The organism is Brakhagea baltica (genome assembly GCF_052161605.1).
GTDB lineage: Bacteria > Planctomycetota > Planctomycetia > Pirellulales > Pirellulaceae > JBKCUI01.
Window position 1 is genome coordinate 3,748,647 of record NZ_CP197409.1, and the last position, 57,671, is coordinate 3,806,317.

At 51.4% G+C, this 57,671-nt stretch carries 52 protein-coding genes (2 of these 52 cut by a window edge); 18 read left to right on the forward strand and 34 right to left on the reverse strand.

The features are described from left to right. The 4 genes from SH449x_RS14320 to SH449x_RS14335 form a co-directional block, all read left to right on the forward strand. Positions 1 to 2,308 carry the 3' portion of a protein kinase domain-containing protein gene (locus SH449x_RS14320; protein ID WP_482376751.1) on the forward strand. It extends 812 nt beyond the left edge of the window, so only the last 2,308 of its 3,120 coding nucleotides appear in the window; its start codon lies beyond the left edge, outside the window; the stop codon is at positions 2,306 to 2,308. Between the two features lie 597 nt (positions 2,309 to 2,905). After that, positions 2,906 to 3,322 (forward strand): hypothetical protein, encoded by a 417-nt coding sequence (locus SH449x_RS14325; RefSeq protein ID WP_482376752.1) that lies wholly within the window; start codon positions 2,906 to 2,908, stop codon positions 3,320 to 3,322. A gap of 231 nt (positions 3,323 to 3,553) precedes the next feature. Further along, positions 3,554 to 3,820 (forward strand): hypothetical protein, encoded by a 267-nt coding sequence (locus tag SH449x_RS14330; RefSeq protein WP_482376753.1) that lies wholly within the window; start codon positions 3,554 to 3,556, stop codon positions 3,818 to 3,820. Between the two features lie 6 nt (positions 3,821 to 3,826). Continuing rightward, positions 3,827 to 4,339, forward strand: coding sequence for a GNAT family N-acetyltransferase (locus tag SH449x_RS14335; protein ID WP_482376754.1), 513 nt, complete (start codon positions 3,827 to 3,829; stop codon positions 4,337 to 4,339). Here SH449x_RS14335 and SH449x_RS14340 read toward each other — a convergent pair. The 10 genes from SH449x_RS14340 to SH449x_RS14385 all read right to left on the reverse strand — a co-directional run bounded on the left by SH449x_RS14340 (position 4,336) and on the right by SH449x_RS14385 (position 12,330). Then, on the reverse strand, positions 4,336 to 4,518 hold the full coding sequence (locus tag SH449x_RS14340) for a DUF4259 domain-containing protein (RefSeq protein ID WP_482376755.1): 183 nt from the start codon (positions 4,516 to 4,518) through the stop codon (positions 4,336 to 4,338). The genes SH449x_RS14335 and SH449x_RS14340 overlap by 4 nt on opposite strands. 256 nt (positions 4,519 to 4,774) lie before the next feature. Beyond that, on the reverse strand, positions 4,775 to 5,077 hold the full coding sequence (locus SH449x_RS14345) for a hypothetical protein (RefSeq protein ID WP_482376756.1): 303 nt from the start codon (positions 5,075 to 5,077) through the stop codon (positions 4,775 to 4,777). 85 nt (positions 5,078 to 5,162) lie between these two features. Then, on the reverse strand, positions 5,163 to 5,414 hold the full coding sequence (locus tag SH449x_RS14350) for a hypothetical protein (RefSeq protein WP_482376757.1): 252 nt from the start codon (positions 5,412 to 5,414) through the stop codon (positions 5,163 to 5,165). 132 nt (positions 5,415 to 5,546) lie between these two features. Next, entirely contained in the window at positions 5,547 to 6,833 is a 1,287-nt protein-coding gene (locus SH449x_RS14355) for an outer membrane protein assembly factor BamB family protein (protein WP_482376758.1), read from the reverse strand. A 225-nt stretch (positions 6,834 to 7,058) separates the two neighbouring features. Then, a complete protein-coding gene (locus SH449x_RS14360; RefSeq protein WP_482376759.1) occupies positions 7,059 to 7,745 on the reverse strand; it encodes an aromatic aminobenezylarsenical efflux permease ArsG family transporter in 687 nt (228 codons plus the stop codon). Between the two features lie 99 nt (positions 7,746 to 7,844). Beyond that, complete coding sequence (locus tag SH449x_RS14365) at positions 7,845 to 8,339, reverse strand: nitrophenyl compound nitroreductase subunit ArsF family protein (protein ID WP_482376760.1); 495 nt, start codon at positions 8,337 to 8,339, stop codon at positions 7,845 to 7,847. Continuing rightward, a complete protein-coding gene (locus tag SH449x_RS14370; RefSeq protein ID WP_482376761.1) occupies positions 8,336 to 8,596 on the reverse strand; it encodes a thioredoxin family protein in 261 nt (86 codons plus the stop codon). The genes SH449x_RS14365 and SH449x_RS14370 overlap by 4 nt, the downstream gene beginning before the upstream one ends. Positions 8,597 to 8,626: 30 nt before the next feature. After that, positions 8,627 to 10,507, reverse strand: coding sequence for a TRC40/GET3/ArsA family transport-energizing ATPase (locus SH449x_RS14375; protein WP_482376762.1), 1,881 nt, complete (start codon positions 10,505 to 10,507; stop codon positions 8,627 to 8,629). A 90-nt stretch (positions 10,508 to 10,597) separates the two neighbouring features. Beyond that, positions 10,598 to 11,905: an arsenite efflux transporter metallochaperone ArsD gene (gene arsD, locus SH449x_RS14380; protein WP_482376763.1), complete on the reverse strand. Its 1,308-nt coding sequence runs from the start codon at positions 11,903 to 11,905 to the stop codon at positions 10,598 to 10,600. Between the two features lie 89 nt (positions 11,906 to 11,994). Beyond that, positions 11,995 to 12,330: an ArsR/SmtB family transcription factor gene (locus SH449x_RS14385; protein ID WP_482376764.1), complete on the reverse strand. Its 336-nt coding sequence runs from the start codon at positions 12,328 to 12,330 to the stop codon at positions 11,995 to 11,997. Between the two features lie 191 nt (positions 12,331 to 12,521). Between SH449x_RS14385 and SH449x_RS14390 the strand changes: the two genes are divergently transcribed. After that, positions 12,522 to 13,850 carry a DUF1444 family protein gene (locus SH449x_RS14390; protein ID WP_482376765.1) on the forward strand — a complete coding sequence of 443 codons (1,329 nt, stop codon included), beginning with the start codon at positions 12,522 to 12,524 and terminating at the stop codon, positions 13,848 to 13,850. An 84-nt stretch (positions 13,851 to 13,934) separates the two neighbouring features. On the opposite strand, the gene SH449x_RS14395 is transcribed toward SH449x_RS14390, so the two are convergent. From SH449x_RS14395 to SH449x_RS14430, 8 genes are all read right to left on the reverse strand, one after another. Then, positions 13,935 to 15,011, reverse strand: coding sequence for a sulfotransferase (locus tag SH449x_RS14395; RefSeq protein WP_482376766.1), 1,077 nt, complete (start codon positions 15,009 to 15,011; stop codon positions 13,935 to 13,937). Then, a complete protein-coding gene (locus SH449x_RS14400) occupies positions 15,001 to 15,300 on the reverse strand; it encodes a hypothetical protein (protein WP_482376767.1) in 300 nt (99 codons plus the stop codon). Before SH449x_RS14400 ends, SH449x_RS14395 begins: the two co-directional genes overlap by 11 nt. Positions 15,301 to 15,395: 95 nt before the next feature. Continuing rightward, positions 15,396 to 15,575, reverse strand: coding sequence for a hypothetical protein (locus SH449x_RS14405; protein ID WP_482376768.1), 180 nt, complete (start codon positions 15,573 to 15,575; stop codon positions 15,396 to 15,398). 43 nt (positions 15,576 to 15,618) lie between these two features. Continuing rightward, positions 15,619 to 17,001 carry an arylsulfotransferase family protein gene (locus SH449x_RS14410; protein ID WP_482376769.1) on the reverse strand — a complete coding sequence of 461 codons (1,383 nt, stop codon included), beginning with the start codon at positions 16,999 to 17,001 and terminating at the stop codon, positions 15,619 to 15,621. 687 nt (positions 17,002 to 17,688) lie between these two features. Beyond that, the gene (locus tag SH449x_RS14415) at positions 17,689 to 20,970 is read right to left on the reverse strand and encodes a type I restriction endonuclease subunit R (protein ID WP_482376770.1); all 3,282 of its coding nucleotides are present in this window, start codon (positions 20,968 to 20,970) and stop codon (positions 17,689 to 17,691) included. After that, entirely contained in the window at positions 20,963 to 22,138 is a 1,176-nt protein-coding gene (locus SH449x_RS14420; protein ID WP_482376771.1) for a restriction endonuclease subunit S, read from the reverse strand. Before SH449x_RS14420 ends, SH449x_RS14415 begins: the two co-directional genes overlap by 8 nt. After that, positions 22,131 to 23,255 (reverse strand): PDDEXK nuclease domain-containing protein, encoded by a 1,125-nt coding sequence (locus SH449x_RS14425; protein ID WP_482376772.1) that lies wholly within the window; start codon positions 23,253 to 23,255, stop codon positions 22,131 to 22,133. The genes SH449x_RS14420 and SH449x_RS14425 overlap by 8 nt, the downstream gene beginning before the upstream one ends. Positions 23,256 to 23,257: 2 nt before the next feature. Further along, complete coding sequence (locus SH449x_RS14430; protein WP_482376773.1) at positions 23,258 to 24,862, reverse strand: type I restriction-modification system subunit M; 1,605 nt, start codon at positions 24,860 to 24,862, stop codon at positions 23,258 to 23,260. 316 nt (positions 24,863 to 25,178) lie between these two features. Here SH449x_RS14430 and cysS point away from each other — a divergent pair, with 316 nt between their 5' ends. The 9 genes from cysS to SH449x_RS14475 all read left to right on the forward strand — a co-directional run bounded on the left by cysS (position 25,179) and on the right by SH449x_RS14475 (position 34,302). Further along, positions 25,179 to 26,684 (forward strand): cysteine--tRNA ligase, encoded by a 1,506-nt coding sequence (gene cysS / locus SH449x_RS14435; protein WP_482376774.1) that lies wholly within the window; start codon positions 25,179 to 25,181, stop codon positions 26,682 to 26,684. A 34-nt stretch (positions 26,685 to 26,718) separates the two neighbouring features. Then, entirely contained in the window at positions 26,719 to 27,477 is a 759-nt protein-coding gene (locus tag SH449x_RS14440; protein ID WP_482376775.1) for an ABC transporter ATP-binding protein, read from the forward strand. Further along, entirely contained in the window at positions 27,474 to 29,750 is a 2,277-nt protein-coding gene (locus SH449x_RS14445; RefSeq protein ID WP_482376776.1) for an ABC transporter permease subunit/CPBP intramembrane protease, read from the forward strand. Before SH449x_RS14440 ends, SH449x_RS14445 begins: the two co-directional genes overlap by 4 nt. Positions 29,751 to 29,893: 143 nt before the next feature. Then, positions 29,894 to 30,187 (forward strand): FmdB family zinc ribbon protein, encoded by a 294-nt coding sequence (locus SH449x_RS14450; protein ID WP_482376777.1) that lies wholly within the window; start codon positions 29,894 to 29,896, stop codon positions 30,185 to 30,187. 59 nt (positions 30,188 to 30,246) lie between these two features. Then, complete coding sequence (gene hisI, locus SH449x_RS14455) at positions 30,247 to 30,720, forward strand: phosphoribosyl-AMP cyclohydrolase (RefSeq protein WP_482376778.1); 474 nt, start codon at positions 30,247 to 30,249, stop codon at positions 30,718 to 30,720. Positions 30,721 to 30,794: 74 nt separating this feature from the next. After that, positions 30,795 to 31,808, forward strand: coding sequence for a Kelch repeat-containing protein (locus SH449x_RS14460; protein ID WP_482376779.1), 1,014 nt, complete (start codon positions 30,795 to 30,797; stop codon positions 31,806 to 31,808). A gap of 19 nt (positions 31,809 to 31,827) precedes the next feature. Continuing rightward, positions 31,828 to 32,145, forward strand: coding sequence for a hypothetical protein (locus tag SH449x_RS14465; RefSeq protein WP_482376780.1), 318 nt, complete (start codon positions 31,828 to 31,830; stop codon positions 32,143 to 32,145). Further along, positions 32,142 to 32,954, forward strand: coding sequence for a TatD family hydrolase (locus SH449x_RS14470; RefSeq protein WP_482376781.1), 813 nt, complete (start codon positions 32,142 to 32,144; stop codon positions 32,952 to 32,954). The genes SH449x_RS14465 and SH449x_RS14470 overlap by 4 nt, the downstream gene beginning before the upstream one ends. Before the next feature lie 22 nt (positions 32,955 to 32,976). Further along, entirely contained in the window at positions 32,977 to 34,302 is a 1,326-nt protein-coding gene (locus SH449x_RS14475; RefSeq protein WP_482376782.1) for a hypothetical protein, read from the forward strand. Between the two features lie 16 nt (positions 34,303 to 34,318). On the opposite strand, the gene SH449x_RS14480 is transcribed toward SH449x_RS14475, so the two are convergent. From SH449x_RS14480 to SH449x_RS14505, 6 genes are read right to left on the reverse strand one after another with little or no spacing between them, the layout of a single operon-like run. Further along, positions 34,319 to 34,813 carry an NUDIX hydrolase gene (locus tag SH449x_RS14480; protein ID WP_482376783.1) on the reverse strand — a complete coding sequence of 165 codons (495 nt, stop codon included), beginning with the start codon at positions 34,811 to 34,813 and terminating at the stop codon, positions 34,319 to 34,321. A 48-nt stretch (positions 34,814 to 34,861) separates the two neighbouring features. Next, a complete protein-coding gene (locus SH449x_RS14485; RefSeq protein WP_482376784.1) occupies positions 34,862 to 36,514 on the reverse strand; it encodes a hypothetical protein in 1,653 nt (550 codons plus the stop codon). Between the two features lie 36 nt (positions 36,515 to 36,550). Beyond that, positions 36,551 to 37,513 carry an ABC transporter permease gene (locus SH449x_RS14490; RefSeq protein WP_482376785.1) on the reverse strand — a complete coding sequence of 321 codons (963 nt, stop codon included), beginning with the start codon at positions 37,511 to 37,513 and terminating at the stop codon, positions 36,551 to 36,553. Next, the gene (locus SH449x_RS14495) at positions 37,510 to 39,147 is read right to left on the reverse strand and encodes a sugar ABC transporter ATP-binding protein (protein ID WP_482376786.1); all 1,638 of its coding nucleotides are present in this window, start codon (positions 39,145 to 39,147) and stop codon (positions 37,510 to 37,512) included. Before SH449x_RS14495 ends, SH449x_RS14490 begins: the two co-directional genes overlap by 4 nt. A 25-nt stretch (positions 39,148 to 39,172) precedes the next feature. After that, positions 39,173 to 40,165 carry a ribokinase gene (rbsK, locus tag SH449x_RS14500; protein WP_482376787.1) on the reverse strand — a complete coding sequence of 331 codons (993 nt, stop codon included), beginning with the start codon at positions 40,163 to 40,165 and terminating at the stop codon, positions 39,173 to 39,175. Beyond that, positions 40,165 to 41,151 carry a nucleoside hydrolase gene (locus tag SH449x_RS14505; protein ID WP_482376788.1) on the reverse strand — a complete coding sequence of 329 codons (987 nt, stop codon included), beginning with the start codon at positions 41,149 to 41,151 and terminating at the stop codon, positions 40,165 to 40,167. The genes rbsK and SH449x_RS14505 overlap by 1 nt, the downstream gene beginning before the upstream one ends. A 429-nt stretch (positions 41,152 to 41,580) precedes the next feature. Here SH449x_RS14505 and SH449x_RS14510 point away from each other — a divergent pair, with 429 nt between their 5' ends. After that, positions 41,581 to 44,091 carry an L-sorbosone dehydrogenase gene (locus tag SH449x_RS14510; RefSeq protein WP_482376789.1) on the forward strand — a complete coding sequence of 837 codons (2,511 nt, stop codon included), beginning with the start codon at positions 41,581 to 41,583 and terminating at the stop codon, positions 44,089 to 44,091. Between the two features lie 23 nt (positions 44,092 to 44,114). Here the strand turns inward: SH449x_RS14510 and SH449x_RS14515 are convergent, their stop codons facing one another. Then, complete coding sequence (locus SH449x_RS14515) at positions 44,115 to 45,590, reverse strand: cryptochrome/DNA photolyase family protein (protein WP_482376790.1); 1,476 nt, start codon at positions 45,588 to 45,590, stop codon at positions 44,115 to 44,117. Between the two features lie 160 nt (positions 45,591 to 45,750). Between SH449x_RS14515 and SH449x_RS14520 the strand changes: the two genes are divergently transcribed. Continuing rightward, positions 45,751 to 46,227 carry a peptidylprolyl isomerase gene (locus tag SH449x_RS14520; protein ID WP_482376791.1) on the forward strand — a complete coding sequence of 159 codons (477 nt, stop codon included), beginning with the start codon at positions 45,751 to 45,753 and terminating at the stop codon, positions 46,225 to 46,227. 48 nt (positions 46,228 to 46,275) lie between these two features. Here the strand turns inward: SH449x_RS14520 and SH449x_RS14525 are convergent, their stop codons facing one another. After that, positions 46,276 to 47,568 (reverse strand): hypothetical protein, encoded by a 1,293-nt coding sequence (locus tag SH449x_RS14525; protein WP_482376792.1) that lies wholly within the window; start codon positions 47,566 to 47,568, stop codon positions 46,276 to 46,278. A gap of 90 nt (positions 47,569 to 47,658) precedes the next feature. Here SH449x_RS14525 and SH449x_RS14530 point away from each other — a divergent pair, with 90 nt between their 5' ends. Further along, complete coding sequence (locus SH449x_RS14530) at positions 47,659 to 48,816, forward strand: ATP-binding cassette domain-containing protein (protein ID WP_482376793.1); 1,158 nt, start codon at positions 47,659 to 47,661, stop codon at positions 48,814 to 48,816. 163 nt (positions 48,817 to 48,979) lie between these two features. On the opposite strand, the gene SH449x_RS14535 is transcribed toward SH449x_RS14530, so the two are convergent. Continuing rightward, positions 48,980 to 49,774 (reverse strand): four helix bundle suffix domain-containing protein, encoded by a 795-nt coding sequence (locus SH449x_RS14535; protein ID WP_482376794.1) that lies wholly within the window; start codon positions 49,772 to 49,774, stop codon positions 48,980 to 48,982. A 41-nt stretch (positions 49,775 to 49,815) separates the two neighbouring features. Here SH449x_RS14535 and SH449x_RS14540 point away from each other — a divergent pair, with 41 nt between their 5' ends. Further along, complete coding sequence (locus SH449x_RS14540; RefSeq protein ID WP_482376795.1) at positions 49,816 to 49,956, forward strand: hypothetical protein; 141 nt, start codon at positions 49,816 to 49,818, stop codon at positions 49,954 to 49,956. Between the two features lie 11 nt (positions 49,957 to 49,967). Here SH449x_RS14540 and SH449x_RS14545 read toward each other — a convergent pair whose 3' ends face one another. The 7 genes from SH449x_RS14545 to lpxK form a co-directional block, all read right to left on the reverse strand. After that, complete coding sequence (locus tag SH449x_RS14545; protein ID WP_482376796.1) at positions 49,968 to 50,753, reverse strand: SDR family NAD(P)-dependent oxidoreductase; 786 nt, start codon at positions 50,751 to 50,753, stop codon at positions 49,968 to 49,970. A 23-nt stretch (positions 50,754 to 50,776) separates the two neighbouring features. After that, positions 50,777 to 52,225: a GTPase HflX gene (gene hflX / locus SH449x_RS14550; protein ID WP_482376797.1), complete on the reverse strand. Its 1,449-nt coding sequence runs from the start codon at positions 52,223 to 52,225 to the stop codon at positions 50,777 to 50,779. An 82-nt stretch (positions 52,226 to 52,307) separates the two neighbouring features. Next, positions 52,308 to 53,288: an ATP-grasp domain-containing protein gene (locus SH449x_RS14555; protein WP_482376798.1), complete on the reverse strand. Its 981-nt coding sequence runs from the start codon at positions 53,286 to 53,288 to the stop codon at positions 52,308 to 52,310. 40 nt (positions 53,289 to 53,328) lie between these two features. Then, positions 53,329 to 54,279, reverse strand: a complete 951-nt coding sequence (locus tag SH449x_RS14560) for a lysophospholipid acyltransferase family protein (RefSeq protein ID WP_482376799.1) — start codon at positions 54,277 to 54,279, stop codon at positions 53,329 to 53,331. Between the two features lie 431 nt (positions 54,280 to 54,710). Further along, on the reverse strand, positions 54,711 to 55,514 hold the full coding sequence (locus SH449x_RS14565) for a hypothetical protein (protein WP_482376800.1): 804 nt from the start codon (positions 55,512 to 55,514) through the stop codon (positions 54,711 to 54,713). 605 nt (positions 55,515 to 56,119) lie between these two features. Next, positions 56,120 to 56,965, reverse strand: coding sequence for a hypothetical protein (locus SH449x_RS14570; protein ID WP_482376801.1), 846 nt, complete (start codon positions 56,963 to 56,965; stop codon positions 56,120 to 56,122). 687 nt (positions 56,966 to 57,652) lie between these two features. Next, a protein-coding gene (lpxK, locus tag SH449x_RS14575) for a tetraacyldisaccharide 4'-kinase (RefSeq protein WP_482376802.1) crosses the window boundary here: on the reverse strand, positions 57,653 to 57,671 show its end. It continues 1,064 nt past the right edge of the window; the window shows 19 of its 1,083 coding nt (coding positions 1,065-1,083); its start codon lies off the right edge, out of view; the stop codon is at positions 57,653 to 57,655.

Here is a 57,671-nt window from a genome sequence, read left to right on the forward strand (position 1 = left end):
TCAGCAAATGCTAGGGACGCCGCTGTACATGAGTCCCGAGCAAGCTCAAATGAACGGGATCGACATCGATACGCGCAGCGATGTGTACTCGCTCGGTGTCATGTTGTATGAGTTGCTGACTGGGACAACTCCTTTTGATAAAGAGACGCTGGACAAAGCAGGCTTCGACGACATGCGTCGCATCATTAGAGAGCAGGAACCGCCGCGACCTAGTGCACGCATCACCACGATGCAGGCACAGGCTCGATCCACCATAGCCGACAGACGCCGTATCGATCAGCGACGCGTGAGTGAACAATTGCGAGGTGAACTGGACTGGATCGTCATGAAAGCTCTGGAGAAAAATCGCAATCGCCGTTACGACTCTGCCAGCGACTTTGCTGCGGATGTGCAAAGGTATCTCGACGGCGTGGTCGTGAATGCTTGCCCGCCGACGCTGGCTTATCGGTTTCGAAAGCTAGCGCAGCGAAATCGCGGTATACTGACCACGGTCAGTCTACTTACATTGACCATGCTCATCGGAACGGGTGTAAGCTTATGGCAAGCCGTCCAGGCCAATGCGGCACGCCAACTTGCCGACGAGCGGCTGGACGATTCCAAAGAGGCATTTCAGATCGCAGTCGACGAACGCGAACGAGCCACAGAAAACTACGAGCGAGCCAGGAAAGCTGTGGATCAAATGCTGACTCGCGTGGCCGACACCGAGTTATCGCGCATCCCAGAAATGGCCGAAATTCGAACCCGCCTTCTAGAGGACGCTACGGCTTTCTACACCGAGCTGCTAAAGCTGAATCCCCGCGATGCCAAAGCGTATTTCGAACGGGGAAAAGTCTTCGGGCTACTGGGTAAGTTTGATAAGGTACGGTTGGATTTAGAGAAGGCCATTGAACTAGAGCCTGACAATGCAGAGTACCATCGGACCATTGCATCGTTTCTGGCATTTTGTATTGATGTTATGTTTGAGGATGCCGATACCGCTCTTCTTCATGCCAAGTGGGCCGTAAGACTAGAACCTGAATCATCACCATGTCACAGCCTGTTAGCAGGGGTCTATCTCTATCCGCATAAAGATTCGGTTAACGCCGAGAAGGAATATCTGAGGGCTGCGGAGCTTAGTCAAAATGACCAAGAGAAATACCGGTGCCTGCTGAGGGCTGCAAGTGCGGGAAAACGTTATCGCGATGTTGTGGAATTATCACGAAACCTAGATCCTGAACTTCCCGAATCGCAACTAGCGTTACGACGGGTTGCGGAAGCTCATTACCAATTGGGTGAATACGAACAAGCGATCAAAGTTGCCACTCTGGCTATAGCCAATGGTCGAATCCGCCGCGTGGATTCCGCCAATTGGGACGTGCCAACTATCTTCACAGAACGCTCGGATTCCTATGTGAAACTTGGGATGTTTCAAGAGGCCCTGGCAGACTTGAATCAGGCATTGAAACTGAGTCCTTTTCGATCATTCGAGTACAAACGTCGCGCTTTAGTTCATTTTGAACTGCAAAAGTTTCCAGAGGCTCTCGCGGATCTGGTAAAGGCCGTCGAATTGCTGCCCGCAGAGTTAACGGCAATCACATGGATTCCAGTAGAACTCATCGCCACATGTCCAGACGAGGATTTTCGCCAGGGCTATTTAGATTTACTGGATCGAGCGGTGGAACTAAACAATCGGTCGACTGAGTGTCTGAAAGCTCGCGGCATGGCTTTGATTGCTCTTGGCGAATTTACACGAGCCTGGCCAGATCTTAAGGCCACATTCCAAGCAGAAGGCTTGAGCTACCACGAGCAGTATCAAACGGCATTACTGAGTCTGAACGTTGGCGATCGATCGTTCTACGCAACAGCCTGCAATAAAATGCTCAAAGCGTTTTCGAATTCCGATGTCCAAGACGCACGATATTTTACCGTATGGAGTTGTGTGTTGGCACCCAACGCCTTCGTCGATTACACCCAGGTCATTGCAATGTGCCGCGAGAACCATGAGAAGGACCCCACCGACACGCGTTTCGTCAACGCTTTGGGGGCGGTTTTCATGCGGGCAGGCCAGTATCCAGAGGCCAAACAGTCGCTCGAGGAAACGCTCGCGGCATCCGACCCAGAAAAGACTCTATCAACTTACTACAGCTATTTCCTGGCCATGACGCACCATCATTTAGGCGATCAGGAAGCCTCACGGGAATGGCTGCAACGGGCGAATACGCTTGCCGACGAGGAGGTCGGAAAATCACCAGCCTGGAATCGCCGACTGACGATCGAATTGTTGCGCAAGGAAGCGGAAGATTTGATTCTTAATGCGAACCCACGCTAAGCGAGACACGAGTCACCAAAGTCGGACAGGCGCCAAACATTGCGAAGATCGTTGCCAATTGGCCAGAAGCGGAGCGAGCGAATCAGATTGACCAATTGTTAACACTCCTCGAGGCGGCTGCGAAACGCGGTGCAAAAGCGACGGCAAAGGAGTTAAAAGAGCGAGCTAATATCCTCACCTGCTTAGTTGTGTTGTCAGATAAATTGTCCGCGGCGCAAAAGTCAAGGTTTATATGGACTACCGCGACCTTCTCACACACACCCGTAGAATTAATGATCTCGGAAATACCCATTGAAAAACTACGCATCACTTGACAGGAAATGGTTGTTGCCAATGATAGCCAACAACTTCTCGCAAACAGGACTCAGCGTGATCAGAAAGATCCCGATCAATTCGCGGTCGACGTATTAAAGTGACTAACGCAAGCAGGTTTTAAAGATAAGTTTCTCACTAGGATAGAACTCGTGCTGCAAATCGATTGCATCCCCAATTTTACACAAAGGAATCAGATTGCTACGTGCTATTAAACTACCGGTGTTTGTTATTGTGCTTGTGTGCTAAAGCTCAATTGCCAGATCACAGGAATCGGTTGATGTATTGAAACTACGAATCGATCTTTTGGAGGCAAAGATCCAGTTGCTAGAGCAAACGATCAACACATCAGTCGCCGAGCGCGATGCGGACAACAAGCCATCGGGTTCCTCGAGCAATTCCAGTTTGGCACCTCCGGCTGAGAATAACGTTGATCCGTTTCGAGTTGTTGTCGTATGGGTTGGTGATGCGAAGTACGCCGACCGAACCGCCAAGTTGGCATTTTCCATTTCCGCACGCGCAAGCACATCTGTAATTGCTTTCATGGGCAAGACACGGTCTCCGGCTAGCTGTTGGCTAACTCGCTTTAAAATAACACCATTTGTAGTGGACATGCTCGCTAGGCTCCATCTCCCCCTCTGGAATAAAGTCGTCCTGCGTCATCCTCCAGAACGGGTGAGCCGCCGTGACTCCCAAGATTAATCTCGTGCTGGCCGAATCGTGGCCACCAGCTCCGCGAACCCCACAGCCCCCAGTTCCGGTATCTCCAGCCAGATCTCGTCCCTGTGGCTTGGTCTTTGGCCGTCCCCTTCTTTACTTTCAGTCCTTTTGCAGCATCCGCGAAACGTTACGACCTTGCCATTGGCTGATCGAGCGAATAAAATCTACAAAAACGTAGAGTTTTCTACGCAAGATGAAATGAACGAGGGACAGATGAACTCATCGACACAGATATCGGCCAATATATCTGACGAAACGCGACAACTGCTGGAGCGGTACGTGGCTGCGCATGGCGTAAAAAAGTCTCACTTAATCGAAACGGCTGTGCTTCATCATCTGAGTGCTCTGGACTCCATTCCCGCAGACCTGATCATTCCGCCGGTCATCGAAGTTTCTCGAGCAACTGGCAAGGATATTCTCGATCGCATCAAGAAACCTAAGCCAGCAACAGATGCCATGCGAGCCCTGTTCGGTGATTGATGCTCGATGATAGAGATCCGTGCGCTACGACCTGACGACAAACGCGACGACTTCCATTGTGGCGATATCGAATTGGATCGCTTCTTCCAAAAATTCGCTGGCCAGAATCAGTTTCGGTTACACATCGGGACTACCTATGTGGCCGTTCGCGAGTCAAAAATACTCGGGTTTGCAACATTATCGGCAACTTCGATCACGATCAAAGACTTGCCGAAATCTACCCGAAAACAATTACCGAATTATCCGCTACCCGCGTTAAGGTTGGCACCCCTGGCGGTTTCCGAAAAGGCACAGGGGCAAGGCATCGGCAAGCAACTTTTGAAAGCAGTCTTCGGAATCGCTCATGAGATGGCAGACCGCACGGGATGCGTCGCTGTGGTGGTCGACGCGAAACCTGCAGCAGTCGAGTTTTACAAACGTTATGGATTCGAAGAGCTTGAAATTGTATCGGGTGCGCTGGGAGATCGCCCAGCGCCAATCCCAATGATCCTAACTTTGGGTTCTATACCACGAGCCTAGCGCTTACCCGATAGCAGGTATGCCGCAGCCACAACGCGTGAAGCGCGAGAGGAACTAGGCGTAGTCCCTGATTTCAATGATAAGGCGTCGCGTACGTTCTTCAGAGGCGCTTCTGCAAAGCGAACCAGCCAATCCAACGCATCATCATTTTCAAACGGTTCCACTCCGAAACTACCCATTTTTACGCCTCTTAGTCAAACTAAGAAAATTAATTAGCGTGGATTAATACAGGTCTGTCTTCGGGTCACGCTTGCGATCCAAGAATTTTCGAGATACGCTAGAACAGCTGTTACAGCACTGAGGAATTTCTCAAGTACCTTAAACGGATGTCGGCTATTAATGGAGTAACAACTCCCTTGTTTCGTAAAGCTTTCGGGGTTGAATTGGCCTCAATTCGCTCTATGAGGTATTAGAAATGACCGCCAAATTCAGCTCTTAGAGGCTCTGTCCAAAGCGGCGCAAGTCCTGTCGGACGAGACGATTTCTTCGCAACTGAAGCTTTTTTACCCAGCGACCTTTTATTCTTCCGCGATTAGAATTCCTAAGCCCTGCGTCGGCAAGCTGTTTCCAAATTTGATCGCCACAGTTAGCTTTGCCCGACGGTATCGCCAGCGTCGTCGACTCCAGTTCGGCAGCGAACCAACTCGAACGTCGTAGCAACGTGACGGTGACCGCACCCGGGCGGAGGCTCGGACTCTGCCTTGTGGAAAACCCGATCTGCTCGACGGTACCGGACACGCTCCACATTGGACCCCAACGATCTCTTCCCATCGGAGCCAAAGGGCACAGCTAGAAAGCAGAAAGCTTAACCCGTTCGCTACGGTTAGGCTTCCCTGCGTCGGATTCGTTCCTGACGTTGACTTGCAGCAATCTTGATGTTCTCAGGTAGTCCAGGCATCTTTAAGACCTTGGCTAGGTCCTCCGCAGCCTTTTCGTTTTCTTGAATGGCGGAGTAAGCAAGCGATCTATTGAAGAGTGCCATTCCCAGCACATCTTTCGGCAGTCCTTCCGTTTTGATCGCAGCAGTGTAGTCCTGAATCGCACCTGCGAAGTCACCTTTGTCGGCTTTCAACATTCCGCTACGGTACGGAGCAAGATGCTTCCCGCGACGTGAAAATTTAGTCTTTAGCCAATCCAATATGCCCATACCACGCAACTCGCTTTACTGAAAACTGACTACGGAATCCAAATATCGACACGCATCAAACTATCTGGCGGATACAGCGTACAGGGTGTTTGACGAGCGAATAAAAAGGGTTTCATCGCTAGCGGCTGATGTTGCCCAATATCGCGCGTTTTCCTCTGGTAACTGGTTGACTCGTACTAATTCCAACTTCGTACCTGGCTTGAGGACGAAAGTGTTTCCGTTCTCATCAGGACAGTAAACCAAGCCATTATAAAGCCATGGAGATGCCCAAAAAGCTCCCGCATCGGGCAGTCGATCTTGATACAACACGTTACCAGTTTTCGCGTCCACGCAACTCAACAAGCCGTTTCTCCCAGCCAGCAAAAAGATTTGATCGTCGACAAGCAACGGTGAAGATCTTTGAGGAGCGAATTTAGTCGTGCTCCACAAGATACTAGAATTGGACGTTTCACCATCCTTGAGACTTACGTCTCCCATTGCTCCGGCCTTGATCACCATCATCCCAGCACCATCACGGCCCTGATGACCTACCACCAAGAGATCGGCACTTGCAGATGGTGTCGAACTATAGCCTCCAACGCTTGACCTCGCTTGCCATAGTAATGTTCCATCCTTAGGATCATAGGATCGAATCGTCTTTCCAGCAGTGATGAGCTCCGATCGCAGACTGTTAGTCCAAATGATCGGGGATCCCCAATTAGATACCTCTTCTCGCTCTTGCCGCCAAACTTCGTTTCCAGTGACGAGATCGAGCGCGACGACAAACGACTTCTGTTCATTGTCCGCTTGTAAGAAAACCAAACCGTTGTGAATGATAGGTGAACTCGAGGTCCCCCATTCATTCTTCATGGGGAAGTTTCCGATATCCTTTTGCCAAAGTTCCTGTCCATTCAAATCGTAGCAAAAGACTCCCATCATTCCAAAATACGCAACAATGTGTGTACCATCGGTGGCCGGCGTTTCCGATGCGTAGGTGTTATCGCGATGCGTTCCCAGTCGTGGCTTACCTTGAAGAGCCTCTTTGGTCCAAAGAACATCTCCCGTTTCCGCATCGAGACAAAGTATCTTCCACTGGTGCTCCGAGTTCTTGTTTTTCTGACCGGACGAAACTGCAGTCGTGACAAATACTTTCTTGCCAACCACAATAGGTGCCGACCAACCTTCGCCAGGTATGTTCGTCTTCCATTTGATATTCGAATTCACTCCCCAAACTTCGGGGAGTTTCAAGTCTCGCACAATCCCGTTGCTATCAGGTCCGCGAAATTGCCACCAGTCATTCGCTATCGACTCGCTGCCAATCGCCACTAGGGTCAAAAAAAACAAGCCGCAGTATCTTCGCAACATCATCGGTTTTCCTGTGTGGGTTCGTTCCCCAAAATTAACCCAGCGGTGAGCTACAAACTTTGGGGTACATTCCATTTCGCCGCCCGTTATTGTATCCACCAACCAGCCGCTCAACGGGAGATTGATGAGGGCTTTTGGGAATTTTTCCCTTGCGGTAAATCTGAGTCGCTTGAAGGCGTGATGCCGCGATCCCCAATGTTTGCAGAGGGTGCGAACGAGAACTTTTGGTTAGCTCAAGTAAATCTGCTGAACAGTGATGTAAATCCCCACTGCTAAGATGCTGCCGCCGGTGATCCGCCGCAACCAAGTTTCGGCGCTCGTTACCTTCTTGAAGAATAGCGAGAATGATTGCTTGCCGAAGACGAGCAAAATTGCGAAAACCAAGACCGGAACTCCCGTGCCTATGCCATAGAGCACGGGTAGAAGAATGCTGGAGTCATTCTTCACGGCCAGCGGAATCAAGCTGCCAAAGAAGAGTGCGGCAGATACTGGGCAAAAGCTCAATGCGAACAACAATCCTAACAAGCCTGATCCAAATAGTCCCAGCTTTTCAAACTTCTCTCGCAGTTTCTGCATCCCCTTTCCTGAACTCATCGGTAATTCGATCAGTCCTAGCAGAATCATACCAACTACAATCAGTAGCGGCCCCAGAAACAGATTGAGGTACTTCTGCAACCATACTGCCAATCCCGGAGCGGATAGCAAGCTAGCAACTACCAGAGCCCCGAGGACGGTATAAGCAAGCACGCGTCCAAACGTGTAGAGCAAGCTAGAAAGAATCGTTTTCCACGACTGTCCTAAGCTGCGACTGACATAGGATATGGCTGCGATGTTGGTCGCCAGCGGGCAAGGACTGATCGAAGTCAAAATCCCGAGCCATAGTGCTGAACCAGCCGCTAACCAATAGCTATTCATGGCCGAGTCTCCTTGACCAACCGAAACGCCATAACGCCCGGTTCCGTTAGTGATAATCTTATGAACTGGTAACCGGAGGCAAACGCCCTGCGGCTGATTCTACGATGCCTTGAATTCCGACCAAGCTTGGTTGATGAAGGCTGTAAAGCCTACTTGATCGCTGGTGTGGTCCCAAACTTCTTCGAGGTTCTTCCACCGGACCACCTTGCCATCTTGGACTTCAACTAAGACGACCGTTGGCGCGAAAACCTTGAACTGATCGACAAGCGTTTCGTTTTCATTGGACGTGTAATCCGCAACGGTCCATGCGATTTTGCCAGATTCAATCTCTGGTGTTAGAGCTTCGTGTGAGAAGCTTTCAATTTTGCGGCAAGTCGGGCATCGGTGCGGCGCGTGGAAATAAACCGCGGTGAACTGGGTCTCGGCAAGTTTTGCATCAAGTGCAACAGAAGCATCTGCTGATTCTGCAAGGCTCGAGTTTGAATCCGCTTGCTGAGGTGTGGTACCAGATGGTGCAATTTTGCGAAATGCAACGGCGATGCTAACGGCAACAAAAGCCAGAAGTAGTACGCTAACAATGGTTTTGGTTTTCATGAGTGATTCTCCATTTTCTGTGATTGTTCAATAAACTGTTTGATTTCATCGGGCGAAGGTACGGTTCCTGCGGCAACGACTTTGCCATCGATCGCCAAAGCAGGCAATGCGGATGGGTTAAACTCGAGCACTTGCATGATGTCGTCGATTTTCTCGACCACGTCACCTGCTTGTCGTTCACTTGCTGCCGCCTGTGCATTCTTTAATAGGTAACCGCACTTCGAGCAGCCGGTACCGAGTACTTGGACTTTGGACATGTATGATGCTCCTTATGAGGTTAACCGGGGCTAATGCCCTGCGGCTGATGGAAGCGTGGCTAGCTCGGAATGAGTCAGTCGGCTGAGAGCCTCGAGTCCTGTGGGAGGCTTAATTTGCCATGGGATCATGGCGACGCGGCTGGCGTGAACATCGTGGACTTCGAGCAAGTACTTTTGCTCGTGCGATTGACGTTGTTTCATGAGCGGATCGGTAAGCGGTAAAGGGCTTAGTACTTGATTGATGACCCACGCGTAAGGCTCGATCTCGGCTCGTCGCAAGTCTCGTTGCAATGCCGCCGCTTCATGGACTGGAGTCGCTTCGGGCAGGGTGACGATGAGTACGCGAGTGAAGTTAGGATCTCGCAAACGCGGGAGCAGATTTTCAACGGCTTCCGGCATTTCGCTCGACTGTCGTGTGACTTCGCGGTGATAGGCAAGTGCCGAATCGAGTAGCAGAACGGTGTGCCCCGTCGGAGCTGTATCGAGTACGACAAACTTGTTCGTGCCAACGGCGACGGCATCCGCAAACGCCCGGAACACAGCGATTTCTTCGGTACAAGGGGACCGCAGATCCTCTTCCAACAATGCTTTGCCCTGTTCGTCGAGATTCTTTCCGGCTTTGCCTAAAACCTCAGCGGAATACTTGGAGGTTTCTGCCGCTGGATCAATCCGACTGACGGACAAATTCGGCAAGCTTTCATCGTTCATGGCCGCTGCAAGGTGAGCGGCTGGATCGGTGGTGGATAGATGCACTTCGTACCCACGCTCCGCAATCGCTACGGCGACCGCCGCCGCAACCGTGGTTTTGCCAACACCACCTTTGCCCATGGCCAGGATCACACCATGACCAGGAGCAACCAAATCATCGATCAACTCAGAAAGTTGCGAGAACTCCCCTCGTTTAACCGCGTTCCCAACGGGCCGCGCTGGCGAGTTAACCGCGTGTCCAACGGGCCGCGCTGCTACACCGCTATGCTGCGACTCCTCGCACTGTTGGTTAGCGCGGAGCGATGCCCACGCTGCCAAATCAGGTGCTGTTCCAAGTCTGCGAAGGGAATCGATTCCTAGCACTCCATCCGGACTGAGCGGAACAATGGTTTGCGGAAAGGCCTTCAATCCCTCTGGTATCGCGGTTAGTGCAACCGATCCGCGTTGCTCCAGCGCTACCGCGTAGGGATCGTTGGTATCGATCGCTTGAAATACCCCATTGATAACGAGATGCTGATTCTTCACCCCTAGCTCTGCCAATTCACCACTGGTTCGTGCAGCTTCACGCAGTGCGCTGGACTCCGCGCGAGCGACCAAGACCAAGGTTGTTGCTGTTGGATTACCAAGAGCTTTGACCGATTCTTGATAGAGTTTCTGTTGGTCTTGCAAGCCAGCTAAAGGCCCCAGGCAACTCGTACCCGTTGTGTTTTGCTCCATGAAGCCATCCCATGCGGAAGGCAAGGTCAACAATCGCAATGTGTGTCCCGTGGGGGCAGTATCGAAGATCACATGATCAAATTCAGCGGTCGCTGTTGGATCACCTAGCAAGCGCGAGAACTCATCGAATGCAGCGATCTCAAGTGTACATGATCCAGAAAATTGCTCCTCCATGCTCTTTATAGCCGCTTCAGGTAAAAGGCCTCGATAAGGTCCCACCATGCGTTCGCGATACTCGGCCGCAGCTTTTTCAGGATCGAGGTTCATTGCAAACAACGTTGCCATGGCTGGAATGGCCGTGGGGTGATTACCAAGCGTTACACCCAGCACCTCATCAAGATTGGATGCGGGGTCAGTCGAGACAAGCAAGACTTTCTTCCCAGCGTCGGCAAGCTTTACTGCGGTCGCACATGCCACCGATGTTTTGCCAACTCCACCTTTGCCCGTGAAGAACAAATTGCGAGTTGGATGCTCTAAAAATTTCATGATTCGTAAGGGGTAAGGGGTAAGGGGTAAGTTTGGGGAGAGTGAACAGTAGCGAGCCTTACACCTTTTCCCTTACGGCTCAAAGCTCTCTCAGCAGCAACCGGTCGTTCCGCAGCAGCCGCCACCTGCTTTGGCAACCGGTAGCAATTGTTTCGCGGGTGAGCCGTTGATCAAAGCGGTAAGCTCGTCGCGAGTGGGGTAAACTTTGCGACTAACGATTTCGCCATCAACGACAACGACTGGTAGAGAGTCGGTTCCCTCAGTGCTTAATACTTGATGGATGGTCTTGTTCTCAATGAACGCTTGTGGTTGCTGTGCCAGATTGTATCGTTCGACGGTGTGACCTTGACTCTTGAGCCAGTCCAGATCGGCCGCGAATTGAGGCAGAACGGGATCGACATCGGGACCACATATACCGGTCGAGCAACACATCGGTTTATCGTAGACTTGTACAGTTTTCATGGTTTTCTCCTTGGAGATCGGTTGAAGATTGGGGGCGCACGAAATGATCGTCGGCTCTACGAGAGCATCATCGACGCGGGGCGATGCGCACGAGGTTAAACCAGAAGTCAGCTTCAATGCATGGACTCGTACGCTGGCAGCATAGGCATTCGCATCAAATGATCGCATGATCGATGCGAGCCCATCGTGTAAAGACTTATCGTCTGTTTCACACGAACCACCGCCACAACATCCGCCATCGCTGGCCATGGCATAAGCATTCAGGTCCGCCCCCGTATCGGTAACGACCACGTCAGCGAATCCCGCTTGTTCCAGCAAGCTGCGATACTCGTCGATGAGAATGGCGCCCGAGATGCAGCCGACATAGGCTTCGACACTTTGCTTGACTTCGCTCGGCAGTTCTTGCTTGAGAGCAATGTCGCTCAGTGCCACTCGTCCCCCTGGTTTCAAAACTCGCAGAATCTCACGAAACACAGCCAGCTTATCTGGAACCAGGTTGATCACGCAGTTACTGATCACGCAATCGACTGAGTTGTCGGGGAGTGGCAGCTTATCGATGGTGGATTGATGGAACTCCACGTTCGTCAGGCCGAGCTTTTGTTGGCCAGCGCGAGCTCGCTCGAGCATCTCTGACGTCATGTCAATGCCGATGACGCGACCCGACGCGCCGACTTTGCGGGCAGCGAGAAACACATCCATGCCACCGCCGCACCCAAGGTCCACGACAACTTCGCCTTCACGAATGCCGGCTAGCGCTAGTGGGTTGCCACAGGACAATCCCATGTTAGCTTCGGCTGGCAGTTGACTTAGTTCCTCTTCGGAATAACCGAACGCCGACGCGATGGACCTGACCGCAGTGGACTCGTTAGAAAGCTCGCCGCGAGCCACGCCTGCGTATTGGTCGCGTACATCATCGATTATCATTCGCTCGTTCATTGTGTGCTCTTTATGCTTGCTATCGCCTATCGCCGAACAACGATAAGCGTGGTTAAAAATTTTTCGGTCAAGTTCGATTGTTTTCTGACTTACAACTCCGCAATTAGCTTCTTCAATTTGGCCATTGCCTCTTTGTTGATGCAGTAGCAAACGCGAGGCCCGTCGATTTCGCCCTGAACCAAACCCGTTTCCTTAAGGATTTTCAAATGCTGAGAGACGGTCGATTGAGCCAGTGGCATTTCCTCGACAATTTCGCCACACATGCACGAAGTTCGGTTGAGCAACAAACGCACGATTCGCACTCGAGCAGGATGGGCCAAGGCCCAAGCCAGTTTGGCCATATCTTCCGCCCATGCGACGTCCGGCAACGATAACTTTTCATCGGTTTCGCAGCACTTTTGCGTCTCTGCTTTCAAACGGACCATCGTCAAATCGCTTCGTAAACGGAATGTCTTTTCACTGGCCTATTGTTCATCGTCGATTAACGATACATCGCTGTAGCTTTTCTGTCAATGCTGATCTAAGAAAATGGCGGAAGTGAAGTGAAAACGGTCGAAGGAGGAATACACTTTCCAGTAAACTACGTCTGTACACGCGACTCCGTTGGAATGCACTTATGAACAAGAAGCAAGATCGAATCAAATCGCTGATGAAGGCCCGAAAGGCTTTAGACAGCCGACGTAAAGATAATTCTACGGACGCTGCGCCGATCTACATTACATACCGCCATCCTGACAATCTCTTCGCCATTGATTACCCTGCGCACTGGAGAATAGAAAAGACAGACGATGGATCGGCCGAGTTCTCCGCGACGGAGACAGGCGATAGGGCCGGAATCATGCTCTTTCGCGTCCCCTTGCCTATTGACGCCGAGCAAATTGAAAAGTCGGGTCGCTTTAAACAAATTGCCACAGCAATGTTTGCTAAGGTCGATTCGACCAACGTTCGTAGCGACCCAACAATCATCTACAGCAACTACACAGCCGATCGACCAGAGGAGAATCAAGCCGGACAGCGCTGGTTCGTATTGGCAGCCGATTTGATTCTCGGCATTTCTACAAACTGCACGGTTGAAAAAAAGGAAACCTACCTCCCGCTTTTCGAACGAATGTTATCGTCACTACGAATCAACCGCGATGATGAGGTGCTCGCTAGTCGAATCCTCACTCGCGTTCTTCATGCTATCACCGCTGCATTGCCTGACTCCAAGGTGCAGAATGATGGACTGACCATAAAGACAGACAAATTCGAGGTCTCTATCGAAAATCTTCTGGCTCAGGTCAAACGCAATCCGGTTCGGCTAGACGAGATCGTGGATCAGTTTATTCGGGGCACCTTGGGCCTGTCTCGTCACCAGAAGGCGATTGGGCGAGAGTTGTGGGACGAAGTGCGTGGCCGAATCCAACCGATGCTCAAAACAGACAAATACATTCAAGAAGCCAATGAGCGCACGACTCGCAAAGGCCAAGACTCCGACAGCTCTTCGTTTTTAGTCAGTCTTCCGTGGCTTGCTGATCTAAGAATCTGCTTTGCTATCGACGACAAAGCCACATTCCGTTTCATCAACAGCTATGACATCCAGCGCTGGAATATTTCTCTTGAGACCATTGCACAGGTTGCTATAGAGAATTTAGAAGCGCTCCCCGAGCCAAAGTTACTAGTCATGAAGATCGATGAGAACGAACCCGCAGTCGGAGGCTTGCAACCTTCCGCAGGAGCCGTCTCGAGCTACCTGCTTCATCCAAAGCTGCACAAAATTGCCAGCAGCCAAATGGAGGGCGAAATCGCTGCTGCGGTCCCATCTCGCGATGCCTTGATTCTATTTGAGTATCGTGGTCAGCGTACAGCGCTACTGAAAGCGGTTTCCCATGACTTTTCAACGACCAATCACCCTGTCTCCGACCGTCTCTTCCGAGTCACTCCCGACGGTATCGCGCTGCTTTAGTGAGGAAAACAAGCTTGAGTCATGACACCTTTGTTTACTTGGTTGAGCCGACCAACCATTCCGCATAATCGAATTCAGATCGCATCAATTAAAACTGTAGCCGAATCGTTCGGCGGTCTCACCAGCAATATTCCAGATCTCGGCATGTTGCGAGGTGCTTAGGCGTATATTGCAGTTCGGTGCAGAAACATGTTCTAGATTCAGCGCATTTTTCCCCAAGTCACAACAGTCTCTAATCGTGTTCCAAACCGGATACGGCGACTGACAAAGCTCTTCAAACTTTACGACGGCAGCTTGGGATTTTCGATGCGAGTTGGTTTCTATCCATGTCAACGCTTTGGCATAAACGTCTCTCCACTGAATTGCGTACAAGATATGATCCTGATTGCTTGAAGCCGCTAGCTCTAACTGTTGGATCGATTGCTGGCTCAGCCGAATCGGTACGCGTTGAGGTCCGAATTCGTAGTGGCCGGCTGCTTGAAGATACGTGCCCAGGTGTGGGGTACTTTTTGCGTAGGACGAAAAGAGTTCATGCTGTCGTACTAACGAATCGACGTGGCTTATTGGATGGCGAATCGGGATGATAATTCGAGCGTCGGGAAAGAGCTTCGTAAGATAATCGATTCGGGTGAAATAATAATTGTTCTTGGAGGCGTACCGGTCTGCGTCGCGCAAGGCGAGGATCTTGTTAATGTGCTCCTTGTAGAAACGAACGAATCGAGGGTTGTCAGTTGATTCTGGTATTTCATGAATCGTGCTTCGTTCATGAATCCAAGGGAACCAAGATTGCCAGATGGGTTCGTCCATCGATTCAGGGCTCTCGGGAGTAATCGCGATACGATCTCGGTGCGGGCGTTCCACTGGCGAATTCGTAGCTGGTTTAGCAAATCGTTGTTGAAATCGATTCCATAACCAAGGGGTCGCCAGGAAGGGGAAATCGCAGTACCGATGGGTTCCGATGCGTGGGCACTTGGAAAGCAGTTCTAACAAAATGGTCGAGCCGGAACGTGCCAATCCCGTGACAAAGATGGGACGATCTATCGGTTTATGGATGACCTCGGGCTCAAGCCAGCAGTTCTCAATGCTACTTAAACGGTTGAGTAAACCTGATGCGCGGTACGCCAGATTCGCAAGCCAGACGTCACTGCGACTAAGGTGCATGATGGCCAGATTTCCGAGGCGATAAAAACAGAGTGACTAGGCCCAGAGTCAGAGCGGCAATCGAGGTTGCTACCACATAGGTCCACGCTTCCCGAAGGAACAAAGCCAGCCCCAACCCCGCTGCAAACGGCAATAGAGCTAGAATGCTTTGCACGATTCTATAACCTGCAATTCGCGTTGAAACCTTCAGCAATTCCCCGTAAGCCGAAAAGAACGTCTTGGACGATTCGGGATTGGAAAGATCGATCAGTTTCGTGAGAATCATCCGAGTGTTCGGTAAATCGGACATGGGCCATATCCGATAGAACCAGACAAATCCCATCCACCAAGAAGCGATTCCAGCGACCAGACCGACAGCGATGGCTATGGCGAATAGTATGGGAGTTACTCCTCAGTCGCGGGCCTGGTGTTGCGGTTTTGTAACCAGCGCCTGAAAAGTCGTATGGGATAGAGGATTGGGCCGATGAGGGCTAAGCCGATGACGCAAGCGACAGCGACCAAGGCACCAATCATCGAGAGACCAGCACCAGGCCCAACGTAGGCAAAGCAATCAATCATGTTCATCGGTAGTCACCTTTCAATGGGCGTTTGAGGAATATGCGTTTCTTCATTTATCGTTTAAGTCGAGCAAGAAATCCGCTTTATTAACATATCTCGCCGAGCCAATCTTTAATCGCTTTTCAGGAATGATATCGGTCCCAGCGATGTATTCCCAAGTTAGTTTGTTATCCGTCAGATCGATTTCCCATACGCAACCCGTGTGAGTCAAAACCATCAGCGCTCGCGTGCCATCATCCGATACGTCTAAGAATCCGCTATTGGGAGTCGAGATATGGTCTATGACGACGCTTTCCGACTTTGGAAATATGGTTTCTGTTCTCGTACCAGTGAGACTTATAAATGCCAGTCTCGTTCCTCCTTGATCATTTTTGCCACCGAGGTTGTCGAAAACCAGCAACCCATCCCGCCAGGGGACAGGACTATGTTGTCCTATGGTTGTGCCAATCGAATGCCATTTCACCTGATTCGTCTTGTTGTCGATGATTGCGACGCAGTTGATGTTTCGAAGAGATACCACCAAATCATCACGATCCAGCCAATCGAATTGGTCGGCTAGCATCTCACCAACGGGGCGTACGTCGTTCAAGTGAAGGGGATCATCGGTAAAGTAAACAAGATCGTTAGCGCGAAACAGCTGTCCAGACAATCCGGAGTCAATCAACATCTGCAGAACATCATGTCGAGAAAGCTCGTTGCCATCTGCATCAAGTTCTAAGATCTGATCTCGGTAGATTTTGCCTGTGGGAGATTCGATCTCGCCTGATGTATCTCCGACAGGAATAGGGCTGCTCACTATCTCGAGAGCCGGCACAAAGATCCGACCGTCTTCGGTGACAGAAAAATTGTGATGAGCAAAGTTCTCTTTTTTCCAAAGAAGGTTCGAGTTCTTATCGAGCTTGGCAATCCCGACGGAGAATGGAAATGTATTGAGCCCATGAAAGGTTGTTAGCAGGTCACCATTTTCATATACGTAGACGCAAACGGGACCCACGGCACCTGATATACCGGGCACTCGGTTCACTTGCTCGAGTTGTGTCCAAAGGTCGGGGCTTGCTCGCCATCCGTGTACCACCTGCCCGTCGCGATCAATGAGCGATGCCAGCAATCCGTCCGGATGAAGAGTCGATATTTTCGTCGAACCTGAGGTCAGCAGCACATACTCGGAGTGATCGCGTTCCCGATGCCAAATGGCCGTCGGCACTTTGATCTCAGTTCGCATGCTCCCTAGGTGAGTTTCTTCGACTTGCGACCGAAGAATGGCGGAATAGGCGTACCCCGCATCACGGATGAGGACGTAAGGAAACCATTGGTATTGGCCTACGCAGTAGCCATAGAAAAAAATCAAAACCCATAGACTAAACCTGAGCGACAGCCTCCAAAAAAAAGCTTGCAATCGCTCGATCGTCGATGGTGGGATCTCACCAGTCATGGGTTGTCACGATTTTGAGAGGAAGAGAAGCTGTCCCAAGCCGTACGGCAACGGAGCGCACGAACCCGTAACAGTACGCAACACCGCAATTTCCAAAGGGTTTCGATACAAACCCTGAGTTGTTGGATATTCAACGCTCTTTGTTGATATCGGGTATTGCGGCTTGTTGACAAATGCAACGCAATTTGCATTCTTTTTGGTTTGGCTCCCTAGGAACCGACTATTGTTGGAACGAAAGCTCCCTCCCAGCGAGAAAATTCCTTAAAGAGCATCGGGGGGCGTTGGGCGAGTCACTATTTAGCGAGAAACGTGAAGCTCCGCAGGTCAAGCCTGCGGCATCTTTCCTCTATCCCACAAGCCGAATTGAGTTCAAAGCCGGAAAAGGAATGTCTAGCGTCGTACAAGTAACAATACGCTTTGCAAACAAGGGTTCGAATTAGAATCACTTGTGTTACAAGCCTGTGACCCAACCAAACTGAAAGAAAGACTGTCTACGGTAGCGGTGGTAAGCGAAGCTCTTCGGAATTCGATCCATGGCAAAGCGACATATTCATTTCTGCACCGACATCTGAATTGGCCCGAACCCACCTCGAAGCAGCGAAGAGAGACACAAAGGAAGCCAACTTCGGGCAATTGATCCCTAAATATGGTTCAACTACTCCCGATTCAGTTGATTCCATAGTTGGATTATCGATCTGCCATCGTAAGTTCATCCGCAATCATCTCTGCTTGCTTTAGTACGGTCTCTGTTGCGAGAAGTTGCATGTCGGGGGGATAGCCGAACTGTCGCAGGGTACGTTTGACAATAACCTTCAATTTTGACCGGACACTGTCCTTGATAGTCCAATCGATCGATGCGTTTTCACGAACCTTCTGAGTCAATACTACGGCTAGCTCACGCAGCTTGTCCTGCTGCATTAACTCTCTCGCACTGTCATTGTTTGCTACTGCTGTGTAGAACGCGTACTCAAACTCGCTTAGCCCAAGCTGCTTGGCTTCGCCATCAGAGGCAACAATATCTTTGCTGAGCTTGATGAGCTCGTCCATGACTTCAGCAGCAGTAAGAATTTTATTTTGGTATCGCTTGATCGATGTCTCCAGCATCTCCAGCAAGGCTTTGCTTTGAACAAGGTTTCGTCGTGCACGGGATTTCAACTCGTCGTTCAAGAGCTTACGGAGGACTTCGAGGGCGATGTTCTTGTGCTCGTGATCCTTGAGCTCGGCGAGGAATTCGTCGGAGAGAATGGAAATGTCAGGTTTCTTAATCCCCGCAGCATCGAAGACGTCGATGACTTGGTCGGATACGAGCGCTTGATCAATGACTTGGCGAATGGATGTTTCTATTTCGGCATCACTGCGTCCTTCACCGGTCGGTTCAAATTTGACGAGGCGAGCTTTGACGGCCTGAAAGAAGCCGACTTCGTCCTTGGCGTCCATGGCTTGCTCATGAGGTACTGCGATGGCGAACGCCTTGGAAAGGGCGGTGACCGAGTCGATGTAGCGTTTTTTGCCGTCGGGCAAGCCGAGAATATGATTCTCGGCAGCTAAGATAGTGCTAAGCTTGGTGGATGTATCGGCGTCGAAGTAGTTTTCATAGGCAAAGCCATGGTACATGGCTGATACGACCTCGATCTTTTCAAGCATGATTTCCACCGCTTGCTCTTGCGCAACCGTTGGATCACCTTTCCCTCCCGCATCAGAATAGAACGAAAGAGCTTCTTTAAGATCTGCGGCAATGCCTAGATAATCGACGACCAGGCCACCGGTCTTGTCTTTGTAAACGCGGTTCACGCGGGCGATGGCCTGCATGAGGTTGTGGCCCTTCATCGGTTTGTCGATGTACAACGTGTGCATGCTGGGGGCATCGAATCCGGTTAGCCACATGTCGCGAACGATAACCAACTCCAACGGATCGTCGTCGTCCTTCATCCGCTCGGCCAGCAATTTGCGTTGCTCTTTGCTGGTGTGGTGCTTGGCGAGCAATGGACCGTCACTGGAGGCGGCGGTCATGACGACTTTGATTTTGCCTTTGGTCAAATCGTCAGAGTGCCAGTCAGGACGCAGTTTGATGATTTCAGCATAGAGCTCGGCGGCGATGCGGCGTGACATGCTGACGATCATGCCTTTGCCCTTTTGAGCCGACTGGCGAGTCTCAAAATGTTGGACCATGTCTTGTGCGATGTTGCGGATACGTTGCTCACTGCCGATGAGCGCTTCCATCTTGGTCCATTTCGCCTTGGCCTTTTGCGTTTCGGTTAAATCCGCTTCTTCAAGTTCTTTATCAAGCTCTTTGATTAGCCGCTTGCCTTCGTCGCTGAGCGCCACTTTGGCCAAGCGGCTTTCGTAAAAGATGCGAACGGTCGCTCCGTCTTCGACGGCTTGAGCGATATCGTAGATATCGACATAGTTGCCGAATACGGCGGGCGTGTTGACATCGGACTTTTCGATCGGTGTGCCCGTGAAGCCCAGGTAAGTCGCGTTGGGCAATGCGTCTCGCAGATATTTGGCAAAGCCGTATACGATACGTTTGCCGACGACGTTGCCTGTTTCGTCTTTTACGTCGACATTCTTGGCTTGGAATCCATACTGGGTGCGGTGAGCTTCGTCGGCAATAACAACGATGTTTTGACGTGCGCTCAGCTCAACATGGATGTTCTCGCCGTCAGGCGGCTGGAACTTTTGTATGGTGGAAAAGACTACGCCACCAGCAGCCACTCGCAGGAGTTCTTGCAAACTCTCGCGGGATTCCGCCTGCACGGGTTCTTGTCGGAGCAGTTGTTTGGCCGATGCAAAGGTGTCAAAGAGTTGATCGTCGAGGTCATTGCGGTCGGTGATTACCAAGATGGTCGGGTTGTTCATGGCAAGCACGATCTTGCCGGTATAAAAGACCATCGACAAACTCTTGCCGGAACCTTGTGTATGCCACACCACCCCCGCTTTGCGGTCACCGCGAGGCTGTTGGCGTACACCGGGCAAGTTATAACTCTCCGGAGTTTCAGCAATGCACAACTCCCCCAGATTTCTTTCTCCCCTCGCCCCGCTTCGGGGAGAGGGGCCGGGGGTGAGGGGTATCGCATCAAACCCAGCAGCTCTAAGCGTCGACTCAACGGCCGCATTGACGGCATAGTACTGATGATACGCCGCCAATTTTTTAACCGTTGTAATCGTGATCTGTTTAGTAACCGGATCTTCACGTTTCGATTTTTCAAAGACGATGAAGTGGCGAACAAGGTCCAGCAACGTAGCAGGCGCGAGCATGCCAGCGATGATGGTTTCCATCTGGCCGACCATGGGCGAGGCCTCGGTCTTACCGTCCGCAGTCTTCCAAGCCATAAAGCGCGAGTAGCCGGCTGAGATCGAGCCTGCTTTGGCTTCTAGTCCATCGGAGATGATGGTGAACGCGTTGGTGATAAACAGGCTCGGAATAGTAGATTTGTATGTTTCCAATTGATGAAAGGCAGACTTGATCGTGGCGTTTTCATCGCCGGCATTTTTCAGTTCGATCACCACCAGTGGTAAGCCATTGACGAACAGAATCAAATCGGGCCGTTTGTTGTGATGGTTCTCAACCACCGTGAATTGGTTAACGACGAGGAAGTCATTATTGGCGGGGTTCTCAAAATCGATCAGCCAGAGCTTATCGCCCCGTTCGTCACCGTCTTGGTGTTTGGTAACCGTGATGCCTTCGGTGAGCAAACGATGGAAGGCTTCGTTATCGGCGAGTAGAATAGGCGACTGGATGCGTAGCACTTCTTTGATGGCAGCATCGCATTGCTCTGAAGTGAGATGCGGGTTGATCCGCGTGGCGGCAGAACGCAAACGCTCGACAAGAATCACATCGGCATAGCTAGTTCGCTCGGGAGCCGGACCGTCAAAGGCAATGACATTACCATGAATATACTGGTAGCCCAGGGCTTCCAAACGCTCAATGGCCAGTTCCTCGATCGCCGACTCGGTGAGTTTATTCATACTGAACCCTTACCTCGCCGGACATGAGTTTCGGTAGTAAAGTGTCCCTTAGGTTTTCCAGATTGTGAATTTGCTTCAAATTCCGCACGATTTTCTGGATCGCTGGCACGACGACAGCATTGAATTCAGATAGTCGATCAGGACTCGGAATTTTGATTGCATACTGCGAAAGTGCGTGCCAGTCAGTTCGAGGCATACGGGTTCCACCAGATCCTAAATTCGCATACTCGACTACTTCATCTTGAAAAAATGCAAACAAGCAATAGGCGACTAGATCACTGCTTTTCGCGCGAATAACCAAAATATCCGTCGAACAGACTCCATCAAATGGTGCAATACAAACTTTGTGAAAGTAAGGACGAAGCTTTCCAAAAAGTATGTCATTTTGTTGAAACGCATATTTGTTGCTTCCCACATCGGAACCAGTTCCATGTTGAAGTAACGCAATGGATCGTCGACCAATATGCTCCAATCCGATGTATTTCGACTCGCGCTGTATCCGTTCGGCGGGAACGGCATCGCGAACATTCTGTGCTATATCAGCTAGATTTCCCTCTTCCCAATCTTCGCCCGCCTCTTCTACAAACCACTGGCGGAAGAGGGTTTCGGCCATGGCTTCGAGGGTTTTGTTCTGGCGGTGCAACAGGTCGATCTTTTCGTCCAGGCTTGTTAGAACGTCAGCAATTGCTTTTTGCTCTTCTATAGGTGGCAGCAGTATAGGCACTTTCTGAAGAATTTGCGTGTTCAGGTTTGGCATAATCGTGCCGACCGCATTGCTACTTATCCAGCCTCTTACATCGGGTGTCGAAAGCGACAGTGCTACGAATTTGGGGTTAACGCGATCTGACTTGAAGCGGACCCTAATACATCCAGTACCGCACAGCCAACCATCCTGTTCGTCCGTAACAAAAGCGCATTTTTCAACATCGCCACGACGTGAGTAAACGATGTCTGTTGGCTGCACTCGATACTTTGCCAAACGCTGAGCATCTGATTCGCGAATCCTTGCTATTTCCGCTGTTACTATATCAAGCCTACCGCCAATGTTCTTCGGCATGATTGAAGGAACGCCGCTTGGAACGTAGTCGCTGGCATGAAGCTGACTTCCGAACGGTCCAGTTTGGATAGAAGCAAATTCACCAAGTTCGTGTTCGGTCCAATCACTCATTTTTCACCTCCCCCAATTCCGCTTCGATCTGTTCTATCGTCGGTAGTGATGATCGCAGTTCATCTGGCAGATGTTCGGTGATTTGATACTCGCTGACGCCAATGGGTTTGGTCAGGTCGCGGAGCGAGTATTCAACAGTGATATCGCTCTTGCTTTTGCAGATGAGAATGCCGAGCGTAGGTCCGTCGGCTTCGGTGCGGACTTGGCTGTCGACTGCGGAAATGTAAAAGTTCAGCTTGCCGGCGTACTCGGGTTTGAACTTGTCGACCTTCAGTTCGATGACGATGTAGCAGTGTAGCTTTAAGTGATAAAACAGTAGGTCTATGCTGTACTCGTCGCCGTCGATGTTGAGCTTGTACTGCCGACCTACGAAAGCGAAGCCTGCACCGAGCTCGAGCAGGAACTTAGTGAGGTGAGCGATCAGGCCGTCTTCGAGTTCCCGTTCGTTGTGTCGCTCAGTCAGCGTCAGGAAATCAAAGTTGTACGGGTCGCGGAGCAATTGCCGGGCGAGGTCGCTCTGGGGTTTGGGTAGCGTGGCTTCAAAATTGTCGATCCCTCTGCCTTGTCGCAAGTGCAGTCCGGATTCGATCTGATGGGTCAAGACGGCTCGCGACCAGTTGTGTTCGATGGTCTTTCGAAGGTAGAACAGGGCATCGTCTGGTTTTTTTAACTTGTCCATGATGACACGATTATGGCCCCATGGAACAAGGAATAGTTGGTTTTTGGAATGGTTGTGAATTTGTGCCACAGGTTGTGGCATAATTGACTTTTCCCGATTTGATTCCAGACTCTCTCCTAATTGGGCCACAGGTTGTGGCCCAATTTCAAACAGCGGTGACCAGAATCGCACCCATTGCCGCATGTACTTGAGATTGCGCAGTGAAAACCCTTTGATTTCTGGAAATTCCGCCTTCAAATCGTTGCTCATCTGTTCGAGGAAGCCTTCCCCCCATTTGGCGGACTGCTGCTTCTCAAGAATCTGCTCGCCGAGGTACCAGTAGAGTTCCAAGAGCTCGCGGTTGACTGCAATGGCCGCTTTAATCTGCGACGACTGAATACGCTCCTTGATGGAAACGATCCATTGTCTATAGTCGTTGTTGCGTAACAAGTCGCTCATGGTTACACCTTGATCTTGGCTAGATTTTCTGCGATGGCTTTGTTTAACTTGGCTTCGTCAACGAGTTGAGCTTCGAATTCAGCCTTTAACGCCTGGAAGCGTTCGACGAAGTTGAAATCATCCTCTTCGTCGGGTAGGCCCACATAACGGCCGGGTGTTAGCACATAATCCAGTTCCGCGACCCTATCGATCGGAACCGAGGCACAGAAGCCTTTGATATCTTTGTAACCCCTCACCCCAGTCCCGTCTCCCAGAGACGGGACGATGGGAGAGGAAGGATCTTGGGTTCGCCACGCATGATAAGTGGAGGCAATTAGTTCAATGTCTGCTTGAGATAGCTCGCGTGTACGTCGGTTAATCAGATGCCCTAAGTTGCGAGCGTCGATAAACAGAATCTCGCTACCGCGTGGGTGACCAGCTGCGTTGCCTTTCTTGGGGCGGGCACGGTTCAGGAACCAAAGGCCTGCAGGGATCTGCGTGTTGAGAAACAGCTTGGCTGGCAAGTTAACGATACAGTCGATGAGATTTCCGTCGGCGATGAGGGCCTTGCGAATCTCCCCCTCTCCACTCGTCTTGCTGGTCAATGCACCTTTTGCCAAAACCACCCCGGCACGTCCGGACGGTGCTAAGTGAAACACGAAGTGTTGAAGCCAAGCAAAATTTGCGTTACCGACTGGTGGGACACCGTAATTCCAGCGTCCGTCTTTGCGAAGTAGTTCGCCACTCCAGTCACTGACGTTGAACGGCGGATTGGCGATGATGAAGTCCGCTTTGAGATCCGGGTGAGCATCGTTGAGGAACGAGCCTTCGTTATTCCAAGCGACCTGAGACGCATCAATGCCACGGATGGCTAAGTTCATTTTGGCAAGACGCCATGTCGTTTGATTGCTTTCTTGACCATAGATCGAGATATCGTTGACGCGGCCTTGGTGCTCAGTGACAAACTTTTCACTTTGTACGAACATGCCACCCGATCCGCAGCAAGGGTCAAACACGCGACCTTTGTAGGGTTCCAGCATCGCGACGAGCAGTTCAACAATGGATCGTGGCGTATAGAACTGGCCCCCTTGTTTGCCTTCTGCGAGTGCAAACTCTCCGAGGAAGTACTCGAACACATGACCAAGAACGTCGGCACTGCGAGCTTTGGCATCGCCCATGGCGATGTTGCCTACGAGATCGATAAGTTCTCCTAGGCTTGTCGGGTCAAGGTTCTGCTTAGCGAATACCTTTGGTAGCACTCCCTTGAGAATCGGATTTTCCTTTTCGATCGCGTCCATCGCATCATCGACGGTCTTTCCGATGGTGGGCTGCTTAGCTTGGCTCAGCAGATAGGACCAGCGAGCTTGCTGAGGCACGAAGAATACATTCTCACCTTTGTATTCGTCTTTATCTTCTGGATCGGCACCGGCGTACTCTCCTTCACCCGAAGCTAGTTTTGTATGAAGCTCTTCGAATGAGTCTGAGATATATTTGAGAAATATGAGCCCGAGAACGACGTGCTTATATTCTGCTGCATCGATGTTTTTTCGCAGCTTGTCAGCCGCCTTCCAAAGCTGTTTTTCTAGTGGCTCTTCCTTGGTATCCTGACTTGCCTTTTTCTTTGCCACTCTAATCTATCCAATCTGAGGAGATTGCTGCCTAATATCGAGCTTTAAGTGTGGGCCTACCCATAGGTGCGGTCAAGCCAATCCTCTCGTCTTTTTCCCTGTCCAGCAGACTCAGCAGAGAGCAAGGGGAGTGCAAAGAAAAGCGACAATCGTTACCATGACGACTTGGGAAGAGGCTAGGAATTTGGCGGAATCGCGGCTAGGTTGCTCGCGGTTCAGCTCGCTGACCAACCATGGAAAGCCTCATGAGGCAAGTCTTGGGTTTTCCCTAGCTTTTCGTTGACTTTTTGATTGCTTTAAGGGATTTGAGGAAGGCATGATTCAGTTCTACAACAGTCTTACACGGAGGTCCGAGTCTTTTGAGCCTTTCGACAAGAAGACCGTTCGCATGTATTCTTGCGGCCCGACGGTCTACGATTTTGCCCACATTGGAAATTTTCGGTCCTTTTTGTTCGCGGATTTGCTCAGGCGATTTTTAGAGGCCAGCGGCTACGAAGTCATTCACTTGATGAACATCACCGACGTCGGCCACATGGTGGAGGAAACCGATGAAAACGGGGTGGCATTGGACAAAATGGAGGTGGCAGCCAAACGCCTTAAGGAGTCCAAGAAAAGTGGCAAGGTGGAGGACGGTTCCGTCGACGACCCCAATGACCCTTACCAAATCGCCAATTACTACACCAAGGCGTTTCTGGATGATGGCAAGAAATTAGGGCTCAAGGTCGCTAGCGAGTACCCAGACCGGGTCATGCACGCGACCGGATACATCCAAGAGATGATCGCCATGATCGAAAAGCTCATCGCGAATGGTCACGCCTACGTCGGCAAGGACGGGGCGGTCTACTACAGTGTTGAGTCGTTTCCTCGCTACGGTCAGTTGAGCGGGAACACTTTGGAGGGGTTGCTGAGTGGTGCAGGCGGCCGGGTGAGCGACCAAGACCAATCGAACAAAAAACATCCGGCTGACTTTCTGCTGTGGAAACCCGATCTCAAGCACCTCATGAAGTGGGATTCCCCGTGGGGAGCCGGCTATCCAGGATGGCACATCGAATGCTCAACCATGGCGATGGCAAAGTTCCAATGCGATATCATCGATATCCACACCGGGGGCGAGGACCTGGTCTTTCCGCACCACGAATGCGAAATCGCCCAATCGTGTGGTGCCTCCGGAAAAGATGTCTTTGCACGTTTTTGGATGCACACCAAGTTCTTGCTCGTCGAAGGCGAAAAGATGTCGAAGAGCAAAGGCAACTTCTACACAGTTCGCGATATTCTGGACGGCAAGGCGACCGGCAACCCAATCCACCCTGCCGCGTTGCGGTACGAATTGATCCGCTCCCATTACAGCACTCAGTGCAACTTTACGATTAAGGGGTTACAAGATTCGGCCAATGCGGTGCGTAAATTCACGGAGTTTGCGGAGAAGCTCGAGGCGGGGGCTGCCGGTCAAACCATCCCAGACCGAGCCGCATCGCTCGAGCACCCGATCGTTAAAGAATTCTTGGCTGCTTTGGCAGATAATTTGAACATCAGCCAGGCTCTGGCCGTACTGCACCAGTGGATGTCCAAGCCAGGCGATGATCCTGCTGTGGAACTGGGGGCCTTGAAGGTGATCGATAGTGTACTCGGAATCACTGAGCTGACGAAGACATCCACAGGGGGAGACGATTCCCGCGTACAAGAACTTTGCCGAATGATCGACGAGGCTCGAACTCGCAAAGATTATGCGGCAGCTGATCTGCATCGCAATGAGCTTGTTGCCCTGGGGTATGAAGTTCGATCCAGCCCGCAAGGAACGCAGGCTCGCAAAAAGTTCGGCTAGTAAACCATTGATAAGTTGACCCGGAGAGCAAAATTTGATCGCAGTCGAGAAGCTTACCAAGCGTTACAGCGAAGAGTCGTTGGCTCTCGATGGCGTGACATTTGAAGTGCAATCCGGAGTAACTTACGGCTTGTTAGGCCCTAACGGAGCAGGCAAGACCACAACGCTCCGTATTATCATGGGATTGCTTCAACCAACCAGTGGTGAAGCAACGATTCTGGGGTGCAGGGTTTCCGAAGACCCCTTGAGGATCAAGAGTCTAATCGGATTGGTATCCGCGAGCGCTGGTCTATACCAATGGCTCACGCCCCGCGAAGTACTGCGGTACTTTGCTATCGGATTCGGGCTTAGCCAAGAACAAGCTCTGGCTCGGTCCGAGGAGCTGTGCCGAGTAATGGAGCTGGAGCGCTTCATGGACCGCCGCTGTGCAACTCTGAGCACCGGCCAGACGCAGAGGGTAAATCTCGCGCGTGCACTCATCCATGATCCGCCGGTCGTTCTACTCGATGAACCGACGCGAGGTTTGGATGTTGTCGGATCGAAGATTGTATTTGACTACGTCGATTTTCTCCGCAATCTTAACAAAGCCATCATCGTTTCAACGCATCAACTAGATGAAGCCGAGAGGCTTTGCGATCGATTCGGTTTATTGCACCGAGGGAAACTAAAATACGAGGGCTCTCTGGAACAATTGAGAGAGGAAACGGGGGAGCCGACACTGGTTCAAATGTTCTTGAGATTGCTACGAGATGATTCGGTGCCGATTCCTGCGTTCGCCAAGGAGGAAGCATGAGTTTCTCATCAGACTCCCAGGGTGACGATGCGAAACAGGCTAACGGTGCCTCGTCTGTTGAGCAAAACAGGCCTGCAGGAAAAGCTTCGCGATTCACGTGGTTTCAGCAGCTTGAGTTTATTTCGAAAGAGTTGAGAGAAACACTACGTGATCGGCGAACCATCGTCACGCTCTTAGCGATGCCTCTTTTGTTGTACCCGTTGATTGGATTGGGGTTTCGTTTTTTAGCGTTACAACAAGTAGCCGCAACAGCAAGCGTATTTCGACTGGCGTTCGAAACCGAAGAGGAGGCCCGCTATGTTATGGATCTCATTGAACTTTCTGAGAGTGTTAAGAGAAGCCAGCAGGAGCAAGCGACCTTCGCTCAGTCAGCAGTTCCACCCTCTCAATCCGATCCAATCGATCCTCTTAATCAATCGATTGCTTCCCCAGCCGAACCGCCGAAAATCGAAATCTTCGTTCCTAACGATATCTCTGAGTTCAATCTTGATCAGGCCGTTGAAACGGGAGTAGCTGACCTAGGGGTGCGGGCAAAAATGACTGCTCCCACACGCGAGAAACCGTGGGTTTCGGGTCGCTTGGAAATCATTGAGAACAGCGCGTCGGCACTCAGTCAAAATGCGGCTGCTTATCTGGAAAAAAGCTTTGCCAGGTCCAATCTGGAGCTAGTCCGAGTGTGGGCAAAAACGCGGGATGCTAACTTTGAGTTACCCGTCGAACAGACCAAAACCAAACTGAACGCTGGCAGCAGTCAATCCCCAGTACTCGGATTGTTTCCCCTGATCTTATTATTGATGACGGTTACTGGTGGTGTCTATCCCTCGATCGACTTGACCGCTGGAGAGCGAGAACGCAACACGCTAGAGACGTTGATCTCGTTACCGGTACCGAAGTTTCGATTATTGTTCGCCAAGTTTTGCGCAGTTGTCACGGTCACCATGATGACTGGTCTCATCAATCTAGTGGCAATGTCGGTAACGTTGTATGCGTTGCAACTCGATGTGGCATTGCTAGGACCGAACGGGTTCACCTTGTCTTTAGGGCTCAAGCTGTTGTTGGCTCTCACCGCCTTTGCTCTCTTCTACTCAGCAGTGCTCTTGCTTATCACTAGTTCCGCTCGGAGTTTCAAAGAGGCTCAAGCGTATCTTATACCTCTGCTATTATTGTCGATTGGCCCAGGGATGGTTATTCTCATGCCGGGCTGGAGTCTCGGTCGGGGCACTGCGGTGATACCTCTTGTTAATATTTTGCTTTTGACCAAGGAATTTTTGGAAGGAACAGCATTATTCGTACCGGCATTGGTCGCGATCGTATCGACCTTACTTTATGGTGTGGCAGCCTTGGCGATCGCAGCACAGATTTTCGGGTCCGATGCTGTAGCGGTCGGCAGCCGGGGCCGATGGCGAGATCTCGTTAGACGACCCGATGAGCCTCAACGTTCAGCATCGATTGCCTTGGCTTTGATTGGCCTAGCGATCTTGTTCCCGGCATACTTCGTTGCGTCGGGGGCACTGTCTCGGGACAGCAACGCGGCGCATACAGAGAGGCTGATTTGGTCGGGCGGGTTGACGATCGCTTTGTTTGCAGGACTGCCTTGTTTGTTGCTGTTGTGGCATCGCGTCAAGCTGAGCGATGGGTTAGCGTTATTCCGGACCTCTTGGATGTACTGGATAGGAGCAGTTCTGATCGGTCTGTCCGCTTGGCCGTTCATCTTTGAGATCGTGGTCTGGAGTCATGGTATCGGGCTGCGTGGGCTTGACCCTGCCAAGATGGAAATTGTCGAGAAACTGCTCGAGGGCTGGAAGCAAGTTCCCTTGCCACTGATCATTTTGGCGCTGGGGATCATACCGGGTGTCTGTGAAGAAGTGTTCTTTCGGGGCTTTTTGTTTGGCGGCATGCGAGAATACGTCAGCGGCAAATGGACCATATTGGCGACAGCTGTTCTTTTCGGGCTCTTTCACTTGGTGCTGGCTGGGGGGGCTGCCCCCGAGAGGCTGCTACCGAGTACGATCATGGGGCTGATATTGGGTTGGGTCCGATGGAAGAGTGGTTCGCTGATCCCAGGGATTCTGCTCCATGCCACCCATAATTCGTTGCTGTTGGGAATAGCGAAGAATCGGGATGAGCTGGAGGGGTGGGGGCTTGGTGGGATTCATGAGACCCATTTACCAGGAACTTGGTTGGCGGCGGCAGCATTTGTACTAATATTGGGTGTTGGCTTGGTTTTTGTGGCCAAGTCCCGAGTTTCGACTGCGGAAGAGACGGTTCCGTAGGGCCGAGCCTGGCCTATTTTCGACACTTCTAGCCGATCGCCACCGACTTCACCCTCCCGGTCGCTTCGCTGGGAGGGTGAGGACCCGTTTACGGTGCCGATCGGTGAGAAGTGTTCTATTTCCTATGTGTTTTTGGAGATTCCATGCCGGTTTACGTTTACGAAGAACTACTCCCCGACGGTGTTGCGGGGGAGACCTTTGAGATTTTGCAGGGAATGAGCGAGGCCCCTCTGACGGTACATCCCACCAAGGGAACTCCGGTTCGCAAAGTGATCGCTCCGGTGAGTATCGCCGGAACGTGGACCGATATGAAGGCGGCTAGCAACCTGAGTGACAAAAATTTGGAGGAGAAAGGATTCACAAAGTATGTCAAAATGGGGGACGGCAAGTACGAGAAACGGGCGGGCAAAGGGCCTGACGTAATCTCTGCCGACTAACCGCCCGACGGTGGTGCCGATGTGATTTTCTTCCTTTCCACTAGCAATTTGCTTCAGTTATGACCGTGACATTTAATTCCCGAAAGACCATCGAGCAAGTTGAAGAGGGAGTCGAGCTGGCGCCCAAGTTCGATAGCTTCGGATTGATTCCTTGTGTGACCACTGACTTTACGTCGGGCGAGCTTCTCATGCACGGCTACATGAATGAAGAGGCGCTGCGCAAAACCATCGAGCTTGGCGAAGCCGTCTACTACAGCCGCAGTCGAAAAGCGCTTTGGCACAAAGGAGCGACGAGCGGATTGGTCCAAACGGTCCGCGAGATGCGAATCGATGACGACCAGGATTGCGTTTGGTTGCGAGTCGACGTGGCTGGCGGGGCTAGTTGCCACGTAGGCTATCGATCGTGTTTTTACAGGCGAGTTCCGGTCGCGAATGACAGATCGGCAAGTGAAGCACTGGTGTTCACCGAAAGTGAAAAAGTGTTTGACCCTGTCAAAGTTTACGGTGATGCACCGAACCCAACACAGCTCTAATGCGTTACTCTGTCTAAGATGTTACCCCGCAAGAGCGAAAACAAACCATCCTCGACCATAAAGGACTCCGTTGTATGAACAAAGGTCTAAAGCATTTCTTCCTGGCCGCAGGCTTGACCGCGACAATTGTTGGCGTCCCAACTGGCTTAGTCGCTTTCGCGGATGAACCGCAAGCCGCTGCCAGCGTTGCGATCGAGGCTTTACCACGAGGTATCGCGAGTTTCGGAGCAACTCGCGTTGGGGATTGGTTATACGTTTACAGTGGACATACCGGAAAGACTCACGTCTATTCCAAAGAAGACATGCTCCCTGGCTTTTATCGAGTGTCGGTGACCAAGGGAGGAGCTTGGGAGTCGTTACCGTTTCCTGAACCTGGGCAAGGAGTCGCTTTAATCGCTGACGAAAAGCTAGTCTACCGTCTCGGTGGTATGCAGGCGAGAAACGAGAAAGGTGACGATGCGGATCTGTATTCGCTCGATTCTGTCGCCGCATTCGATCCCGCTTCGTTGAGCTGGACCGATCTTCCCAAGATGCCGACTTCTCGATCGTCCCATCGCGCTGCGGTTGTTGGCAACAAAATCTATGTGTTCGGTGGTTGGAGTATCGATGGAGGAGAGACAGGAGATTGGATGAAGGAGGGGTTAGTACTCGATCTCGCCAATCAGGACAAAGGTTGGAGAACCTTGCCTCAACCTGCTGAACGCAGGGCTCTCGATGTTGTCGCGGCCCGAGGCAAGATTTGGATGATCGGCGGCTTGACGCCTGACGATGAAGTTTCCGATGAAGTCCATGTTTTCGACATCGCGACCGAAACATGGGAACTGGGGCCCAATCTACCTGGCCCGCTACCGATTGGGAACGGGATCGCGGCCATAGCCTCGAACAATGATGTTTTCATAAGCGGTATGGACGGCAAGATCTACAAGTTAGATGCGCAAGCGAGTCGTTGGACCGAAGTTGGCAAGCTACCTTCTGGTCGCATTCATCACCGCATAGTAGTGCTCGACGATGGATCACTCGTCACGGTAGGTGGCTCCTCTCGCCAAGGTCACATTGCATTGACGGACTTTATTAAGTTGTCGAACTAGACAGGGGAAAGCCAGATCCATGTCGGAACAAATTCGAAACAGTTGCCCGCAAACCCAACAACAGGTGATCGATACGTACTTTATGGAGCACCGAGCTAAATTGTTGGATATCGCAGCCTATCTGGATCGAATCGATCGAGGAAGTGGTGAGAATCCGAATGATTTTCGCGATGTCGCTTTCCGCAAGGCTTTAAGCATTCTGTCATCGCCTGAACCTCATAGAGCCAAGAAAATCCTCGAACTGTTCAGCGATTACTCCGAGGAAATTCCTAAATCGGCACATGGTATGAAAGGGGCAATGGGAGCCGTTCGTCAGATTGCCGGAGGGGATCAATGAGATATATCGATCCCCACATTCATATGGTGTCTCGCACCACCGATGACTATCAGAGAATGGCCCAGTCCGGTTGTGTTGCTGTTACAGAGCCAGCCTTTTGGGCGGGATTTGATCGTTCTTCCGCGCAGGGTTTCTACGATTACTACCGACAATTGACCGAGTATGAACCCCGGCGAGCAGCTCAGTTTGGTATCCAGCACTTTACGTGGCTTTGCATCAATCCCAAAGAGGCAGACGATCCTGGTTTCGCCCGCGAGGTTATTGCCCTGATCCCCGAGTTTCTCAAAAGGGAGAATGTGCTCGGCATTGGTGAAATTGGATTGAATAAGAACACTCGCAACGAACTCATCATTCTTGAAGAGCAGATCGCTCTTGCGGAAAAGCATAATCAACTGGTGCTGGTTCATACTCCCCATTTGGAGGATAAGCTCAAGGGGACAAGAATGATTATGGACGCCTTGTCTGCAAGCTCAATCGACCCCGGAAGAATCCTCATCGACCACGTGGAGGAGCACACCGTTGCCGAGGTGCTGGATCGTGGATTTTGGGCCGGTATGACGTTGTACCCTGATACTAAAGTCACCCCGCAGCGTGCCGCCGACATCATCGAAATGTATGGCAACGAACGCATTTGGATGAACTCTGCTGGCGATTGGGGGTGCAGCGATCCATTGGCGGTTCCCAAGGCTCGTTTGGAAATGAAAAAGCGTGGGCATACATCCGAGATGATCGACAAGGTGACGTACGACAATCCCATGCAGTTTCTCTCGCAATCCCCGCACTTTCATATCGCTCCCTCCGCATCATGATCCTATGTCATGAATCTAGATCATGAGTCTCGTTGAGCAACGGGACTTCATTCTGCTTGCCATGGGGAGCCCGTTCGGGCTGGGCCAAGACTACTGGCAACAAGTGTCCGAGCAGATCGAAAGTCGATTGGGTGTAGCCGTTGGCTTGTGCGCAGAAGAAACGGATGATCCCCAAAGCTTTTGGACCGGGCTTTGGGTGAGGCTCGCGCAACAGCGCATCACAAGACTTCTGGTCATAACAATTGACCAACGCTCATCGGTGCTGCAAACGATGCGAGACGCTTTGGCTTGGCACGCAGCCTCGGAGAACGGCAAGCCTGTGGGCTACGAAATTGGTATCCAGTTTTCGAGGGGTTGGGACGAAGTCGACTGGGCTGAGACGCTCGCAGGTTCGCCCTATGCTTATTCACATGCTTGGCGATTAACGGCTGTTCTGTCCAACCCTAGTCTGGAGCGGGAGTACGCTACTCAACGCAAATGGATCAGTGGTATCGTATGGGAAATGAGACGATTGGGGCTCGATACCGATTATGTCATTCTCGATAAGCGTTACGAGGCAATCTACCCTTCGACTCCTTATGTCAAGCTGCCCTGGCTTCATGAAAATGGGGCTGCCGAGCAAGTAGATTTAAACGCCTTCGAACAAGACCTCCAGATCGTCGAGACACATCGAACGCAATCGGTAGCATTCTCGGATATTGTTTTCCCGGAAGCCTGGGCGCACGTCATTGTTAAGAAATACTTGGAGGGTATCAAGTATTGTACAGTTCGAGGTGCGGGTGAAGACTTTTCAGATAGCCTTGGGAATCAGGGTGATTCGTGGGACCTTGGTTACCAAGAGCTTTTGTTTCGCATGGAGGAACTGTTGCCGAGCGAATACCGAGGTACAACCAACGACGTGAGTCCCAGTTCCATGGGATCCGCACGAATCGAGTCGGGGCCTGACGGCAAGGTGGCATGGGATAAAATCTGGACCAGCTTCTGCGACTTGGCGTTAGCGGGAGGCCCGCCTCATCGCGGGCGGTTGTTGGAAGCCGTCACCAGCGAGGCATGCTCGAATGATCCAGAGAAGTATCAAGCTGTGGTGGCTGAGATCGAGCGAGGTATCAAGTTAGTAACGGGTCTCAACACGGTTCGTTCTCAGGTTTTGGGTTGGGTTGGGATTGAGTGCGACGATCAGCTGATGGCGGCCTGGTTAATGCGAGCCATCATTGTTGAGAACGTAATGGTTCGACGTGAGGGTCATGTTCTTTACCTACCGGCAGGCCCAGATTTTCAGGTCACAAAGGAGATTAAAAATGTCATCACTTCGGTAGCTAAAACCGTTCACTACTGGCGTGAGCATTGATTGGAATATTTTGGGCCTACACGCGTAGCGTTGTTAGAAAAAACTCGAGGGCGACGCGATTGGATGCAAAGGCCATGCGATCTAGGAGATCGGGAGTGATGTCTGCCCATTGCCAATTGGCTACCTCGGTGGCTTCGGGTTTGATCTCAGCACTTCCTTTTATTTTTGCATGGTAAAAGATATCGAGTACGGGATTGTCGATGTTGTGGTACGTGTAGCGATTCGGTGCCGTTAGAAGAAAACCAACCTCGTGAATGACTAGCCCCACCTCTTCCCAAACCTCTCTATGCAAACAAGCTTCCGCCGATTCATACGGATCGACGAATCCGCCAGGCATTCCCAGCTTTCCTGCACCAGGATCGCGAGCTCGTTCGATGAGCAATACTCTGTTGGCATCGTCCGTGATGATACCTCCCACCGCCGTCACCGGGCCAAAGTACATGCTGTAACCGCAGGCGTGGCAGTGATAGGGAACGGATGAGTCACTCGCCTTGCGAGGCGTTCCGCACAATGGGCAGAACCGATAGGCCCGGGAGACTTCTGTAGTATTCAGGGGAATCTACTTTCTTAGCGATTCAAAGTATTCTTTTTGTTGATCTCGTTGGGCTTTAGGCAACGCGATATTTTCAATCGCATTGGGATCGTCTGCCTCTGCTGCCATGACGATCTCTTTCGCCTTCTCACGACTGATACCTTTTCTATTAGGTCCAATCGCTTTTCCAGCCAGAACATTTTCACCCTTTTGCATTTGGTCTCGAATTTGAGAATCGTATGCGTCAGGATTGGTCTCTACCTCTTCCCCCTCGGCTTGCCCTTTACCCTTGCCCTTTTGATTAGAGGAGCCAGCTTGTTTTGCCTCGAGATTCTGTTGGCCAGACCTGGCATTCTTGCTATCCTTTTTACCACTTTGCATCCCCTCGAGCATCTTCTCTAGGTCTTTCGCTGCCTTGGCATTCTCCATCATCTTGCCAAGCTCGCCTTGCATGGCCTCCAGGGCTTCCTTCGCAGATTGAGCATCCCCCTGTTTCAACGAGTTGGCTGCATTCTGACAAGCTTCGCAGAAGGCGTCGGTGCGTTCTGCATCCCGAAGTGCCTTTTCGAGCTGTTCCAATTTCTGTTGGATCTGGCCGGCTTTATTCATGTCGCCCGCCTGCTTTGCCGCTTCCATCTCTTGCTTTAAGCTTTCGAGAAGGGCCTTCTGATCCTCGCGAACCTTATCGATCGCTTCTTGAAGCTCCTTTAGCTGTTGGGCGAGAGCTCGCATTTCTTCTTCCGTTAGATCCTTTGATGCCATCTTTTCCAACAGTTTCTCCAACTCTTGCTTGGCCTTATCAAAATCTCCTTCTTGAAGTGCTTTTTGGAATGGATCGGCTGGGCCTTTACTGTCCGTCTTGAGATCCTCAAATGCCTTTTTAAGACTTTCGGGACTGCCCAACGACTCTTTGCGATCCTGAATATCTTTCTTGATGTCGTTCAGGTCGGCCAGTAGTTGGCTCTCGTTTGGCTTTTCCGATTTTTGCAACGCTTCAAGCTTCTTTTCTAGCTTCTCGTAATCATTCTCGATCTCTTTGAGCCCTTTCTCAGCGGCTTCGTTCTTGAGCTTCTTGATTTCATCCAAGATCGTTTTGGTTTGCGCTTTGACTTGTGTCAACCTCGCATTCGATTGCTCCGCAGCAAGCTCGCTTTCACGGGAAACCGCATCGGGTACCCAAAGCAACGCAATACATGCCATGATTGGTAAAAGGATCCATGGCAAGCTTGCTGGGGCTTGAAACGTGAACTTGTCACGTACATCGATTCGGTCGGCTTTAGCGACTGCGTCTTTGAGAAGTGCCGCACCAACGGGGGTAGCACGCTGGGACTCATCCAGTAACAAAGCACTGCTCAAACGTTCTCGAAGCTGAAATCGTTTGTCGATCTCCATCGCGACTTGTTCATAGCTCGGATGTCGCCACCACGTTCGTATGCCGTTTCCTAATAGAGCGATAGCAGCCGCACCGCCAAGCCAAACCTGATTCCAAGTTTCTATATCTAAGGGAATGACTATGAGCTTGGGAAGGAGTAAACCGACGAAGCAACAGCCAAAGGTGACGAGCATCCAAATTGGGAGCGTTGCTAGATAATTCTGAATAAACAGTCTGCGGCTAGCAATTCGGACCTGTTGCGAGATGTTATCCATGATTTGATTCTTAAGGTTTGATCGATCGGACATGGCTATTATTCAGCATGCTTGACGCAGAAACAAGCATCAAGTCGCAGGTTCCTGGCCAAATCGGCGCCTCAATGCATCGACTAGGACCGCTAAAATAATGACGATTCCCGTGATGATTTGCTTGTTGGCATCGTCGACTCCCATCTGTGCCAAACCGCGCTGGAGCACCTGCATTATGATCACCCCTAGGAAAGTCCCAATCACGGTGCCACGGCCCCCCATCAGGCTCGTGCCACCGATAACACAGGCTGCAATCGCAGACAACTCGAGCCCAATCGCTGCATTCGGGTCGACTGTAGCTAATCGCGATGTGAGAGACCACCCACCCAGAGCGCACAAAGCCCCACTCGCGGCGAACACCGAAACGAGATACGGCCAAGTTCTAATGCCTGACATTCGGACCGCTTCTTCATTGGTCCCAATTGCGACTAGATACTTACCGTAGACCGTTTGGCTGAGAACAAACTGTGCCAGGATGACAGTGCCCACGGCAGCTAGAAAAGCAGGAGACAAGCCGATTTGAGAAACCGGCTCGGCGAACCACTCAATCTTGCTTCCCACGAAAACGGACCTCGATTCCGTAAGCACCTTGGTTAGCCCTCGAGCTATCTCCAGCATCCCCAGCGTTACAATGAACGAGGGAATTCGGAATCCGACAGCAACGATCCCGCTCAACAATCCGCAAAAGGTTGTGACAGACGCTGCCGCGAGCACAGCTATCGACAGTGGAACATGATACTTAACCATCAGTGCACCTAGAATCGCAGCTCCGAGTGCCATGAGTGAACCGACCGATAGATCGATCCCTTTGGCGATCAGTACAAAGGTCATGCCGATTGCGATGAACGTCAGATCGGGAATTTGATTTGCGATTGAGACGAAGGTTGAAGGTTGCAGGAAACTATCGCTGAGCAAACTAAATGTCGCTATGAGAATTCCTAACGCAACGATCAATCCCGCGTAGGGTAGCAAGGTGGAAACTATAGGATTGGATTTCATTTTGTATGGCCAGGAGTCGTTGCCTGAAATTCGTAAATCGCCCTGGAATGACCAGCGAATGATGCGTTCGTAATTCTTTGCCTATCGAATTCCGCTTTATCGAGCATATCCGTGAGTCTACCATCAGACAGGACAGCGATTCGATCACTGATGGAAAAGAGCTCCTCCATATCGCTGCTAACCACTAAGAGGGCGGCTCCACCCTGCGCGAGTTGCCTAATGACATCGTAAATGATTCGCCGTGCTGCAACGTCGATACCTCGCGTCGGTTCGTCGAACAAAAAGATGTTAGCCTCTCGTAACAACCACTTCGCGACGACAACTTTCTGTTGATTTCCACCACTGAGCGTGGAAACCATTTGATGGATACTTTCATATTTAGTGGCGAGTTCAGTACACGTTTTTACAGCGGCGCGCGTGGCCGTTACTTTTCGGAGTACTCCCCAACGAGAGAACGATCTTTTCAAGGCAGCGAGTGTAGCATTGTCTGCAATCGAATGAGACAAAAGCAAACCGGTGGATTTGCGGTCTTCCGTAATCATGGCCAACCCGGCGGCGACAGCTTGAGCGGGGGAAGAAAATCGCTTCGGTGTATCGTCACCGTGAAGATAGATGGCCCCAGAGGTAGCACGGTCCGCACCATAAATCGCTCGTAGTAATTCCGTTCGCCCCGCCCCAACCAGACCCGTGATACCCAAGACCTCTCCTGCTCGAACCGAGAACGAAATGTTTTTCACGGTGCCGCTCGAGAGATCTTTCAGGCGTAGAGCAATCGCTTTATCGGTCGCTTTATCAATTTTGTTCGATCCCGATGCGTTGTCATGTAGCGTCGATAATTTACGTGAACGTTCGCCGGTTGAACTCGATAACGCTTCTATGTCGCCACTCATCCAAGCGACCATTTCCTCAACACTCATGACAGCGGTCTTCTCGGTCAAGACATACTTGCCGTCTCGTAGGATGGTGATTCGATCGCAGATAGTTTTTACTTCATCAAGTCGATGGCTGATGTAGAGAATTGATGTTCCCTGACGCTTAAGTTCCTCGATTCTAAGGAACAGGTTTGCAACCTCGTTGCCGCTGAGCGATGCAGTTGGTTCGTCTAGAATAAGAAGCTTGCAAGATGTCTGCAGCGATTTGGCGATTTCAATCAATTGCTGCTGGCCAATTCCGAGACTTCTCACAGGAGTCTGGGGAGCTAGATTCTGTAAACCGACCTTGGCCAGTAAGTCACGAGCTCTCTGATTCAAGAGTCTTCTTGACAATACACCACAACAGTGAGGAAGCTTGCTGAGCAGTAGATTCTCGGCGACCGTAAGGGTCGGTATGAGATTGAGCTCCTGTTGGACAATCTCGATCCCGAGTGCTTCCGCATTCTGTTTGTTGTGAATTTGGATAGATCTATCATCGAGAAACATTTGGCCTGCAGTGGGCTCGATCAATCCGGATAGAATCCTACACAACGTGCTTTTGCCTGCACCGTTAGCACCCAGTAATCCGTGAACTTCACCTTGTTTGATCGAGAAGCTAACGTTATCGAGAACGGTAACGGAACCATAACGTTTGGATAGGGCGTGCAGACAGACTCGATCCGGTTGGGGGTTCTTGTGTGGTTCTATTACTTCTTCATGCATCCTGCGATCCTCAACTTTGAGAGGCTCATTCGCGAGTCCGACTCGGTGAATTGTCTGGTAAAGCGGATGCTACCATGACATCAATTTCTTCGCGCGAGGGAAGTGAGATTTGGGCCCCGGGGCGAGTCGCGGCAATCGCACCAGCCGCGTTGGCAAAGCGAAGGGATTCGGTGAGGCTGTTTGTTTCTACCCATCGAACTCCCAACGCACCCGCGAACGCATCACCAGCAGCCGTGGTGTCGACCGCTTGTATGGCAAAGGGAGGAACGTGACACACCTCACGTCCATCAAATAGCAACGCCCCCTGAGAAGCCAGGGTGATGACGACATTCGAGATCCCTGACGCATGCAAAGCTCTGGCCGCTCGCTCCGCTTCTTCAAGATTCCGAACCGGCAACCCCGTTAGCTCTGCGGCCTCTGTTTCATTGGGGCAAATAAGGCTGATCGCTTCTGGGATCTCAGTTGTGGCGTTTATCTGGCGTAAGAACTCTGGCCAGTCGTTCGGAGCGGGGGCGGGATCCAAGATGACACGAGTCTTCGTTGATGTGGCGATTCGTACGGATTCCACAATCGTTTCGAGGGGAACTTCCAATTGCAACAGCAGAGCATCACTTTCTGCAATCACCGATTCAAACTGCCTAAGGTCATCCGGAGTTAAACATCCATTTGCACCGGGAACAACCAAGATGCTATTCTGTCCCGATTTCTCCACAGCCACAACGGCGACGCCACTTCCACAAGCCGACGTCGCCTGGACTGCGCGGGCGTCGACCTCGTAGTGTCTCAAGTTATCTAGGAGCTTGTCTGCGAATGCGTCATCGCCCACGCGGCCAATCATGGACACTTGGCCACCTGCGCGGGCAGCTGCTACTGCTTGATTGGCTCCTTTACCCCCGCAAATCTCTTGGGACTCGCGAGCAAGAACTGTTTCGCCTGGTTGAGGCAACCGCTCGCATCGCACGACCAAGTCCATGTTGATAGAACCGACGACAGCGATCCTCGCTCTTCGTGGATCCATTACTTGGGTGGTTGGCTCGAGAGAAGAGTGAGGGCCTCGAGAACGCGGGCCTTTTGATCGTCGCGAAGGATCAAATAGCGGTCCCGTTTTCCGTTGCTCGTTAGTGTTGTAAGGCCCCTGCCGTCTACCTCAACAAGCCCCGGCTCCGAAAGGTCAAAGTATCCATGATCGGGACGAACGGCATAGAGCACCGAAGTCAGGTCCCAAGTCGGTCGATCATGGGGAGGTGGTTCGTAGAGGATGTAGGACTCAGGCAGTGGATGGTGCGCGGTGTATCGAAAATCCTTGAGGATGCTTTGGTGCGGATACGGCAACGCGAGTCCAATCTCAAATCCGCTCCAAACGATCGGAATCGGACAAATCTCGGCCAACTTCGTTGCTGCCTTTAAATCTTGGACAACGTTATACTCCAAGTGATCTACGAGTTGTCCATTGCTGGGGATACGTTGGAACGCCCCTGCCATAATCGAAAGGAGTTTGGCTTTCTTTTTCGTAAGTTCAATCCCGGATAACGGGGAAACGTCGTCAGCGGGTGACTCCAACAATCCTAGCACATTCGTCGAGAAACCGACTTGAATGATCACCACGGAGTTGTCCTCTGCGTTAGCCAGTGTTTGCCGGAGAACGGTCACTGCATCGGGAGCATCCTTACCCGAGAGCAGATCGTGAGGGTAACGGAGGACGCCCCCATCTTCGGTTTTGCAAAGCCCGTTGAATTTTCCTTGTTCGGGTGTTACTCCGCTTCTGCAAACACCGATCGGAATGTCGCCTCGTCCGTAGAACGTATTGACAGCATCGGTGAAGGGGGCGGCTAGTTCGTGATCCTTGGTAATGGTCACGGCCAACAATTCACATTCACCGCGACTTTGCAAGGCATGCAGCATGCCTAGTGCTAACACGTCGTCGCAATCGTTACCAATGTCAGTGTCAAAGATCACAGGCACCGGCTTAGCTGGTGTGCCGACGAGCTCGTTCGCGATTGTCATTCTCGAACTCAAACCGACTACTTGTAAAACACAGTATGCAATCGCTATGCATTGGGTTCGGTTTACAAGATTGAGCGAGTGAGGCTTCCGAAAGGGAAGCCGAGGCGTTGGGGGTAGGAGCGGGGAAATCATGTGAGAGGTTTACGATTCTATAAAGGGAAAAAGAGTCCACGCCTGACCGGAAACAGTAAGCGGGGAAACGATTCAGGATTCCCATTGCGGTGGCGTATCCCGAAAAGGACCATTCAGTATAGCCCCAACGCGGCCTCAATCAAAGCGGATCGAAAAGGCACCACACCCAGAATGGCGAAACAGCCTTGTTAATCGAACACTTAAATAATCTGCTAAACATCCACTAGTTTTTGTGTTACTATAGATTTAGTATATCCCCGCCTGATTCCCCTCCCTCTCTTACCCTCAATCATCGTTATGCGTTTTTCTTTTGTGACGTCTCGCGCAATGTTCGTTGGCTCTTGGTTAGTCAGCCTATTGTCGGCCAGTATTGTTTTAGGCGATGTTGGTGCGACTCCGACCAAGGCGTTTCGGCTTCCAGCCGGCTTTGAAATTGATCTAATCTATGAGGTTCCCCTCAAAGAACAAGGCTCCTGGGTCTGCATTACATCTGATAACCGAGGTGGCTTGCTGGCGTCGGACCAATATGGCAAAGTCTACCGAGTCACCCCGGCTCCTGTGGGTGCACCGTCGTCGGAGACTAAGGTCGAGCCGCTTGGTATCGACATCGGCATGGCTCAAGGGCTTTTAGTCACCAAAGACGGACTCTATGTCGACGTCAATGCGGGTGAGAATGCTGGCTTGTATCGATTCCAAGATACCAACAATGACGGTACTTATGACACCAAGGAGTACCTAATCCCTTTGAATGGCGGAGGTGAGCACGGACCGCACGCCATCATCGAGGGACCAGATGGCCGACTTTATCTAGCCGCTGGCAATCAAACACAGCTTCCGAAACGCGTTGATGCATCGAGGGTGCCGCGTCATTGGAGCGAAGATCATATGTTGGGCAGGATGCCCGATGGCCGTGGGTTCATGGCCGGTGTGCCGGCACCAGGCGGGTTTATCCTCAGCTTTAATCCAGATGCAAGTGACATCGAAATCGTCGCGACGGGATTCCGCAACCAATACGATATTGACTTCAGCCCGACGGGTGAACTCTTCACTTATGATGCTGACATGGAATGGGATGTTGGTACACCTTGGTACCGACCTACTCGAGTTAACCATGTCATCAGTGGCGCTGAGTTTGGATGGAGAAATGGAACTGGTAAGTGGCCGGAGTACTTCGCTGATAGCTTCGGGGCAGTCGTAAACATCGGCTATGGTTCCCCGACAGGTATCACATTCGGTACGGGTGCTAAATTCCCTGCCAAGTACCAGAACTCATTGCTGATTAGCGATTGGAGCTACGGGGTGATCTACGCGGTCAACATGAAACCAGACGGCTCGAGCTACATAGGCGAATTCGAACCGTTTGTTAGTGCCTCACCTATGCCCGTAACCGATTTGATCGTTGATCCCAGCACAGGAGCTCTTTACTTCACTATCGGTGGTCGAGGAGTGCAGTCCGCCATGTACCGCGTGCGATACACCGGCGCAGAGGATTGTTCACCGGCGGTCTTCCCAGATACGCCAGAAGCAAAGCAGGCACGCGAGACTCGTCGGAAGCTTGAAGCTATGCATCGAGGAGAAGGATTCGACCTGGAACTCGCTGCTCAAAACGTTGGCAGCTCGGATCGGGCCTTGCGAACGGCCGCCAGAATTGCTCTGGAGCAGCAAGACGCCTCTCTTTGGCGAGGTCTAACTTCGAAACCGAGCAACGCTCAAGCGGCGATTACGCTCGCGGTAGCCCTAGCTCGCAAAGGGGACAAAACCGATCAGGAGATCATACAAAACAGATTGCTCTCTCTCGATTGGGACAAGCTCAATCAAACGGAGAAGCTTGAATTGCTTCGGGCATACCAGCTCAGCTTCCTGCGTCTAGGTGAGGGGACCGATGCGATGAGGGCCAAAATTACGGCCACTCTTGATCCACATTTCCCGACCCCCTCCGAGGATAGTTTGATCGATCGCGAGTTGGCTCGAGTCTTGATTTACTTGAACGCCCCCAACATCGTGGAGCGTTGTGTAAACCGAATGCAGTCCACCCCTTCTGCCGACGAACAGATTCATTACGCTTTCTGCTTGCGAGAGGCAACCGAGGGCTGGAACGACAAGACGCGACGCGAGTACTTTCAGTGGTTTTACGATATTGCGACTGCCCGAGGGGGAGCATCCTTTGGTGGCTTTATCGAGAATATTCGGCAGGTTGCGATCAAGAATTTGACCGATGCTCAGAAGCAACAATTGGGAGAATTGGTCGGACCTCCTCCAGCACCGCGAGATCCTCTCGAAAACTTGGCACCAAGATCATTCGTCAAGGCGTGGACTGTTGAGGAACTGGAGCCAGTGGCTCAAGAAAAAACGACCGGCTTTGACTTTGAACGAGGCAAGCTCATGTTCGCCGTCGCTCAGTGCTACAAATGCCATCGCATGGGAGGTCAGGGCGGAATCCAGGGACCTGATCTAACGAGCGCTGGCGGCCGATTCAGTATCAAAGACATGCTGGTTGCGACCATCGAACCGAGCAAAGAGATCAGCGATCAATACCAAGCCAGCCAATTTCTACTTGAGGATGACACCGTCATCGTAGGGCGGGTGGCGAACCTGAACGGTGATGATCTCATGATCCAGACCAACATGCTGGATCCAGGCAACTTTACCAACCTCAAGCGACAAGACATTGTCGAGGTTCGACAGAGTCAGGTGTCGCCGATGCCCTCTGGTTTGCTGGACACTTTGAGTAAAGAGGAGATCATTGACCTTTTGGCATATCTACGAGCTGGGGGTAATCCTAAGCATTCGTTGTACATGCCGAAATAGATCGTGAAAGCTAAGAAACGAATCTACGCCGGGGCATTATACTTTCGAATGTAGTTCTTTACTGAGTATTTGCTCCGGGTGGATTCGCTCGTCATGTAGCGAATCTTGCCAAAGATGGGGCGTTCCGGCCCCCAGGCTCGATCATATCGTCCGAGTACCCAGAAAATTCCGCTGTAAGAATTGGGATCTCGACCATCCAGAGCATACTTGTTATTCAGATGCACCATGGTTTTAAGTGCATCTTGAGGAGTAGCCGACCAGTGAAGTATCTTCTTGCCCCACAGCATGCGTAGATAGTTGTGAATTCGCCCTTCCTGAACTAACTGGTTCTGAGCGGCATTCCATAGCTCGTCGTGCGTTGCTGCCCGCTCGAATTGGTCTAACGTGTACTCGTGCTCGCGAGGGTCGCTGGAGTGCTCCGATAGCGTTTGCTGGGCCCAGTCAGGAAGCGATTCATAACGATCGAAATTTGGCTCGCGGACGCACATATTGAAACCGATCTCACGCCAAGTCATCAACTGATCTATAAAGGATTCGGCGTCCGAGGACATGTTCCAGAAACCATGCATCTTGCCATTAGGCTTAGTCATCTTCTTCGGTCCCCAGTCCTCCGCTTTTGCGATCTCGAAGAATACTTCAAAGGAGCTCATGGTTCCGAAGTGAAGGTGTGGTGACAACCAAGATGACCCTTGAAGCTCGGGTTCATTGCGATCATGGTCGTACTTGGATAATCGCAACTTTACGAAACGCCGAAGCACTTTTCTCGCTTCGGATTCTTGACCCGGCTCTACAGGTTGAACCGCATGGTCAATAGGTAAGTCACACAGGCTGGAATGCAGTTTGAGCCCTTCACCCGCTAGTCCACACCCCCATCGCGTTCTGACTTCTCTGGGCAGCTCTTTGAGTCGCTCGGTTTTTAACGCAGCCAGGGGATCCTCGACCGGGAACTGTGGCATGCTCTCCGCAACCACTTTCTGCATGTAACGACGGTAGGAATGAGCCACGGTAAAGGTACGATCCACCTGTCTCATGGGTACGATCGTATTGGAATCGACTAACTCCAAAGCACACTCCCATTTGGCCGCAATTCGTCGATACAAGGCAGGGTGAAAGAAACAGGGGTAGTCATCGGCTACGACCACGCAAGCACGCTTAGCCAACGTTTCCATGAGCCCCGAACCATGGTTCGATCTCGGTTCGATGTAAGCACAATGAGCCGCGCGTGATGTACTAAGAAGAGTGGACCGCTCCTCAATCCCGTCAATTAAAAACTGGTGAAATCGATCACACGCCCAGCGATAGTTCGTCCGCACTGCATCAAAAATGAGTAACGGTCGCTGAAGTCTGTTTGACCACTCGACCGCACGTTGCAAACCAAAATGGTAACGCAATCGTCGGGAAGCAGTCATCCAGTACAGCACGTAGTCGCCCGAATCGCGAACGGGAACATTGTTAACGCTGGTAACTCGAACCTTCGGAACCGACTCGTGGCTTTCCATTTCACTTAAACTCTTTGTGGCAAGACCGTTGACTCGGCAACTACGAATCGTATTCCATTCGCTCCGTCAGCGAGCTAATCTCGTCTATAATCAGGGTGCGTCAATGGCTCGTTGGCACTTACCCGTATTTCCCCCCTGATCTCACAAATAAGGAAGTCTAATGATTTGCCGCATCCGTAACTCTACCTGCGTTCTCCTGTGTCTTGTCTCCCTGTTCGGATGCCAGACCGAACCGCCCACGTCCAAGACAGCGATGTTCGACGACGAAACCAAAAAACAGCCTCGACGCGTTATGGTTCAGCATTGCTTGATCAGCTTTGATGGTGGTGTTCCAGGTGCAACAAGAAGCCGAGACGAGGCACAGAAGCTTGCAGAACAGCTCTTTGAACAAGCCAAGTCGGGTGCCGATTTTCACCAAATGGTGAAACAATACAGCGATGACCCTGGGCTGGGAATATACAAGCTTGTTAACTTTGGCATACCAGTCGATCCAGTATCTGGAGCGAGTGGTCGAGACACCATGGTCAAAGGCTTTGGCGACATGAGCTTCTCGCTGCAAGTCGACGAAATCGGTCTATGCCCCTATGACTCTAACAACAGTCGATACGGCTGGCATATTATCAAACGGCTCGAGTAGTCGCTTCGTCAAATCCCAAAGCGTTGCAACAAATGGGTGAAGTGAATTTTATCGCGAAGGTCGAATGGTGACATCTGCTTGCAAACGAATGCGTTCAGCGGCGATGGCTGTATCCTCTTCGCTAATATCAATCCAGACTCGAATGGCTCGGAAATCGGTTCTCGCTAGAGGATCTGGGGAACGCATCTGAGGGACTCCGACTAGTCGATCGATCCGAGCCACTTTACCCGATAGATCTTTCTTGAGCCCAGCAGATCGCATAACCGCTGAATCTCCAATTTGAATTTCTGCCACGTCTGCTTCGTATACCTCTGCAACGCACATCATGGCAGATAGGTCCGCCAGCTCCGCAGCAGGCATGGTCGCGAATCGTTCACCAGCTTCCACATTGATGTTCAGTACGACGCCAGAGATAGGGGAAACCAAACTAGCCTCGCCCACTTGTAGACTGAGCACCTCGATTTGCTTTTCCAAGGCTGCAATGGACACGTTGTTTGCAGCAAGCTCTCTAGCCGATCGAGCCGCCTGGACCGCTTGCTGAGCCTGCCTAACTTGCATGTGTGCTTGTTTCAGGCCATTGTCAGCAGCCAGAACGGCTTGTTGGGATTTCGACTCCAGGCTTGTGATCTCCATCTCTTTGGACTGCAACTCAAGCTTGCCGACAGCCGCTCTCGTTAATGGATCGTGGTGAAGTCTGGTTAGGCTATCCAACTGGTCTCTCAATTGTTGCAACTGCGCTTCTCCTTGTTCCGCCATAGCCCGCTGAGATTCAGCAATCTGGACTAATCCCTCAGCGTTTTCGAGTTGCCCCAGGGCGACTTCGATGGCCAAGTTCAATTCTTCTAGCTTTGTTTCGAGAGTGGTTCTCGCATCTTCGAGCTTGAGCTTTGCCACCTCGAGCTCCAATGACCTTACGGTGCCGCTAAAAAGCGTGGCTAGTCGCGTTCCTGCTTGCACCTCGTCTCCAGGTCGGACATGCCAGGCTTCGATTCGATCGCCAGGCAAACCTGCTAGTCTGATGAAACCACCTTTGGGCTCGAGCCGCCCCTGGACCTTGATCTCTTTGCGACTAGCCGTGGGGCCTTGTGCTGAAGAGGAAGACGACGAGGCGCGGCTGCTGGGAGTCGAGCTTTGGGCAAGGGTCTCGTTAGTAATAAGAGCGAGAGAACTCGTCGCAGCCGATTGACCCAACCCAACATGGGTAACTGTGTCCGAGCACCCTGTCACACAGACCATACCAGGTAAGCAAACAAAGAGGCCCAGGGGAATGAAAGACGCAGTTCTTCTCATGATATCGATCAGGTGAAAATGTCGGATTTGGTAAAGAGTTACGATTCTCAAATCAATTCCTCACTCCTATAGATTACACTCCGAAGTATCCTAAGGCGGAAACGAATCGCGAAATTGCCTCAAAGTTAAATATCAACCACCATGGACAACGGGATACTTCAACGTGCAACTTTGTTCGATCCGCAAACTCGTCAGCGGATTTCCGAAGGTGAAGCGCCGTCGATTCATGCTCAAGGGCTCCAGCACTCTTTCGGTACGGGAGACTTGAAAAAACAGATACTCTTTGACAACAACCTCACGGTCTTCCCAGGCGAAATCATCATCATGACCGGCCCCAGCGGTTCCGGAAAAACAACCTTGCTCACTCTGATTGGTGCGCTCCGCACCGTCCAGGATGGCCAGCTGCGCGTGCTGGGTCAATCGCTGCATGGTGCATCCGCTGGCAAACTAAAGGACTTTCGAAAGGAAATTGGCTTTATCTTTCAAGCCCACAATCTCTTCGAAGCACTCACGGCAACGCAGAACGTTCGCATGTCGCTTGAACTGGTCAATCCGAAGCTCTCCTCTCGTGCCCTCAACGAACGGGCTCAGTCGATACTCACACAGGTCGGACTAGAGAATCGTGTCTACCATAAACCAAAGCAACTTTCTGGAGGACAAAAGCAACGCGTCGCGATCGCTCGAGGCTTAGTCCACAACCCGAAGCTCGTCTTAGCTGACGAACCGACAGCCGCTCTCGACGAACAAAGCGGTCGCATGGTGGTCGATCTCTTACAACGCATGGCATCCGAACAAAAAACGACGATTCTCATCGTGACTCACGACAATCGTATTTTGGACGTTGCCGACCGCATCGTGACTTTGGTGGATGGTCGTATTCGCACTGATGCACTCATGAAAGAGGCCGCCATCTTAACTCAGATGATTGCAAAATGCTCTGTCTTTGCCAAAGTAACGCCGCGCACGCTGACGCGAATCGCAGACGAGATGACGATCGAGATGTTCCCCGCTGGGACGCGTATCATTCAAGAGAACGAGCCTGGCGATCGATTTTTCTTGATACGCAAAGGTTCGGTCGCTGTGCGTAGAGGTAATCCGGAGGTCGAGATTGCCACCCTGCAAACAGGAGATTTTTTTGGTGAAGCGGCCTTGATCACCGGTCAGCCAAGAAACGCAAGCGTCTATGCACTGGAAGACTCATTGATCTGCGCCTTGAGCAAATCAAGCTTCCAAATGGCGATCGATGATTCCGCTACACACGACGATGAAATTCGAACGGCTTACTTTGATCGTACTTAGTGATCGGACATAAACCGTGGGTCAGCGCCCTGCGGCTAATGCTTATTTCTTCTTCAGGTCAAACGCTTTCATCTTCTCCATCCCGGACACATCTGGTTTACCTTCGAATATTCCCCACATGCCATGGTATTGACCGTGATGACTTCATTGACGTTCGTGGAAGTTACCCAGGTTGTCCAAGCGAATTGGCAGGCTGCGGTAGACTTAGCGATCGAGGCCTGGTTCCTTTGCAGTCGGGATAACCCGAGCAACCCCAGAACTCACCTTTGGCAGAAGTGCGTTTGCGCATTGGTTTGTGGCATAAGGGGCATTCGGGCGACGGTTCCTTATTTTTTTCTCGTGCTTCAATGCGTGCGGTTGTCAGTCGTTCGCTGAAGCCGCCCGTTTCTTGAAACGCGGTGCCTTGAGATTCGATCTGGCTTTTGAGCATATTGAGTGCGCGGCCAATAATAATTAGCATCGCGTTGGCTACCACATTCGCATCATCAGAGTCTAACCAAAGGGCGTATTTGTTTCTCTGCTCTCGAGCATGCATCGCAGATTGATAGACCATGTCATCGGTAAAGGGAGCTGCATCAAGGGAGATAGCGTTGATGGCCTTAGCTTGTGGTGAGTGAACTGACCAGGGAAGCTCACCACGGTCGAGGATCCAGATTTCATAATCGCCGCGCAGTTCGCTCAAGCTGGCGCGTGCAACATCGGTGAGTTTCATTTCGGTATCTTTGGAGGTCGCCGAGCGTTCCGAGCCTTCGATGATGTTTTGTCGACCACTGCGAGCGGCCTGAACCATCTGATCGTACTGGCGACCTTTGGGATCGTAGAATTTGGTCGCAGCATCGCGATGGTCATGGGTAAAAAAGCGGCGACAGAAGCGGAGCGTTTCTAGTTGAACGATGGTCGCGAGCGTAAAGGTATGGAGCTTTCGGAACCCACCACGTTTGTCAAACAGATCTGGCATGAGGCTGACTCTTTGGGAGTTGAGGTGATAGGAGGACCTTATTGACCGCGCTGACCTCATTGACTGTATTGGATGCCAATCACGATGTCAACAACGTCAATCCGGTCAATAAGTTCCCTCCCGCATCAGATTCCGCTACCCACGATGATGAAACTCGAACCGCCTACTTTGACCGTACTTAGACGTGCAAGAATCACGGTACCGATCGTCGCAAAACTCGGTCCAATATGCCAGGAACGAGTCGACTGCACCACACGAGAGCTTTACCTCCTAAGCTCAAAATCGCATCTCGCCTCCGACGCTCGAGCGATCTTATGGCGGCTCTCGCAACGGCTTCGGGACTCATTGCCCCGAACGATTGACTCTCCGCCTCCGGCGAGGTATCTATGAGCGAACTAAAAAACTCACTTTTGGTCGTGCTCGGGCTCAACATCAATACATGAATTCCCTGCGCAGCAAGCTCCGATCGAATCGATTCCGCCCACCCTCTCAACGCGAACTTGGCAGCGCAGTACTCACTCTTGAGCGGAACAGCCACATGAGACAAAACCGAACCGACATTCAGTATCGTCGGATGGACACCTTGTCGTAACAGTGGCAAACAAGTTCTCGTCAATTCGACCGATGCAAAAAAATCGACCTCCATGATCTTGCGAAGCCGCTCCGAAGTCGCCTCATCAAACCGTCCAATGGCTCCACTGCCTGCGTTGTTGATCAGGATATCCAACGAACCCCACTCTCGCTCCATCCAACGGGCCAACTCCGCTCTATGCTCGGTCGAAGTAATATCTCCGGCGAGATAGTGGACTCTGCCCGAAGCGGCTACTCCCTCGCTCAATGCTCGCAAGCGATCCTCGCGACGGGCCGTCGCCAAAACAGTCGCACCTCGCTCGGCCAGTTGTTGGCAAATGGATTCGCCTATACCACTCGATGCACCGGTGACGAGCACCTTGCACTGCGACCAGTCTCGTTTCAACATGGATCGAACTCAGGCTTCCTCGATCAAGCGACTTCGCCGACGCCGGGTTGCTGCGTGACATCGTCCCCTAAGCTATCTGCCGGGAGAAAAGTCGCACGATCCGGATTGCGATGCTCGGCAGAGATCGGAAGCTTGCCAGCTATGACCCGAACATCGAAACCTTGCGATGCCAGCTTGCCTGCCATGCTGGTTGGCATACGACAATGAACCAAGGCATGATCGTCGTTATACTGCTTCGAAATGATTTCGGCATTGTGCGAAAGCCATGCCTGCGTCTTGCCGTCGTCGAGCGGTAATCGCACCTCGAGTTCCGCAAAGTGTTTGGTCAATGCATCACTGACCGCTACGCCAAACTGCTGTAACCCCAGCCCACTTTTGGCCGATATGCCAATCGCGTTGGGGTAACGTTCTTTGAGCGATTCCGCTCTTTCGCTGGCTCCTTCGCAGTCTACTTTGTTGAGCACCAAAAGCGTATCCTTCTCTTCGATGCCAATCTCTTTGAGGACTTTGTACACAGAAGAAATCTGTTGGAACACGTTGGGATTGCTCGCATCAGCCACGTGCAATAGCAAGTCCGCTTGCCTGGTTTCCTCGAGGGTTGCTCGGAAGCTGGCGATCAGTCGGTGTGGCAAGTCTCGAATGAAGCCGACCGTGTCGCTCAGTAGAACTGGTCCCCAACCCGGTAACATCCAACGACGTGTTCGTGTGTCGAGGGTCGCAAAGAGTTTGTCTACCGCTTCGACTCCTGCTCCCGTGAGAGCGTTCATCAACGTGCTTTTGCCGGCATTGGTGTATCCCGCTAGGGACACGCTGTACATGCCGCGTCGCGATGCAACTTCCCGCTCTTTGCGCCGCTCGACTTTGGCAAGTTCTTGCTTCAAATCATGAACTCGCTTCTCTGCCAATCGACGGTCCACCTCCAACTGCTTTTCACCAGGACCACGCATCCCGACACCCATGGTTTGACGTGACAGGTGGGTCCACATCCGCTTGAGCCGAGGAAGGGAATATTCCAACTGTGCCAATTCTACGGCCAGACGGGCCTCGTGCGTTTGCGCATTGCTCGCAAAGATGTCCAGGATCAGCTCGGTCCGGTCCAGCACTTTCGTGTTGAGTGCCTTTTCGAGATTCCTGGTTTGTGCCGGGGTAAGATCATTGTCAAAGACGACCACATCGGCGTCATGCATCTCGATCAACCCCTTTAGCTCTTGCACCTTACCTTTGCCGAGATAGGTCGTCTGGTCCGGATGCTCACGCCGCTGGAAAATCGTCGCCATGATCGTCGTCCCCGCTGTTTCGGCCAAGCCTTTCAGCTCGTCAAACGGGTCTTCCGATTCGAAATCGTCTTGGAGAATTAATCGAGCTAGAATACTGCGTTCGCTCGCCAGGCTCTCTGAACGATCATGGGTATGCAAGAGTCGCGTCTCTCCCTTCGGGGTTACCGAGTTGGTGAATGAAAAAGTCTTTGTCATAAATTATAACGAACCAATCTCTCTGGTGAGGCGGAATTCCGTCCGATTTCCTTCTACAAAGACCGGCCTAAGGGACACTGGTTCACCCTTTTTCGAGAACTCGAGACGTTCTTTGCACCACGCTTCCAAGCAATCGCTCGGCGATATCGACCCCGCAAGCAGCCCCGGTAGCTTTCCAACCAGGCACCGCATTGACCTCGATGAGAACATCGCGGCCATCCAAGGTCTCAATCAAATCGACACCCACCATCCAGCCGTCGACCAAACGGGCGGCCCTGTAGGCCATGTCAGCTTGCTCGAAGGTGGGATCGATTCGAACCGCTTTTCCCCCCTGACTGACGTTGGATTTCCAGTTACTCTGCCCATGGCGCTGAACGGTGTAGAGCTCGTCATCTAAGACCAGCAACCGGATATCGCACCCCTCGTTGGGCAGGAACTCTTGAACGTAGATCACCGACTGAATCTGTGCTAGAGTGCTGAAGACTCGCCAAGCCATTTCGTAGTCGGTGACACGCACGATACCTCGCCCCTCACCTCCAAAGATTGGCTTCACAATGCAATCTTCGCCCAACTCATGCCAAGCTTGAATGGCATCATCTCTTCCTTGGCAACAAACGGTTCGCGGAGTCAGTATGCCAGCCATGCGCATCTTGTCCAACGTCAACCACTTATCGATGCAGATCTCTAAGCAGCGAGGCTTGTTCAAGACGATCGTTCCCGATTGCGATAAAGTTCCCGACTGCTCTACAACATGCAATGCATTCATGCGAAAGATGATTTGCTCGATCGAACCTAGCGGCATAGATCTAACCAGCAATGCATCGTAGTCGTCTAGCTTAACAGACTCTTCAGACGAACTGCCTGATTCGTCACCAAAGATACGGCAAGCTCTCGCTTCAAGCTTTGCTCCCGACCAAACGCTAAGGGACTCGAAAGATAATGTATCAATGGCAATGCGAGGGGTTCTTCCGTTTTCATTCCAAACTTGTGCGGCTCGCTTGAGCTCGCGCATGTAATACCCCGAGTAAGAGCCCAAGACACCAATTCGAAACGACTCTAGCATAGGGGCTGCCTTTTCGTTGCTATCGAAGGATCGGTCATGATCAAGCAGCACGACGACGTTGTTTCACAGGGGGCTCCCGCCAACGACGGTGTACCCACCAATACTGCTCGGGATGCTCCAAAATCACTTGCTCCAAGCACTGGTTGTACCATCGAGTCATGCTGGCAACACTCTCCAAGTGCTCAGCAGGCAGCTCAGGATCGGCGACTCCCAAAAGCCGCAATTCGAACTTCAATGGCTGCCCTAACCGGATATTGGCACAGACTACCATCGGTGCACGACTCGACAAGGTGAACAGAGCAAGAGCTTTGTGGCAGGAGGCCTTTTGACCTAGGAATTCAACCCAGCAGCCCTTGTCGCCAGCATGTTGATCTGCGAGCAGTGCTAATCGCCCTCCTCGCTCCAACAACGCTTGAACGCGGTGCGATGTCCCCTCGTTGGAAAGAAAGTGCTGACCACCCATCGAGCGGAATCCCATGTAGTAGTCGTGCACATATCCGTTGTCGAGCGGTCTAGCGATCGAGGTTGAGTCGATTCCAAATAGCCCCGTTAAGAAGCTTGCTAGCTCGAAGTTGCCAAAGTGCCCAGAGACAATGACCAACGGTCTTTCTTGGAGCAAGGTGCGAATGAGCAAATCTCGCTGGGGCAAATGATAAAACTCATGCCAGTTCTCGCGATGGATCTTTCGCGATGCGTGCGCGATCTCGCAACACATAAGGAACAGATGGTGCCACATCTGAAACTTTGTATCGTACTTTTTCGCAGCCGTCCAAGTTGGAAAGATCTTGGAAAGGTTCTGTTCCAATAACTCTTTGCGAACAGGAATCCAATTGGTAAACGCGTAGGCTAGAAGACGCGAGAGGCGATCGCAACGCTCGAGCGAGATGGCTTGGATGACGGAAACCACAAATCGAAGGCATACAAACGCGACCCAATCGCGAAATAGATAACTTTGGGTCGCCCGACCATGCTCCGAAACCGTTTCCGACATACTGCCCATCCGTGGATTCTTTAGTAATGCGCGGAATCCTAACAGATGTCGCTAGGAAACTAAAGTCCGTTTGAAAATCGCTCCGCAATGCTAGCGTTCCATGGAAATCAGCGATGGGTAAATGGAAATCTACTTGAGCTGCGATTCGACAAAGGCTTTCGTGGGATAGAGGAAAGATGCCGCAGGTTTGCCCTGCGGAGCTTCACGTTTCTCGCTACATCCTCCGCCAAAAGACTCCTCAAAGAATGCTCCTGGTTTACCCAGGAGATCGTTACGTTTCCGGCTCGACTGGCCGGGCCTGCGGGATTTCCGAAACCTCCTGCGGCAGAGCTAAAGGGTGGCCTGACCATACGGTGGTAAACTATAGGAGACCAAAGGGGTGGCACATCCTGAGGAACGAAGGGTGTGGAGTGTGTCACAAAAATTCGGGACTACTCTCGTTTTGCTGTCTTGTAGGCTTTTTTGACTAGCTCCTCTCGTAGATCCACGAGCTCTCCATGTCCACCCAAAAGAGAATTAAGGCTTTCGTCAGAAAGTAAGTTTGGACTGAGATCATTGACTTTGTAGGAGCAACTAATCTCGCACAATCTTGAGCCAGTATTTTTGAGATTCACATTATGTGCAAGATTTGTGATCGATATCGGTGCAAAAATCTCACGTTTCTCATCTACCACCTCCCACCTCGTTTTGGACTCGAAATTAATTTTCCCGATCCCTTGAGGTGACTTCTTGTCGCGAAAGTAGCCCACAGCTTTCACGGGCATCCCTGTTTTTGCTTCGAAGTCGATCCGCTTAAATAGATACTCCGTCGTGGCGTTGCATTTAAGAATTTTATCGTCTGTTGAATCCACATCCTCAAGCTCTCCTTTCTCGAACCAGTGGGCAAACGACCTCCAATCGTAATACTCGTCATAGTTTGACGCAGAACTTATAGTAAGTGTGAAAGGATCCGGATATCGGTACTGCAATACTTGGAGGTTTCTTTCGTCCAGTGAACTTCCTTGCTCCTTTTCGGTCAACTTTCGAAGATCAGACAAGGGCCGCGATCTGTCACCACTCGCCCAAGCGAAAGAATCTCCCCTCCTGAGTTGTTTCCTCCAATGTCCAGTACCGGCACCGTTGGCATAAATCGTCTGCATTTCCAGATACTCAGAAACGATCTTCGTTTTGTCATCCCTAATCCTGACGAAAAACCACTCTTGTTCCACAGTTCCGGCACCGAAAGAGACTGACATCTCACTAACCCCGGCGCAAGCAACCCGATCTTGATTCGATAAATTTTCCCAAGATATAAGAAACCAGTCCAGACAATCCTTTCCGGAACGCAGGTCCGGGGTCTGCGACATAAGCGGCAAGGTTGAGCAAGCTACAAACACAAGAAAAATCGACACTATTCCTAGTTTACGTAACATAGCATTAGCCTATCCGCTGGAACGCATTGCTGCTGAAAATCACGTCGACTCTTTGATCAGAGGGACGCAAGAAATTATCTGGGACTACGAATACTCTATCAACAACTTGAGAGTAGTTTTTCCGGTTTGTTTGTTGGCACGAGGCTACGAGTTTTCCCAGGTTGTACTGCGCGAGCCTAGGCTTAGAACTCCTGATCTGGGTGGACAATGTGTTGGTATATCTGGTCTCTACCGAATGGTTATCCAATTCAGGTAAGGCCACGAAAAATTCGTCCCGTTAGAGACAAAAAGGGTGGCACATCCTTAGGAACAAAGGGTTTGGAGCACGCCATAGAGTCCTTCGTTCCTAAGAGCGTGCCAACCAGAACTGATACCCTCGCTTTGAAAAGCAGAAACCAATCAAGATCGAGTGCCGCAAAAATTCGGGACTACTCTCGTTTTGCTGTCTTGTAGGCTTTTTTGACTAGCTCCTCTCGTAGATCCACGAGCTCTCCATGTCCACCCAAAAGAGAATTAAGGCTTTCGTCAGAAAGTAAGTTTGGACTGAGATCATTGACTTTGTAGGAGCAACTGATCTCGCACAATCTTGAGCCAGTATTTTTGAGATTCACATTGTGTGCACGGTTTGTGATCGAAATCGGTGCAAAAATCTCACGTCTTTCATCTATCACCTCCCACTTAGTTTTGGATTCGAAATTAATTTTTCCGACCCCTTGAGGTGATTTTTTGTCGCGAAAGTAGCCAACTGCTTTCACGGGCATCCCTGTTTTTGCTTCGAAGTCGATCCGTGTAAATAGACGCTCCGTCGTGGCGTTGCATTTTAGAATTTTGTCGTCTGTTGAATCCACATCCTCAAGCTCTCCTTTCTCGAACAAATGGGAAACTAACGCCCAATCGATGTGCAGACCATAGTTTGATGCCGAAAATATTGTGAGGGCGAATGGATCCGGATATCGGTACTGCAATACTTGGAGGTTTCTGTGGTCTAGTGAACTTCCTTGCTCCTTTTCGGTCAACTTTCGAAGATCAGACAAGGGCCGCGATCTGTCACCACTCGCCCAAGCGAAAGAATCTCCCCTCCTGAGTTGTTTCCTCCAATGTCCAGTACCGGCACCATTGGCATAAATCGTCTGCATTTCCAGATACTCAGAAACGATCTTCGTTTTGTCATCCCTAATCCTGACGAAAAACCACTCTTGTTCCACCGTTCCGGCATCGAATGAGACTGACTCTTCACTAACCCCGGCGCAAGCAACCCTATCTTGTTTCGACAAACTTTCCCAAGATATAAGAAACCAGTCCAGACAATCTTTTCCGGAACGCAGGTCCGGGGTCTGGGACATAAGCGGCAAGGTTGAGCAAGCTACAAACACAACAAAAATCGACACTATTCCTAGTTTACGTAACATAGCATTAGCCTATCCGCTGGAACGCATTGCTGCTGAAAATCACGTCGACTCTTTGATCAGAGGGACGCAAGAAATTATCTGGGACTACGAATACTCTATCAACAACTTGAGAGTAGTTTTTCCGGTTTGTTTGTTGGCACGAGGCTACGTTTCCGAGTTACTGCCCATCCGTGGATTTTTTAGTAGTGCCCGGAATCCTAGCAGATGTCGCTAGGAAACTAAAGTCCGTTTGGAAATCGCCCTGTGGCTTTGAACTTAACTCGGGCAGTGGGATAGAGGAAAGATGCCGCAGGCTTGCCCTGCGGAGCTTCACGTTTCTCGCTACATTCTCCGCCAAAAGACTCCCCCATGAATGCTCCTGGTTTACCCAGGAGATCGTTACGTTTCCGGCCCGACTGGCCGGGCCTGCCCCACGAACCGGAAACCTAACGATCCGCCGATCGAGTCGGCGGGATTCGCGGGTCGGGTTGGCGATCCCAGGTTTAGCGAGAAGCCTAACCATCCGCAGGTCGAGCCTGCGGGATTTCCGAAGCCTCCTGCGGCAAAGCCAGCCTACGTGATGGCTTGCGAC

Excerpts from the sequence above, each read along its gene's own strand:
- SH449x_RS14330 (WP_482376753.1), top strand. The coding sequence starts at position 3,554 with ATGAACTCATCGACACAGATATCGGCCAATATATCTGACGAAACGCGA.
- SH449x_RS14335 (WP_482376754.1), top strand. The coding sequence starts at position 3,827 with ATGATAGAGATCCGTGCGCTACGACCTGACGACAAACGCGACGACTTC.
- SH449x_RS14340 (WP_482376755.1), bottom strand. The coding sequence starts at position 4,518 with ATGGGTAGTTTCGGAGTGGAACCGTTTGAAAATGATGATGCGTTGGAT.
- SH449x_RS14350 (WP_482376757.1), bottom strand. The coding sequence starts at position 5,414 with ATGTTGAAAGCCGACAAAGGTGACTTCGCAGGTGCGATTCAGGACTAC.
- SH449x_RS14355 (WP_482376758.1), bottom strand. The coding sequence starts at position 6,833 with ATGATGTTGCGAAGATACTGCGGCTTGTTTTTTTTGACCCTAGTGGCG.
- SH449x_RS14360 (WP_482376759.1), bottom strand. The coding sequence starts at position 7,745 with ATGAATAGCTATTGGTTAGCGGCTGGTTCAGCACTATGGCTCGGGATT.
- SH449x_RS14365 (WP_482376760.1), bottom strand. The coding sequence starts at position 8,339 with ATGAAAACCAAAACCATTGTTAGCGTACTACTTCTGGCTTTTGTTGCC.
- SH449x_RS14370 (WP_482376761.1), bottom strand. The coding sequence starts at position 8,596 with ATGTCCAAAGTCCAAGTACTCGGTACCGGCTGCTCGAAGTGCGGTTAC.
- SH449x_RS14375 (WP_482376762.1), bottom strand. The coding sequence starts at position 10,507 with ATGAAATTTTTAGAGCATCCAACTCGCAATTTGTTCTTCACGGGCAAA.
- arsD (WP_482376763.1), bottom strand. The coding sequence starts at position 11,905 with ATGAACGAGCGAATGATAATCGATGATGTACGCGACCAATACGCAGGC.
- SH449x_RS14385 (WP_482376764.1), bottom strand. The coding sequence starts at position 12,330 with ATGGTCCGTTTGAAAGCAGAGACGCAAAAGTGCTGCGAAACCGATGAA.
- SH449x_RS14390 (WP_482376765.1), top strand. The coding sequence starts at position 12,522 with ATGAACAAGAAGCAAGATCGAATCAAATCGCTGATGAAGGCCCGAAAG.
- SH449x_RS14395 (WP_482376766.1), bottom strand. The coding sequence starts at position 15,011 with ATGCACCTTAGTCGCAGTGACGTCTGGCTTGCGAATCTGGCGTACCGC.
- SH449x_RS14400 (WP_482376767.1), bottom strand. The coding sequence starts at position 15,300 with ATGTCCGATTTACCGAACACTCGGATGATTCTCACGAAACTGATCGAT.
- SH449x_RS14405 (WP_482376768.1), bottom strand. The coding sequence starts at position 15,575 with ATGAACATGATTGATTGCTTTGCCTACGTTGGGCCTGGTGCTGGTCTC.
- SH449x_RS14410 (WP_482376769.1), bottom strand. The coding sequence starts at position 17,001 with ATGACTGGTGAGATCCCACCATCGACGATCGAGCGATTGCAAGCTTTT.
- SH449x_RS14415 (WP_482376770.1), bottom strand. The coding sequence starts at position 20,970 with ATGAATAAACTCACCGAGTCGGCGATCGAGGAACTGGCCATTGAGCGT.
- SH449x_RS14420 (WP_482376771.1), bottom strand. The coding sequence starts at position 22,138 with ATGAGTGATTGGACCGAACACGAACTTGGTGAATTTGCTTCTATCCAA.
- SH449x_RS14425 (WP_482376772.1), bottom strand. The coding sequence starts at position 23,255 with ATGAGCGACTTGTTACGCAACAACGACTATAGACAATGGATCGTTTCC.
- cysS (WP_482376774.1), top strand. The coding sequence starts at position 25,179 with ATGATTCAGTTCTACAACAGTCTTACACGGAGGTCCGAGTCTTTTGAG.
- SH449x_RS14445 (WP_482376776.1), top strand. The coding sequence starts at position 27,474 with ATGAGTTTCTCATCAGACTCCCAGGGTGACGATGCGAAACAGGCTAAC.
- SH449x_RS14450 (WP_482376777.1), top strand. The coding sequence starts at position 29,894 with ATGCCGGTTTACGTTTACGAAGAACTACTCCCCGACGGTGTTGCGGGG.
- hisI (WP_482376778.1), top strand. The coding sequence starts at position 30,247 with ATGACCGTGACATTTAATTCCCGAAAGACCATCGAGCAAGTTGAAGAG.
- SH449x_RS14460 (WP_482376779.1), top strand. The coding sequence starts at position 30,795 with ATGAACAAAGGTCTAAAGCATTTCTTCCTGGCCGCAGGCTTGACCGCG.
- SH449x_RS14465 (WP_482376780.1), top strand. The coding sequence starts at position 31,828 with ATGTCGGAACAAATTCGAAACAGTTGCCCGCAAACCCAACAACAGGTG.
- SH449x_RS14470 (WP_482376781.1), top strand. The coding sequence starts at position 32,142 with ATGAGATATATCGATCCCCACATTCATATGGTGTCTCGCACCACCGAT.
- SH449x_RS14475 (WP_482376782.1), top strand. The coding sequence starts at position 32,977 with ATGAGTCTCGTTGAGCAACGGGACTTCATTCTGCTTGCCATGGGGAGC.
- SH449x_RS14485 (WP_482376784.1), bottom strand. The coding sequence starts at position 36,514 with ATGTCCGATCGATCAAACCTTAAGAATCAAATCATGGATAACATCTCG.
- SH449x_RS14490 (WP_482376785.1), bottom strand. The coding sequence starts at position 37,513 with ATGAAATCCAATCCTATAGTTTCCACCTTGCTACCCTACGCGGGATTG.
- SH449x_RS14495 (WP_482376786.1), bottom strand. The coding sequence starts at position 39,147 with ATGCATGAAGAAGTAATAGAACCACACAAGAACCCCCAACCGGATCGA.
- rbsK (WP_482376787.1), bottom strand. The coding sequence starts at position 40,165 with ATGGATCCACGAAGAGCGAGGATCGCTGTCGTCGGTTCTATCAACATG.
- SH449x_RS14505 (WP_482376788.1), bottom strand. The coding sequence starts at position 41,151 with ATGACAATCGCGAACGAGCTCGTCGGCACACCAGCTAAGCCGGTGCCT.
- SH449x_RS14510 (WP_482376789.1), top strand. The coding sequence starts at position 41,581 with ATGCGTTTTTCTTTTGTGACGTCTCGCGCAATGTTCGTTGGCTCTTGG.
- SH449x_RS14515 (WP_482376790.1), bottom strand. The coding sequence starts at position 45,590 with ATGGAAAGCCACGAGTCGGTTCCGAAGGTTCGAGTTACCAGCGTTAAC.
- SH449x_RS14520 (WP_482376791.1), top strand. The coding sequence starts at position 45,751 with ATGATTTGCCGCATCCGTAACTCTACCTGCGTTCTCCTGTGTCTTGTC.
- SH449x_RS14530 (WP_482376793.1), top strand. The coding sequence starts at position 47,659 with ATGGACAACGGGATACTTCAACGTGCAACTTTGTTCGATCCGCAAACT.
- SH449x_RS14535 (WP_482376794.1), bottom strand. The coding sequence starts at position 49,774 with ATGCCAGATCTGTTTGACAAACGTGGTGGGTTCCGAAAGCTCCATACC.
- SH449x_RS14545 (WP_482376796.1), bottom strand. The coding sequence starts at position 50,753 with ATGTTGAAACGAGACTGGTCGCAGTGCAAGGTGCTCGTCACCGGTGCA.
- hflX (WP_482376797.1), bottom strand. The coding sequence starts at position 52,225 with ATGACAAAGACTTTTTCATTCACCAACTCGGTAACCCCGAAGGGAGAG.
- SH449x_RS14555 (WP_482376798.1), bottom strand. The coding sequence starts at position 53,288 with ATGCTAGAGTCGTTTCGAATTGGTGTCTTGGGCTCTTACTCGGGGTAT.
- SH449x_RS14560 (WP_482376799.1), bottom strand. The coding sequence starts at position 54,279 with ATGTCGGAAACGGTTTCGGAGCATGGTCGGGCGACCCAAAGTTATCTA.
- SH449x_RS14565 (WP_482376800.1), bottom strand. The coding sequence starts at position 55,514 with ATGTCAGTCTCTTTCGGTGCCGGAACTGTGGAACAAGAGTGGTTTTTC.